Origin of the sequence: Micromonospora sp. WMMC273 (assembly GCF_027460285.1) — a bacterium.
Taxonomy (GTDB): Bacteria; Actinomycetota; Actinomycetes; order Mycobacteriales; family Micromonosporaceae; genus Micromonospora; species Micromonospora aurantiaca.
The window spans coordinates 1-54,968 of record NZ_JAPZBE010000001.1; the positions used below are offsets into that span (position 1 = coordinate 1).

A 54,968-nucleotide genomic window follows, 5' to 3' on the forward strand; every position below is an offset into this window, starting at 1 on the left:
CCCGACCGAGACCGGTCACCCACTCCTGCACCGACATGAAGTCAACCTTCCCGAGCGGCCAGTCACCCCACTTCGGCAGGACGTGCGTGCGAAGCATGGAGACAGTCCGCTCAGTCGTACGGGCCTCGACCGCCCGGGTGGCGAGCCACTGCGAAGCGAAGTCACCGAAACGGGTACGACCGGCGTGCGGGTTCACATAGGTGCCCCGATTGAGGCTTCCCTCGACCTCGGCGAGGAAGGCATTGGCCTCCCGCTTCGTGCGGAAGCTCTTGGACTTCTGCCCACCGGCAGGATCACGCCAGCAGGCGCGGAAGGTACCGGCCGGAGTCTTGCGGACGAAACCCATCAGCGCCTCCGGCCATGCTCGGTGCCGGTGGCGGCGGGCTGTTCGGTGACGCCGTCGAGCCAGGCGTGGAACCGGGCACGCGGGATCAGCCAGCGGCCCCCGAGGCGGGTCGCCGGGATGGTGCCGTCGCGGACGAGGGCGTAGGTGCTGCCCAGCGAGATGCCGAGGAGCTTGGCGACCTCGCGGACGGTGTAGGTGACCGGCTCGACGACGACGGTCCCGGTACGAGGGACGAGCCGGACGACCGGATTGGGGTGGGCGGTGGTGCTCATGACGGGTGACCTCCTCGGTCTGTCGGGATCAAGCGGCGGCCGGCGCGATACCGGCCGAGGTAGTGGCGAGTTCGTGGGCGAGTTCTTCGCGGCCGGTGGTTCGTCGCTCGCGTGCCATAGCGGCGGCGGTGTTGGCGAGGAGCGCGTCACCCGAGGTGTGCCAGCCGACTCCGGCGAAGGTGAGGGTGCCGACGATGAGCGTCGTGTCCTCGTCGACCTGCTCGGCGGGCGGTCCGCTGGCATCGGGGTGGTTGTGGTCCTGGTGCTCGTGGCGCCGGAAGGCGACGCGGGTGTCGCGCAGGAGCCGGAAGGTGACCGAGTAGCGGCGGGCTTTGGTGAGGAAGTGGCCGCCGTAGCCGAGCATGTGCGCCCATCGGCGTAGCCGGGTGTAAGGGTTGGCCGTTGCTGGTTTCGTCGGTTGGGTGTCAAGGGCGGCTTGACGCGCGGCGGTGCAGGTGGGGCAGGCGGGGTAGCGGGTGTGGGTGCCGCAGTCGGGGCATTCCCAGCGGTGGACGAAGCCGGGCCGTGGTCGGGGTTCCCGGGGCCGGTCGGCTAGTGGGGCCGGGGTGGTGATGGGTCGGCCGATGCGCCAGCAGGCGTCGATGAGGCGGGCGGTGTGGTCGCCGTCGGGGTCGGCGTAGTCGCCGATGGTGTCGGCGGTCAGGCGGGTGGAGGTGTGCCCGGTGGCCTCGGTGCTTTTGGTGGCGTACTTGGCAAGGTAGCCCGCGACCATGCCATCGGTGACCTCCCCGGAGCCGTCGGTGGCGATCGGTTCCAGGTCGACTTGGTTGCCCCAGGCGATGGGCCATCCGTCGGGCCGGTCGGGGTGGGGCGGGGTGTGGAAGGCGATCTGCCGGGCGGCGTGGCGCAGCGCGTCGATGAGGTCGTCGACGGTGAACCCGGCCGGCGGGGGGACGATCGCTTGCGGGTCGGTGGGGTCGACGCCGTCGAGGCGGGCGATGGCGTGGAAGTGCACCGCTCCCCGCGCTTGCAGTTCGGCGACCTTCCCGGGCGACAGCCGCACCGGGGCGACCTTGCGCGTCTTGCCGGAGGCCGTGACCACCTCGACGCGAGGGACGCCGCGGCGTTGGGCGAGTTTCGCGAGCCAGCGTTCGGCGGCTTGCTTCGTGCGGTGCCAGAGTTCGCCGGAGAAGATGTTCCAGACGACTTGGTGGTCGTGGTCGTAGCAGTCCAGGCACAGCGGATGCCCGAGCGTGGTGTCGCCGGTTTCGTGGCGTGCCCAGCAGACGGCGTGTCGGCCATGGGGGCAGAGTCCGGTGTCGCGGCGGGCGTGGCAGGGTTCGGCGCGGCAGTCGCAGCGGCGTCGGTTGCGGCAGGTGTGCCGCCTCACGACCCGGGCGTGGACGGTGCCGAACGACGGCGCGGTGAACGTCGCGAACACCGCCGGATGCGACGCCACGGACTCCGGCACGCCTTTGCCGCCGACCAAACCCGCCCGCAGGAGCTGGAAGGCGTCGCGTTGGTAGGTCTGGGCGCAGGCGGGGCAGACGGTGGCGCGGCGGTTGCCGCAGGCGGTGTAGATGGCGGCGTCGGGCATGGCGTCGGTGTGCCGGGAGTCCAGGACCCGGCCGGTGGCCTGCTCGACGGTCAGGATCTGCCCGGCGAGGCGGATGGGACGCGTGCAGCCGGCGGCGGCGCGGACGTGTTCGAGCCAGCCGTAGTAGTCGGGTCGGGTGGCGCGTTCGAACGCGGCCCCGGCAGCGGTCCAGCTGTAGACGGGTGGGACATCGGCGTTCGAGCCCACCCCCCGGGCCACGGAGGCGCGGGGGGTGAGGTCCAGCGTCGAGGCCATCAACCGGCCACCCCAACGGGGTGCAGGTTGGTGATGGTGCGTTCGATGACGATGATCCGGCAGGCACCGCACTGGCGCTTGGTCGGTTCGTGCCGTCGGCACGGGATCTGCGTGACAATGTCGCCGCAGCGGATGGTGACCGGGTTGCGGCAGGGCCCGCCGTCGATGACGTCGATGACGGTCCGGCGGATGTCGTAGGGGTGGGGCTCCGGCTCGGCCGGGCAGGTGTGCAGGAGCTGCACGACGTCGACAGTGTGGATGCTCACCGGGCACCACCACTGATGGTGGTCAGGAGTTGTCCGGCGACGGGTGGGGTGACGTCGAGGCGGTCGGCCAGCTCGGCCGGGGTGATGGGTTGGCCGGTGGCCTGTTCGTGCTGCACGGCGGCAAACCGGGCCATTGGCAGCAGATGAGAGGGGACAGGGACGTCGACCGGCTCGGCCGGTGCGGAGACGGGTTCCGGCGCAATGGTCGGTTTGGTGACGGGTTCCGGCTCGGCGGCCGGGGTGATGGCGGCCGGTGGTACCGGCTCCGTGGTGACCTGCTCGGCCACCTGGACGCGGATGGGTTCGGCCGGCGCAGTGCTGCTCTGCCCCGTCGGAGCGGGGGCGAGGACGAGTTTGACCAGGGCCATGAACGCCAGGGCCGGGACGGCGGACAGGAGCCAGCCGGAGATGCCGGGTTTGGCGACCGCGAGTTGTGCGGCGAGGGAGAGGCTGGCGGCGGCGATGAGCAGGAACAGCGGGTAGCCGATGGGCGCGCCGGTGCGGCGGCGTCGGCGGATGGTCAGCAGACAGGCGATAGGGACCAGCTCGGAGATGACGGCATTCGCCCAGCCGAACCACGCGCCCGTCCCCGCCGGGGAGTTGGCGAGGGTCCAGTCTTTGACGTGGGTGAAGGAAGCGGCACCGGCGAATCCGGCGACGGCGATGAGGATGAGCACCAGGACCAGGCCCTCAATACGCGGACCGGTGGGTCGGTCAGTGGTCATGGGGCACCTGCCCGGTGGTGACGGCACGCTGTTCGGCCGCGAGTCCGGCGAGGCCGACGCGGATGCCGTTGCAGGTGGGGCAGTGCTGCTCGGGTCCGGCGGTGCACTGGGTGAGGTGGGCGTCGTGGATGATGCGCAGGCTTTCGGCGTAGTAGCCGGACAGGAACCGTTCGAAGGACAGTTCGCCTCGGGCGGCGAAGTCCCGGGCGATGGCGGTGACGACGTAGTCGTCCGGGGTCATCCGCTCCTGCGCGGCGAAGTTGACGGCGGTGGTGGTCATCAGTGGCCTCCGTGGCAGTCGAGGCAGCAGCCGTAGCGGCGGGGGATGTAGTAGGGCTTGACCTGGCCGCAGTCGCGGCAGGTCCGTCGGGCGAGCAGGGCTTTGGCGATGGCCTCCCGCTGGGCGGGGGTGGCGATGCGTTTGGGTGCGGCGAGGTCGAGGCGGTAGAGGTAGGCGACGCGCTTACCGCGACGCCAGAGGATCTGCGCGACCGCGTGATGCCCTCCGGGCCGGAGTCCGGCGGCGCGCAACTGTCGGCGGGTGGCCAGCCCGTCCGGGGCGAGCCGGAACGGGTAGGTGGGGAATTCCTCGGCGGGGTTGGCCGGGTCGTAGGTGAAGGTGGTCACGGCCGGTCTCCCCAGCGCTGCTGGGCGGCCTGCCGCGAGATGCCGAGACGCTGACCGATCTCGGCCCAGGAGTAGCCGAACCGGCGTAGGCCGACGACGGCGTCGGTGATGGCGCGGTCGAGGTCGGTGGAGAGGGCGACGAGGTCGCGGAGGGCTTCGACGTCGCCGTCAGCGACGCGGCGGCCGTGGGCGCGGATGATGCGCCGGGCGAAGGCGGCGAAGGCGTCGTTCTCGACGACGTCCCGGCGCCGCTGCCGGGGCAGATGCGGTGTCAAGGTCTTCTTGACGGTGTTCATCGGTTTCCGCCTTCCTGGGTGTGGAGGCGATCCCATTCCTTTGCCGCGCCTTCGAGGGCGGCGATGACGTGCTCTGCGGTGCAGGCCGGGTCGTCGTTCCAGGAGTAGGGGGAGGTGTGTTCGTCGAGCCAGTAGCCGTCGTCGTCGACGAGGTGGATGGGGTAGTGCTGGTCGAGGTAGTCGGTCAGGGCCGCGATCGCGTCGAGGTAGGTGGGCCGGTCGTCGGTGCGCAGGTCGGAGAAGTGCTTGACCGGGTGTCCCGCGCAGGCCATGCCGATGGCCCCGACGGCGCAGGCCGCCGGGGTGGGGGTGTCGGTGGTGGGTGCGTAGTAGGTGCCCTGGTGCCAGCCGTGCCGGCGGAGGTAGAGGACAGCCATCCGCAGCAGGTCAGCGGGTGTGACCTGAGCTGCGGTGGTCGGGTGTTGGGTAGCCTTCATGGCAGCCACGTCCTTTCGGGGCTGTTGGTGGAGGTCGGCGGAACCGGACTGCTTTCCACGGCTGAGGCCGGTTCCGTCGACTGCTATCGGGTGCGGAGCCGCAGGTAGCGGCGTTGGCGGGTGTCGTCGCCGCCCACCGGGTGGGGTGAGCCGAGGTAGACGAGTCGGCCGCTGGCCGAGGCGACCTGGACCATTGAGGCGATCTCGCCGGGTTGGGCGACGATCCAGATCTCGACGTACTGGGCGGCACGCTGCTGGTTGGCCTTGGCGTAGGCCTGTTCGCGGGTGGTCATGCCGCCACCTCGAAATCCACCCGGGTCAGGTCCGGGATCAGGGTCGGTAACGGGCGGGGGCGGCGGATCCAGGCGGCGTAGTCGGCGATGCCCGCGATCTGGGCGTCGGTGAGGTAGGCGACCTTGATGCGCTTCGGGGTGCCGCCTTCGGCGATGAGGTAGGCGGCGCCCTGGTTGGTGGGGGCGATGTCGGTGGCCGTGTAGCCCTGCTCGGCCCAGCCGTGCCCGAGCACGATGTTGGAGGTGTTCGGCGTGGTGCAGCGGAACGCGGCCCGGTAGCCGAACAGGTCCCGCAGCGAGGTGGGGATGATGTCGAACGACGGCCGCTGCGTTGCGGCCACTACCGGGATGCCGGCGGCACGGCCACGGGCGACCAGGTCGCGCAGGAGAGCGACGAACTCTTCCTGTTCTTGCTTGGTGCCGACGGTGGCGGAGTAGTAGGCGATTTCGTCGACGAGGACGGTGATGACGGACAGGCCGTCGGCGGCGGTGAGTTTGCGGCGGCCGTGGGCGCGCAGCCAGGCGTAGCGGTTGTTCATCACCAATTGGAGGCGGCGGAGGATGTCGAGGGCGGCGGTGATGTCGGGGCCGATGAACGCGTCGGCGCAGTCCTCCCACTGGCCGAGTTCGACGAGCTTGCCGTCCAGCAGCACCAGGCGGCTGTCGACGGACAGCGCGGCGTGAGCCGCGATGGTGTTGAGGAGACCGGACTTGCCTCCGCCGGGTTCGCCGCCGGCGAGGAGGTTGCGGTAGGCGAGGGTGATGTAGACGGGGTGACCGAACTCGTCGATGCCGACGAACATGGGGTCGAACATCGACAGGCCAGGCCCCACCGGAACCCCCGACGTCGGGGCGGGTGTGGTGGTCATGGTTGCCCTCCTTGGGCGAGGTGTGGGCGCGGAGAGCCACACGAACGAACCCCGCAGGGCTCTCCGCGACCGGGTTGGGTGAAGGTCAGATCCAGTCGGAGACGTCGTCGACGTCACTGGCGGTGGAAGCCGCGGGCTTGCTGCCGTTGGCGGTCGTGGCCGGCGGCTTCTTGGCGGCCGGTCTGCCCTGGGTGGGCAGGGTGACGGTGGGGGCGTCGATGTCGGGCAGGTCCAGGGCGGTGGGCACGGTGGCCGGGATCCGCTCGGTTGCCGGGGTGTCGGGGTCGATGACGTCGACGAGCGGGGAACCGACCTGGGCGGTGAGAACCTCGCGGCGTTTGATGTCGAACCGCAGGTAGGCGGCGTTACGGTCGGAGGCCCGCTCGATCAGCGCGGTGGAGGCGTGGCAGGCCACGGCGATGCGGTCGAGGCGGCCTTCCAGGTCGGCCAGGGACAGGCCGGGGCGCAGGTAGACCCAGACCCGTTCGCCGACGGGGGTGGGCTTGGCCCAGAGGATGAGCGGCAGGCTGCCGGACTGGTTGGCGATGATGAACTGCGCGAAGCACACGCGCAGCCGGTGCCGCACCACGAGGCACCAGGTCCAGGCGGCCAGGAACCGGCGGGACACCGGCAGGCCGGCGGGGACGCCGACGACCAGGGCGACCACCAGCAGGGTGATCGGGGTTGAGGTGTGGTTGACCAGATGCACCCAGGCGGCACCAAGGGCGGTGGTGATCCCGATTTCGGGGGTCCACCACCACAGCAGCCGCAGGACCGGCCAGATGCGCACGAGCAGCCAGGCCAGGCCGCCGAGGGGAACCCCGATGAGGGCGCCGACGAAGACGGCGAGGATGGGGTGGATGGAGGAAGCGGCCACCACGGCCGACAGAAGGCCGACGATGACCGCCGTGAGGATGAACGCCAACCGGGCGTTGCGGGCCGAGGACCGGTGGACCTTGGCCTCGATGACGGTGATGGTGCCGTTGGCCTTCCGTCCGAAGGAGCGGCGAGGGCTAGACTTGGACACGACACGTCCTCCCAAGTGATTGGGCTGGATGGGTTGGAGAGAGCGGGGTCGGCAGGTGTAGGAGCCAGTACCGGCCCCGCGCTCGTTTTCCTGTCCGCCGGTCAGGTCAGCGGCGGTTGTTCAGGTCGTTGGTGAGTTGTCCGAAGCGGATGCGCTCGTCCTCGTCGAGGACGGTGGGGGTGCGCCCGGCGGCGCGTTCCTCCCGGAGCTGCTTGTCGAGGTGCTTCGGGTCGACCTTGACCTCACGGACGCGGCCGTTGGCGTCCTCGCTGAACAGGTACGTGCGGCCCATGACGGGCTCCTTCCGGTTCTCAGGGATGGGGTTTCTACAGGCAGGCGATGAGCAGCGCGGACACCCACAGGCACGCCGCGTGCAGGGACTGATCGGCCAGGTACATGCCGCAGATCGGGGCCTGCCGGTCGGCGAAGTCGGCGCTTGCGGTGTGGGTGAGTAGCCAGCGCACCGGCCAGCGCCGGTCGAGGAACGCGTGACTGATCGCGGAGAAGCCCAACCCGGCAGCCATGCCGCCGGCGGTGACGGGCAGATCGAGCGCGGCGATGGTGACCGTCAGCATGACGATCACCACGAGGTGGTAGGCCACGACGTGGCCGAGCAGGTGCTTCCAGCCGTGCCAGCCGGGCGCGGCCTTGTGCGCGGCCTGCTTGTCGGACTGGCCGAACACGTGATCGGCCACCTGGTGACCGGCGTAGAGGGTCGCCGCGACGACGGCGAACACGATGGCGGAAACGGGCATGACAACCACTCCCTACGTTGAGGGCAGACAGGTTGGAAGGGCAGACGGGGCCGGCAGGTGTAGGAGCCAGTACCGACCCCGCGCCACACTTTCGAGAACGGCAACCACGGGTTGCCAGGGCCGGGAGAGTAGGAGCCAGAAACGCTCCCGGACCAGATCGGAACAGATACAGCGGACTCAGGCCGCTTCACGCGCGATGCGCGTCAGACACCAGAAGCTCACACAGTTGCAGGTGGAACGAGGAATCTACTTCGCCGCCGAGGTGCCAGCCTTCGGCTTCAGCGACACGGCACGGAACGCGACGCCGTTGCGCCCGTTGGTCGCCCACGGAATGGCCTCCAACTGCTCGACAGCGACGAGCTGCCCCACCGTCACGCTCGGCTTCTCACCCGCCGTGGTGATGGTGATGATCTCGCCGCCGGTCTCGTCGAGAACGAAGACCTGGGTCGACCACATGAGCCGGCCAGTGTTCTTCTCCGACCGCTGGTTACCGTTCTGGTCGTTCTTCGGCTCCGGGTCCTTCGTCACCTGGACCTGCTTGCTCGCGGTGTCCACGTACAGCTTCACAACAAACCTCCTGTGTCTAGGCGCATCCCTTGTTGGATGACTGCCTTGCCATCAAAGTACCAACTGAGTTGGTACTACGCCAGACCCTTGATGGAATCGGTTCGGCGTTTCGCTGGCACATACAACGATCTCTTTCGCTGCGGTAGAACGACAGGTGTCACTGCGGTGACAGGTCCAAGTCCCCTCGCCATGTCCCCGCGATCGGGGCGATACTGGCGGTATGGCTGACGTGGCTGCGGACCTCGACCGACCCGTCTGGGCGACCAGGCTCAGGGCTGAGCGCACTGCCCGGGGGTGGTCACAGGGAGAGGCCGTCCGGGCGATGCGAGTGCACGCCGCCGAGCAGCTTCCGACCGATAGCACGCTGCTACGGAACTGGAAGCGGTGGGAGGCGGGAAGCTCCGAGCCTGACGGCTTCTACAAGGCGCTGATTGCGAAAACGTTCGGCACCGTGACTGCCGCATTCTTCCCGCCCGCGACACCTCATGAGGCTGACGCGGCGCTGATTGCTGGCACCGGCATGGAGACTGTCGAGATTCTGGCACGCCTACGCAGCTCTGATGTATCGACAGCCACGTTGGAAGCACTCCGAATCACTGCCGATCGGCTCTGCTGCGAATACCCCTACATGGAATCGGAACAGCTTCGGGTGGAGGGCCGGGCTTGGCTTCGCCGGATCACTGCTTTGATGGATCGTCGGCTGACTCTTGCCCAGCACCAGGAGGTGCTAAGTCTCGCAGGATGGGTGGCGCTGCTGGTTGGCTGTGTGGAGTACGATATGGGGCTACGCCGCATTGCCGAGGGCACCCGCAAGGCCGCCTTGACGCTGGGCAACGAAGCGGGAAATGCTGCCATCTCTGGGTGGGCCTACGAGATGCGTGCCTGGTATGCGCTCACCCAAGGCGACTACCGAGGCGTCATCGCAGCCGCCGAAGCCGGCGAGGCAATAGCAGCTCGCGACGGCGCGGCGGTCCAGTTGACGGCGCAGCGCGCTAAGGCATGGGCTCGGCTCGGCGACAGGCGGCAGGTGGAAACAGCGCTAGACAGGGGCCGAACCCTGCTGGAATCGTTGCCGTACCCGGAGGACACCGACCATCACTTCGTGGTGGACCCAGCGAAGTTCGACTTCTACGCGATGGACTGCTACCGGATCGCCGGTGAGGACCGTCTCGCGGAGATGTACGCCCGTGAGGTCATCCGTTCGTCCACGGACCCGGACGGGACCGAACGCAAGCCCATGCGCAACGCGGAAGCCCGGATCACACTCGGGGTCGTGGCAGCGCGCAGCGGGGATCTCGACCAGGCGGTGTCGTACGGCCGCAGGGCGTTGAGTGGCGACCGCAAATCGCTGCCATCGCTGCTGATGTGCTCCAAGGAGCTGGCGACCCTTCTGCGGGATCGCTACCCGAAGGAGCCTGAGGCCGTCTCCTACCTTGACGAGGTTCGGACCCTCAGCGCGAGCTGACTCCGTCCGGGTTGCCGTCCTGGATAGGCCGACCGCCAACACCAGGACGAGGCCGGCTCTGGTGCCACTCGATGACCCGCCTCGGGCGCCACATGTGAGTGCGCCCGACCGTCGTATCGGGCTCCGGCATCTGGCCCCGCTTCCGGTAGTTGCTGACGGTCGCCACCTTGACGCCGAGGTACGCAGCAACGTCGGAGGTCGTCCACCACTCCGCGGTTAGGTCGGGGCCAGCTTCCACCCGGCCATTCTCGCATTAGGCGCACTAGGCAAGTCGAGGCGCACGAGCGTGAGAGTTAGACCTTGAAAGCCGAGAGTCGTACACCTGTACGATCGCGAGTGTGGCGAAGGAGCTGGTCGCACGCTGGTGGAACGGCACTTGGGGACGGCTGACCCGCCGTGACGTGTGGCTTGCCCGAGAGGTTCGGTGGCAGGTCGTTGCCAGGGCCGGTGATTCCGAGACGGGCAGGGTGCTGCGGTGGGAGTTCGACACCGAGGGCGAGGCTCGACAGATGGTGCGGCGGCTCGTTCAGGCCGATGGCGGCCAGTGGCGGGAGCAGTCTGGCGACGCAGCCACGCAGCCGCCGAGGTAGGGCCGGCCGGGCTGCCGGCGATGTGGTTCAAAGTTTCTGTACGTCTTCAAGGCGGCCCGCCACGGGCCGCACGCGCCGCCGATAGGGCGTCATGATCGCCCGGCCGGGGGATGGCCGGGCGATCATGCCCAGTGCCCTCGGCTGGCGCGGAAAGCGGGAAGCCCAAGGGGCCGCCGGATGACGACAGGCCGTTGGCCGGGTCGGGTTTGGGGCGGCAGCCGGCCGGGCCGCGCGGCCATGAGCCCGCGCGGCGTAGGGGAGCGCCCTCCGGCCGCGTCGGCGAGCTGGCGGCGGTCGCGGGGCTGCGGTTAGGGCGCCTCCGGCGGGGGCGCTCCGGCTCCAGGATGGCCGGGGCCCGCCAGCGGGTCGCGGTCCGTGGGCGGTTGCGGTAGGCCATCCCGCCTGCCATCGACCCGGGCAAGCCGAGCAGACCCCCGCCCGACCCGCCAGCGTCCCGACCGTGCGTCAAGGTCCGCTTGACATGGCGGGCCGGGCGGCGGCCCGCTCCCCAGAAGGGCGGGTCGACGGCACACGGGATGAAGGATTGCGCCAGCAGGCTGAATACGCTGTGCAGCGCAGACATGCCAGATGCTGGGCATCTAAGCGACGACCGACTTGTAGGCGGCAACTCGCCGACCAGCTATTCGGGCGGCGGCATCTGGCCTTGGAGGTGTTCCTGTCCCAACCTACAAGAGCGCGACTAAGGGCGGTCTGGAACAGGACCGTCCCTTAGTCGGCACTCGGTCTTGCGTCGCTATTCCTCGGTGGCCATGATGCGGAGGAAATCTGCCAAGGCAATAACAAATACAGTCGCTTCTCCAGCTGACTGGAGGCGTGCGAGGTGGGTTACGCCATGGTATCTTCGATCGATTGGACTGTCGCATTCGGCGAATGTAACCTCATCGCCTCCACTTTTCTTGTCGGTGCCGATCTTCCAGCAGACAAGAAAAGTCATGTCCGTCCACTGCTTAACACCGGCCACAATATCCGCAAGGATGCTGTCGGCAGTCAGCTTAAATTCGGCTACGCCTTCCCGGTGGCGCGGATCAAGCTCGTCCGTCCCTGGCAACCTCTCCGCCACGGAAGTGGGAGACAATTCTGATTTGTACTCGAAGTACGAATCGTAAAAGTCGAAGCCACTGAAGAACACGGGTTGGAGGTGGCGAAGAATGCCCATGCCAACTAATTCGTTGTACAAAGCGATGACATCCTGCTCCGACTGCGGCTCTGTTTGCAGCGCAATTTCGCCGAACTCGGGGAGGGCGCCAGGGCTCAGGGGCTTCTCTCGGCGCTTGAACGCCTTGACTGCAGGGGGCTCGTATCCTGGCTGAGTCGGTGCGGTTCTTGGCGGACTGACGCGGAGGAATGGCCTCGCTTGCTCGGCAACTCTATTGGCGATTACCTCCTCCGAGATCTTCAAGAAATCGTGTACGTTGGGCGGGAAATCTTTTCGACCCAGGTCTGGTTCGATTCCTCGGAGGCTGTACAGCAGCCAGGTCCGATCGACGTTGAACCCGCGGTGGGTTAGGGTAATCTCACGCGTCCACGACGAGATCATGCCGTCCGTTGCAACCCGCAAACTGGGGAAGTGAAGTGCCTTGCGGTTCCCCGGGATCTTCCATGCAACCCCTAGCTGGTCCCGATAGGACGCGCTGTAAGAGAAGAGCGCATACACGTGAACCTGGTGGTCCGTTAAGAACGCGGCTACCTCTTCCGGCTCCGCGAGCTGCTCACCAGTTCTTGCGCCGATCAGTTCCTTAAGGTCGTCAGGAGTGAAAACCCAGTAACAGGCATGGTAGGCCTTCTTCTCCTTGGCGCCGGGTTCGGAATTCTTGTTCTGAGTGAGCCATTTGCCAAGGTTGAGGACCTTCATGCCTGCTGCCAGGCCGTCGTGTGGATAGCGGTATTCCGAAGGAATTACGACGGTAGTGGTCTGGGACTTCGCCTTGTATTCGAGGGTCACTTCGAGTTCGCGCTTCTTGATGACGTTAGGCGGCTCGACGATGCCCGCCGCCGTTTGATTCCGGATTGCCGTGACGGCGTAATCGACGGTCGGAAAGGCGTGCCTCAGACTGCGAGGCTCTGTTTGAGGGCTGAGGCTGACGGTTACGATCGTTCCGGTGCCATCAATTCGTCCCGCCGCGATGTTCTCATCGAGCTGCCCCACGGGGGGAGTTCCGTCTTCCGGGCTCTCCACCCATGCGCGCCCGTGTTCCAGGCGGAGTCGGTAGTGTTCCCCCTCCAAGGTGCGAGATTCAAGCTCGAAGTGATTGAATCCATAAGCCAAAAACGTTAGGCCGACACCTTTATGGCCCCGAACTAGGCCGGCGAGGAAGTCGGCGCGTTTACTTCCAACATCGGGAGCGAGCCACTTCTCGATGTTCTCACTTGAGATGCCGCGCCCATTGTCGCGCACAGAAATCGTGTTTTCGTCAGTGTCGAGAATGATCCGAACCCGGCCGACGTCACCGATCCCATCAGCGGAGAGGACCTCGTCAACAGCGTTTTGAATCGGCTCGGCGATGACGTCAGCCGCATTGTGATAACTCCGGATGACGTTGATAACACGTTGCTTCACCCATGCTTGGGTGTCATTTGATGTCAGCGTCTCTAGCGGGCGGATTTCACGCGGCATGCTAGCTCCTGCTCAGGGCGATCAGATGTAGGAAGGATCCCACATCCTGCTCCTTGGCTCGCAGTGCCGAGCGAGGACAGGTCTCATGACATCGCATACCGTCATCCCGACTTGCGCCACGATGCCTCCCCTGACCAGCGAGCAGGGAGCAGACAGCGACGATGACGTGGAGCTGTTCCACGGCCCGCCCATCGGTGAGCGTGTCCACAAGCCCGCCACGGGTTGTCCGGACGGAGTCCCGGCTGACCGCCAAGCCGCGCCGGGTCGCCACACCGCCTGTCTCGGATCAAGCACGGGAGTGTGCGGCGATCCGTACGGGGTGGCGAGCTGATGCAGTCAGGTGGCTCGTGCCGGTCCAGTTGGAGCAGGGCGAATCTTCATCGCCCTGCTCCCTGGTGGGTCATCTTCAGCTCTGTTCTCTCGACTGGCGCGGTAGCAGCGGAGCTGGCGTTACAGGGTCTGAGGAGCGCGCTCGGCGCCATCTGCTCCCTTGGATTTCGGTGTGGGGCTCTGGGTCGCCCGTCCTCCAAGGAGCTACTCGTGTGCTGACAAACCTGCCCAGGGTTGGTGTCGGCAGATGCAGTTCAGCCGCCATGCGCGGGTGGGGGTTGTAGTGGCCGAAGATTACGATCCCATCGGGCCGGAGGTGCTTACGCGCGTCACGAACCCGCTTCGCGCTGTCAACCTGCTGTGCGGCGGTCAGAACCGTTGCTCTGTTGACCAGCTCGCCGGTGAGTTCTCGGAACAGATTGTTGACGGCCGTCTGACCGGCGTCGGCATAGACAATGCTGTCTCGCTTCGCAGGGTTACGTATGTGCAAGAGGGTGTTCTTGACAAGCTCGGCCTCTCGATGAAGCCAGAGGATGCGGTCCCGACCGCGATTATTGAGCTTGCGCTTGCCGTCGCGTTGCTTACCCTTTTCTCTCAGAACCTCCTCTGAAATGCGTATCAGCCCAGCCGCCCAGTGCGCCGTGTAGTCGTTTCCCCATACGACGAGCGCAATTTTCGGCCCGTACCTGTACATCTCAATGGGGATCTCCCACTCGTACAGGTTGAGTGACCATTTGCAGTCGACGTCGGCGCCTGCAATCAGGTAGTCCAGATCGATGCCGTCCTCGAAGCAAAACTCTCGCTGAAGCCAAATCTCGACGAGTGTGCCCATATGGGTTTTCTCGGTTTTCAGCAGCTGCGTGTAGTCCCAGCGGCCGGTGCGCTGGCCGTCGTAGATCTGATCAAGGGCCTCCCGGATGGCGTACCCGGTTCGCACGCCGTCGGGATCCAGCTCCATGAGCGCATCTCGGACGGTCCAGAGTTCGGGGTCATCATCGCGTGTAGGTGGCCTGGCGTCGGTGACGAACTCGTCAGGTCCGATAGCCGGTCGCGGTCGGCCCTTTGTAGTGGGACGGGGCGGTCGGACCCGCCGTGCGCGCGTGCGGAGAGTCGCCGGCTCCTCCGCTGCCTCAGCCAGGAAGAGCGGATCTTGTGGAAATGGCATCCACGGAGATTGCCGGCGATGCCTCCCTCGGTCAACGCGCCATGCTCGCTGGCTGCCGCGTCAGGTCAGCCAGGGCTTGATGTGCCGAGCGATCGCCGCAGCGAGACCTGACGGGACGGCGTTGCCGATCTGCTTCGCGATCTCGGTCTTCGACCCGCACCACAGGTACTCCTTGGGGAAGTCCTGCAACAGGGACGCCTCGTAGTGCGTGATGACGCGGTTGACCCGACGTGCGGGGTCGTCTGGGTCCCACTGCGGATGCAGGTACTGACCCTTCTCCGGCTTGAAGAACTCTGTACGGATGGTCAACGAGGGGGCATCCCAGCGCATGCGTCCCATGACGTCCGTCGTCCCGGTCTTCTTCTCCCGCCAGCATCTTGACAGCAGATGGTCAGGGAGGTTGAAGCGGCCGCCACCGGGTGGGATGTGGTCGTACCGGTCCAGGGACAGCGGTGTGGGGTTGCGCCCGAAGTGGATCTCACTTCCCTTGAAGACCCCGCGGATGCGTTGGCCGAAGTACTCCGTCATCGTCTGCGGCAGTTCTGTCGTGGCCGGCCGTTCGTCCAGCCCTGCGATGCGGCTGCGCACCGTCTCCCACGGCTTCAGTCCGTTCATCGGGGCCTTCGCATGGGTCGGTGACGGGAGGGGGATCTTACCGACTCGCGAGCCGATCACGATGGTGCGTGGACGACGTTGCGCTACACCGTAGTCCGCGGCGAGCAGGACCCCGGGGGTGAGTTGGTACTCCTTGATGATGCCGTGGTCGGCCTCGTCGAGCAGAAGCTGGAACTCGCTGCTTTTTGAAAACCGCTCGACATTCTCGATGACGAAGACCTGTGGTCGAGCCGTCACTACGAACCGCAGGTATTCCTTCCAGAGCTTGTTCCGAGGATCGTCCACGTCCTTGCTGCCCAGGTTTGAGAAGCCCTGGCACGGAGGTCCGCCGATGATCACGTCGGCCTGCGGGATCCTCTCCTCCGTGACCTCAGCGATGTCTCCCCAGTGAGTGTGTGACTCTCCGAAGTTGGCCGCGTACGTGGCGGCAGCCGCCAGGTCCCATTCGACGGCGAGCGCGGGACGGTAACCCTCCGCGTGGAAGCCGACGGTCATGCCGCCGCATCCCGCGAAGAGATCGATCATGCTGGGACTGTCGCTCATCCGCGACATACTAGCCTCCGCACACGTGAGTATCCCCTAGCCGCACCGGTGGAATAGAACAAATGTCTGATCAATCCTGGGCGTCGTCGCCAGCGGTACGAAAATGTATGCAGGCGAACACGGGGCGTGATACCCAGCCTGAAGTGCGTCTACGGCGGGCCGTGCATGCCCTTGGACTTCGCTTCTACGTAGGCAGACGCCCCATCCGGGCGGTTCGCCGGACGGCGGACTTGGTCTTTCCTCGGCTCCGGCTCGCCGTGTTCCTCGACGGATGCTTCTGGCATGGCTGTCCCGAACATCACACGGTTGCCAAGACCAACGCAGAGTTCTGGGCGGAGAAGGTAGCTACCAACCGTCGACGAGACGTTGAGACGAACGCAGTCCTCGAAGCTGCGGGCTGGACCGTCATCAGGGTCTGGGAGCATGAACCGTCTGATCAAGCTGCCAGCCGGATCGCCAGCACAGTACGTGCGTTGCGTGGCACTCCGCCAAACCAGCAACGACAAGCGCCTGACCGAGCGCATTAACGTCCGAAGACTTGACGCTGAGGCGCAAGGCAGCACAAGCGTCGACGCGGGTCGAGCCCGGACGCGAACCAGTAGCCTCCGACGCCTGCTCGCCGCTACTGGCTGCCACCGCCGGACATCACGCGACAGCTTGACACCATCTCCCCGCCGACGGGCCCTTCCATGGGCGCGCCGCGGCAGGTCACCGGTCGTCTCCGTCCCCGTCGAGGCCCGTTGTTAAGGATGTGGCATGACGAGACCGGTGGGAGGATCGTCAGCCGGCCAGGGGTCGAACGCCGGCGGTACCTGGAGGTCCGCGCCTGCAAAGGACACATCCGCCCCCTCGAACGCCACGGCATCGAACCGCACGTCAGCGCCATCGAAGACGGCGCTCTCAAACCGGAGACTCCCGCCCCGGAACTTGGCTGCCCAGAACGAGATCCATCCCCCTGCGAAACCTGCTCCGATGAATATTACATGGCTGCCAGCGAATGTAGATCGGCCGAAGAAGACCCGACTGCCGGTGAACGCCGCACTGTCGAAGACCACAAGCCCTTTAGTGAACTCAGCGTCCTGAAACCAGACCTGCCCCCCGGCGAACGCGGCACGGGTGAAGAGCACCTCTGCGCCGCAGAACTTAGCCCCTACAAAGGAAACGTTTGCGCCGCTGAAGCTCGCTTCAGCGAAAGAAACCTCGACCCCGCCGCTGAATTCCGCTCGGTCAAACGACACCCGCCCGCCGGTGAATCTGGCTGCACTTAGGTCGCCGCCGTCGAGGACGGCGCCGGTGAAGTCGAAGTCATGGCCAGACCAGGACGCCGGGTTCTCAACCTCAAGGCGTAGGTGAGCACCGATGAGGCGGATCACCGTGTGGCGTACCTGGCGCTCTTGTCGAGCGGAGAGGACGTCTTGACTGAACTCTCTCGGCAGTACGTAGTCGCCTGAATCCACTCCGTTTGACGGCTGCCATCCTTCGTCCTCAGGAGGGGTATAGGGCATCCGAAGGTAAGCACATAGCACATCAATGCACGTTTGCCGGCCATCTTGCCAGTCGTCTGCTAACCCAGCCATCGCATACACGCCGGCGAGACGTACTGCTGGCTTTTCCGAACCGAGCTGCTCGGAGGCTTTGGCAAACCGCTCGTTAAACAACCGGACACCGTTCCGGTCGGTCTCGATCTTTGCGCGCTCGTCGGCCGCCTGCGAGAGCGCCTTGCTCACTTCCGCGCGGACATCTGCTGTTTGAGCGAGTTTGTGGGCAAGCTCGGCCAGTTTGTTCGTGTGCTCCGCCACGCGCTGCCGCCTATAGGCAACAACCAGGGCCACCACACCGCCTACTCCCGCTACCATAGCGAAGGCGAGCTTAAAAAGCTCGAACAGGGTCCCCGCGGTTACTGCGCCGTCCCGACTGAACGACGGGTAACCCGCGTACCAGAGAGCAGCAACGATTAGCCCGGCGACGGCCAGCACAGCAGCAACGACCGCGACCCCAATTGCCCAGCCGATGTGCCACTGCCTTAGCTCCGGAACGTCAGAGTCGGCAACCGACGCAGGCGAGATCGCCACGGTCGCGGGTGGGAGGGAGGCTTTATCGGTGGGCAGATGGTCCACAGCTCGTATTTGTAGCGCACGGGCACGTCCCCAGGCCTCGATGTGTCAGATCGTGGCCAATAGCCAGGCTGTAAGGCAACGAGATACCTCGTGCAGGCCAGGATGCCGATCCGTCCGATTTGAGATGATCCATCGGCCACCGGAGGTTCCGGGTTTCGCATCCCTGACGGACGGACCCTGGGTGGCAGAGCCTCTACCGAGGTTTGACCATGGCGGCCACGACAACGACGAGGATAACGAGGGCCAGGATCAGCCAGCCGACATTGATCGCCAAGTCGATCACCATATGGCGGGTGCCGGGGATGATCAGGAGGACGACGAGGACGACCAGGAGCCCGCGCAGCGGCGAGGGCTTCTTCTTCCCCGCTTCGCTCATCCGGCACCTCCCGAGACATGGAGCTCGTTTACTGTGCGGCACCATATCGACTGCCCTCGACCGCAGTGGGCCTGGGTCTAGCGGCCATAGCCCGTGGCGGTTTAGCAGCGTGGTGAGGGTGCTTTCCCCAAGCGCGATGCGGCCCCAGGTCGTCAGCAGCATGACTGTCGACAGCAACGCCACCAGACGACAGGCCACTGACGAGCCTTAGCGGCGACGGAAATCCGAGAGGACATCTGTTGCCGGACATGCACGGACAGGGAGCAGAGAACCTGTAGGTGAGGCGTCAGGCAGCGAAGCAGCGAGAAGGCAGCACGAACGTCGGCAGGGGTCGACCCTTAACGCGAACCGCCGGCGTCCGGCACCTGCTTGCCGACGCGGCCCGCCACCAGCTACTACCGGCTGACAGCTTGAGGCCGCATCCCCCCGACGGGGGTCGTCCCTTTGCGTCCGCAGTGAGATCAGGGCGCGTACCCGGGGCCGGCGACCGCCTCGGCGATGCGGGTGAGCCAGTGCAGATCGTTGGCCCGGGACTCCGTACTGGCCTCCGGATCGAGGATGCTGCCCAGAAACGCCGCGACGTCGTCGAGGTGCCGCTCGCTGCGGTAGTAACGCAGCAGGACCGGGTCCGGCTCCAGCGGTCCGTAGCCCTCGCGGAAGAGTTCGGCCCGGCGCCCGTTGATCGGGTGGTCGCCGAAGTCGGCGCTGTAGACGAACATCAGATCCCGCTCGCGCGGCGCGAGGATCGGCGCGTCCCAGTCCACGACGTGCAGCGGCCCGTCGCCGTCGGCGATCAGGTTGCCCGGATGGATGTCCGCGTGGCAGATGACGTGCTGCCCTGGCGCCACGCGCGACGCCAGGTCGTCGACGGTCTCCGCCAACCGGTGCAGCGCGGCGCCGTGCCGCGCCCAGAAGGCGCCCAGAACCTCGCTCGTCGCGGCCTGCCCGCCGAGGGTGCGCAACCGCTCGGCCGCGCTCGACCGGTACGTCTCGGCCGGCAGGACGGCGGCGACCTCTGCGCTCGGCGTGACCCGGTGCAGCCGGCCCAGGAACTCGCCGTACTCGATCCACTGGCGGTCGGTGAGGCCGCGCCCCCACAGGCTGCCGCCGTCGTGGAACGGGTAGAGCAGTAGCCGATAGTCCCCGAACCCGCGCCCGGCGCCATCGTCGGGACGGTCCAGCGGCGCGACCACCTGCCGAAGGCCCTGCGCCCGGAGTAAGCCGGGCAGCAGGACGGCGGCCGGCGTGAAGTCACCCCGCCGCACCTTCAGGAAGTAGCGCCCGCCGTCGGACGTCTCCACCCGGTACGCCCACGCCTGCCCGTCGAGTCCGACCGGCATGAACACCAGGTCGACGACGTCCACCGGCCAGGCGGCGGCGACCTCGGCCGCCAGCGTCCGCTCGTCGATGTCCGGCTTGTCGATCACCCGGCGGAGCGTCGCAGCCGCCGGTCGGGCCCGGCAAGGGAGTTACCGGATCACCGCGCGCAGCGTCCGCCGGTCCGGCTCGAAGCACACCAGGCCTCGGCCCCGCTCGTCGGTCACGACCCACGGATGACCGACGTACGTCTGCTCCCGGTAGGACTGCCCGGGGCGCAGAACCGCGTACTGCTGTCGACGGCCGTCGTAGTTGATCCAGTGGACCACGACTGTCGACTCCCGGGCGTTGACGAAGTCGATGAAGGTCGACGGACCACCGCCGTGCGAGCGCAGCCGCGACTCGCGTGAGGCCGGCAGCGGGGCCAGCTCCCCGGGCCCGACCATCGGCGGCTTCGGCCGGGGAGGCGTGGGCTTCGACGAGGTCGGCCGGCTGCCCGGGGTGGGGCGGCGGGTCGGTGCGGCGGTGCGGCTGGGCGCCACGGCACGGCTGGAGAACGACACCGACGGCGGCGCGTAGGACTCGGCGGGCGTCTCCGTCACCGACCCCGCCCTCGTCGGGGACGCCAGGATCGCCTGGCCTTCGAGCGGCGGCGGGAGGTCGGGGCGACGGGGTGTGGCGAAGACGCTGACGATGCTCGCCAGCACCACGACCACGAGTCCGATGGCGACGGCGGTGAGCAGTGTCGGCGACGGATCGCGGAGCCAGATCTCGTTGCCGGCCGTGGGGGCGGACCGTGAGTGGGGTCGTACCGAGGGGGGCGTGAGGGGGTGCGGTGAATCGGTCATGGCCTCGACTCCGCAAGCCGGTGCCGTTCATCGAGCGGCGAGGGGCCCCGATTATCCGTTATTGATCGTCCCCGTCGTCAATGGCCGGCGGGCCACTCGTTGTCTCCGTCTCCGGCGCATAGCAGATCAACCGGTCCACCGAGGTCTGTCCACAACGCCCTCCGTTGTCCACAGGGCACCGATCTCGCCTCCTCCGGCCGGGCAGGCTGCACCCCGGCACGTCCGAGTTCGACTGATGGAGGCCGCCATGCCGCCCCGTACCCCGCTCCCGCCGTACCGTCGCCTGCCCCTGCTCGTCACCTCCGACGGCGACCTTCTCGACGAGCTGTTGCGACTCGCGGCGGCTGGCGGCACCGAGGTCGAGCTGGCGGCCGACCCGGCCGCCGCCCGGGCCCGCTGGGCGCCGGCGCCGCTGGTGCTCATCGGCGCCGACCAGGCGGCGGCCTGCCTGCGGGCGCGCCTGCCCCGCCGCGCCCGCACGGTCCTGGTCGGTCGCTCCGGAGAGCTCGATCCGGGTACGGAGTTGGCCGAACTCGTCGGCGCGGAGCACGTCGCGACGTTGCCGGCGGCCGAGCCCTGGCTGGTCGACCGGTTCGCCGAGTGCGTGGCCGGTCCGGCGGGCCCGGGTCAGGGCCGGGTGGTGGCCGTCCTCGGCGGCCGGGGCGGCGCCGGAGCCAGCGTGCTGGCAGGTGGGCTCGCCGTCAGCGCGGCCCGGTCCCGGCTCCGCACGCTGCTCGTCGACGCCGACCCGCTCGGCGGTGGTCTCGACCTGGTGCTCGGCTGGGAGCAGCTCGACGGGTTGCGCTGGCCCGAGCTGGCCGGCACGGACGGGCGGGTCGACCCGCCGTCGCTGATCCGTGCGCTGCCCAGCCGGGGTGACCTGGTGGTGCTCTCCTGGGACCGGGGCGACCTGCGGCACCTGCCGGCCGAGGCGATGGCCGCCACCGTCGACGCCGGCCGACGGGGGCGGGACCTGGTCGTGCTCGACCTGCCCCGGCACCTCGACGACGCGGCGGTGATCGCGCTCCAGGCCGCCGACCGGGCTCTGCTCGTCGTACCGGCCGAGCTGCGGGCGGCAGCCGCCGCGGCCCGGGTCGCCGCCGTCGCCGCGCCGCACTGCGTCGACCTGTCGGTCGTCGTGCGCGGTCCAGCGCCCGGACGGCTGCGCGCGGCCGAGGTGTCCCGGGCGCTGGGGCTGCCGCTCGCCGGCACGCTGCGACCCGAGCCCGGGCTGTGCCGTGGGCTGGAGCGGGGCGAGGCGCCGGGCGCGAGCGGGAAGGGGCCGCTCGCCGTGCTGTGCCAGCGGCTCGTGGACGAGATGGTCGGGCCGTCCGCAGCGGGTGCGGCGTGACCGCGCTCGCCGACCAGGGGGAACTGGCCGCGCGGGTCCGGCACCGGTTCGCCGCCGAGGCCACCCCGGTCACGCCCGCGGCGATCGTCTCCGCGGTACGCGCCGAACCGGCGACGGCGGTGCTCGGCGACACCACGCTGCTGCGGATCGCCGACCGGGTGCACGACGACCTGGTCGGCGCCGGTCCACTGGCACCGCTGCTCGCCGACCCGCAGGTCACCGACGTACTGGTGAACGGGGTGCGGGTCTGGGTCGACAGGGGACGGGGCCTTCAGCAGGTCGCCGTGCCGTTGGGCACGCTCGACGACGTACGCCGGTTGGCGCAGCGCCTCACCTCGGCGGCCGGTCGGCGGCTCGACGACGCCTCCCCGTACGCCGACGCGCGCCTGCCCGACGGCACCCGCCTGCACGCGGTGCTGCCTCCGGTGGCGACCGACGGGCCCTACCTGTCGCTTCGTACCTTCCGGCAGCGGCCGTTCACCCTTGACGAACTCGTCGAGCGGGGCACGGTGCCCCGGCCGGTCGCGCCACTGCTCGCCGCGCTCGTGGCGGCCCGCCTCGCGTACCTGGTCAGCGGCGGCACCGGATCCGGCAAGACGACGCTGCTGAACACGCTGCTCGGGCTGGTGCCCGGCACCGAGCGGATCGTGCTGGTGGAGGACGCCGCCGAGCTGCGTCCGGTGCACCCGCACGTGATCGGCCTGCAGGCGCGGACGGCGAACGTGGAGGGCGCCGGTGCCGTCGGGCTCGGTGACCTGGTCCGGCAGGCGCTGCGGATGCGGCCGGACCGGCTGGTGGTGGGCGAGTGCCGGGGCGCCGAGGTGGTCGACCTGCTGGCCGCGTTGAACACCGGCCACGACGGCGGGGCGGGGACGCTGCACGCGAACGCGCCGGCCGACGTTCCGGCCCGGCTGGAGGCGCTGGGGATGCTCGGCGGCCTGCCCCGGCTCGCGCTGCACGCCCAGGTCGCTGCCGCGTTGCAGGTCGTTCTGCAGCTCCGCCGCACCGGCGAGGGACGCGTCCTGGACTCCATCGGCCTGCTGCTGCCCGACGGGCCCGACCGGGTGGTGAGAGTGGTGCCGGCCTGGGTGCGAGGCAGAGGTCTCGGTCCGGCGGCGCGGGCGCTCGCCGACCTGGTGCGCGAGCGGGGAACGCCGGTGCCGCCGATGCTCCAGGCGGCGTGGCCCACCCCGGCGGAACCGTCGTGACCGGCCACCTCTGGCTTGCGGTGCTGCTCCTGGCCGCCGCGGCGGTGGCTGTCGCCTGGCCGGTGCGGGCCGGTCGCGCCCGGCGGCTGGCGGTCCTGGGCGAGGCGGGCACCCCGGCCGAGCGGGCGAAGGGCGCGCGTGCAGCACCGCCGGACCCGCCACGTCGGCCGCTCGACTCCGGGCCGAAGGCGTTCCCCCGTCCGCCCGGCCGGGGCCGGGATCGGCGTCGCCCCGGGCATCAGATACGGCGGTGGACCGAGCTCGTGCCGGTTCCGGTGCCACCCTCTGCGGCATCGTCTCCTGCTCCGGCGCTCTCCGCCGGACGTGTGCTGCCGGTGGCGGCGCTGTGTGGCGCCGTGGCCGGGGCGCTGCTCGGTGGCCCGGTGGCAGCCGTGGTGCTCGCCGCCTATGGGGTGCTCGGGGCCCGGGCGGTGCTGCGCCGGCGTACCCACCGGACGGCCGCCCTCGCGCACCGCCGCGATCTCGACCGGCTCGCCGCCGTCGCCGCCGACCTGCGGGCCGGGCTACCCGCCGACGGCAGTGTCGACGACGGCCCGGGACGCGTCGCGCGGCTGGCCCGAGCCGCCGGAAGGCTGGCTGACCGGACCGGCGCGCCGCTGGCCGATCTGCTGGAACGGATCGAGGCGGACGCCCGCGCCGCCGACCGGGGACTTGCCGCTGCCGCCGCCCAGGCCGCAGGGGCGCGGGCGACCGCCTGGCTGCTCGCCGCGTTGCCGCTCGGCGGGATCGGGCTCGGCTACGGCATCGGGGTGGATCCGGTGGCGGTGCTCCTGCACACGCCGGTGGGTGCGGGTAGCGCGGTGGCGGCGGTCGTGTTGCAGGTCGGCGGTTTGCTCTGGGCCGAGCGGCTCGGCGTCACGCCCGGGCGGGCCGCCTGATGTCGCGCCAGGTGCTGGCCGCCGTCTGCCTCGGCGGCGCCGCGTCGTTCCTGGTCGTCGCCGGTCCGGTCGTCCGCCCGGTACGGCGGCTGCGCCGGCTCGCCCCGGCACCGCCGCCGACTCGCCCGGCGTGGTGGCCGGATCGGGTACGCCTCGGCGCAGCGCTGGCCGGGGTAGCCGTGGCCGTGGTCGTCGGCGGGGTGACGGGCGTGGTCCTCGGGCTGCTGGCCGGTGTCGTCGCCGACCGTCTGCTGCGCCGGATCGAGCCGCGCGCTGCCCGGGAACGGCGACTGCGGGAGACCGCCGACCTGCCGCTGGCCGCTGACCTGCTGGCCGCCGCGCTGCGGGCGGGCGCGCCGGTCGACCGCTCGGTGCTGGCCGTCGCGGAGGCGCTCGGCGGGCCACTCGCGGACCGGCTCGGCCGGGTGGGCCGGACGGTCCGGCTCGGTGGCGGCCCCGGCGAGGCGTGGGCGCACCTGGACGGCGTCGCCGGTGCCGAACCCGTGGTCGCGGCGGCCGTCCGCTCGTCGAACAGCGGCGCCGCCCTGGCCCGCGCGCTGACCCGGCTGGCCGACGAACTGCGTGCCGAACGGTCGACCGCGGCCGAGGCGGCGGCCCGTCGCGCGGGTGTGCTCATCGTGCTGCCGCTCGGGCTGTGCTTCCTGCCCGCCTTCATTCTCGCCGGTCTGGTGCCGGTGATCGTCGCCGTTCTCGGCGACGTGCTGTGAACCATCGAGAAGGGACGTACGACATGCGCAAGCTCCTCACCCGCCTGCGAGGTGACGCGGGTATGAACACCGCCGAGTACGCGGTGGGCACTCTCGCGGCGGTCGCCTTCGCTGGGATCCTGCTGAAGGTGCTGACCTCCGGCAACGTGCAGTCCGCGCTGACCGCCGTCATCGACCGGGCCCTGAAGTGATCGGGCGCCGGCGGGCCGGCCGTGGTGGCCGGTCGGCCCACCCGCTCGACGTGCCGACCGAGCCCGCCCGGGACACCGTCGGCCGCCGGGCCGGGGCGCTGTGGCGCCGGTGGCGCTCGCGGATCGCGTGCGAGCGGGTTCGTTCACCGCCGAGTTGGCGGCCGGCCTGCCGGCGCTCATGCTGCTCCTCGTCGCCGGGCTGACCGCGGTGAACGCGGTGGGTACCCGGGTCGCGTGCGTCGACGCGGCCCGGGAGGCGGCTCTCGCCGCGGCCCGGGGCGAGTCCGGCACGGTCGCCGGAACCCGCTACGCCCCGGGCGGCGCCGAAGTGGCCGTGACGGTGGCCGGTGATCGGGTCACCGCGGCGGTCCGGGCACCGGTCCGGACGTTCGGCACGCGGCTGCCCCGACTGGTCGTGTCGGCGGAGGCGGTGGCCGCCGTGGAACCCGGCGCGCCGGGCCCGGTGCCGTGAGTCCCAGCAGTGCCGGGGCCGACTCCTCGTTCCGCCGGCTCGCCGTGGAAGGGCCAGCCGACACGAGCAGGCTCAGAACGAGCAGGCTCAGAACGAGCGGGCCCGGGACGACCACATCCCGGGTGGACGGGACCGTGGGGAGCGGAGAGCGCGGGGAGCCCGTTGGTAGGGCGCCCTCGGCCGACCGGGGCGGGGCCACGGTCTGCCTGCTCGCGATCGGACTGGTGTTCGTGCTGGTCGGGGTGTTCGGCGCCGCGGTCGGGGCGGCGCGGTGCGCGCGGCATCAGGCCCGCAGCGCGGCGGACTTCGGTGCGCTGGCCGGTGCCGGTCGGGTACTCGACGGGGCGGACGCCGCCTGCGCTCGCGCGGCCGACCTGGTCTCGGCCAACGGCGGCCGGATGACCGGATGCCGGGCCGACGGACTGGACCTGATCGTCACGGCACGGGTACGCGTCGCGCCGCTGCCGGGACTGACCCGGGACGCCACCGCGACGTCCCGAGCCGGCCCGGCCCGCTCCTGACACGCGAAGACCGTGCCTGAGCCGCGAGCCGGGCCCGGCTCGGCGGGTGAGCCGTCGGGCCAGGTCAGCGGGACTGGAGGGCGTCCAGTCCGACCGACATGGCGATCACCAGCCGACGGTCGATCTGCGGGTGCTGGATCTCCACCGAGTACCGGTCCCGCAGGCCCCACTTCCGGTCGACCGAGAACACCGGCTGGCCGCCGGCCATGAAGTCGAAGTGGTACGGCAGCCAGGAGAGCGAGTCGACGAACCGGCGCAGCAGCGCCACCGGCAGGCTGCGCTCCTGCCCGGTGGCGGGCGGCAGGCCGGGCTGCTCGACGTGCCACGTCGAGCGCAACAGCGACTGGGCGAAGTCCTTGCGGAACAGCCCGATGGGGTTGCCCGCGTGATCGGTCACGTCGTAGGTGGCGCCGAGGTCGAGGCGCTGACGGGCCTTGAAGCCGAGAAGGGGGTACTGCTTGGAGTCATCGGTGTAGATGGTCACCTGCTCCTTGAAGGCGAGCCGCTTCTGCTGCGCGAACGCGAGCAGCCCGCCCTCGGAGCCGTCGGGCGCGACCGAGTGCACCTCGTACTGGTTGACCATCATCCGGAGCCGCTGACGGATGATGAACCGGTGCTGGGCCTGCAGGTTGTCGGGCGACATGGGATCTCCTTCGAGGGGTCGCCGGAGTCTTGCACAGCAGACCGACCACCGCTCACCCGATCGCACCCACACACCCCGACGCCGGCACACCGGGCGAGGCGCAAGGTCAGCGAGGTCAACGACCGCCGTCGACCGTGGCCTTCATCGCCCAGCTGTTCAGCACCTGGTGGATGCCGCGCAGGCGCTCGTTGATCTGCTCCAGCCGTTCCGCCTGGGCGAGCGTGGCCATCGCGGTGCCCAGCGCTATCTGCTGGTCGGGCGTGAGGTTCTCCTGGTCGATGGTGTAGAGCAGCTCGACGGTCTCGGCGATCGTGTCGGCCACGGCGGCACCTCCGGCGGGACGGGTCTCGGGTCACCTGTGCGCTACCGGAAATGATGCATGGAAGCGCTCCCATACATCAATGCCCCGACGGCCCTACCCTCATGCACCCGTCCCACCAACCAGACACCTGGGCACCCGCGGAGCCGCACGGCCCAGCTTGATCGACACCAGTTCGGGGAAGTGGCGGGGTCCAGCACCTGTCGATACCGCAACCTCCCCGAAGTGGCGGCGGGCAGCCCCAATCGGCCTGGTGCGGTCAGGCGGGTGGGGCACCGGCCGCCTGAGCTGGGCGGGCCGCCCGGTCGTCCTGCCGGGGCAACACCTCGCCGCGCTCCGGGCCGCCCGAGTCCGGGCCGGCCACCGCCTCCGGGCCGGCCACCGCCTCCGGGCCGGCCACCGCCTCCGGGCCGGCCACCGCCTCCGGGCCGGCCACCGCCTCCGGGCCGGCCACCGCCGCCTCGCCGCCGGCCGTGGCGAGGTTGGTCAGCACCACGTCGAGGACCTTCACCGCCTCCGCCTTGGCCAGCGGGTTGTTGCCGTTGCCGCACTTCGGGGACTGGACGCAGGACGGGCACCCGGTCTCGCACCCGCACTCGGCGATCGCGTCCCGGGTGGCGCGCAGCCAGGCGGCGGCGGTGGCGTACGCCCGCTCGGCGAAACCCGCGCCGCCGGGGTGACCGTCGTAGACGAAGACGGTGGGCGCCTCGGTGTCCGGGTGCAGCGCGGTGGACAGCCCGCCGATGTCCCACCTGTCGCACGTCGCCATCAGCGGCAACAGACCGATGGCGGCGTGCTCGGCGGCGTGCAGCGCGCCCGGCACGTCCGCCGCCTCGACACCGGCGGCGGTCAGCGACTCGGGGGAGAGCGTGAACCACACCGCCACGGTGCGCAGCTCCCGGGCGGGCAGGTCCAGCGGGCGCGTGTCGATCACCTCGCCGGTGGCGATGCGCCGCCGCTGGTACGACACCACCTGGCTGGTCACGTCCACCTCGCCGAGGAACAGGCCGACCGGGCCGGCGTCCACGTACGAGCGGACCGACACCACGGACAGCGAGGTCACGTCGCGGGCGTGGGTGGACCAGTCCGGCTCCTCGGCGTGCACCAGCGCGCACCCGTCGGCCAGGTCGAGCGAGTCGACCACGTACGAGACGCCCTGGTGCAGGTAGACCGCGCCGGTGTGCAGCAGGAAGTGCGCCGACCCGCCGTCGACGGTGCCGAGCAGCCGTCCGGTGGACTCCTCCACCACGCACACCGGGGCGCCGCCCTCGCCTCGCAGGTCGACCTCGGGGCGTTCCCGGTGCCGCCAGTACCAGCCGGTGGGCCGCTGCCGCAGCGCCCCCGCCTCGACCAGCGAGTCCACCGCCTCCTTCGCGCCCTCACCGAACAGGTCCAGGTCGGCCGGGGTGAGCGGGGACTCGTGGGCGGCGCAGGCGAGTTGCGGCGCGAGCACGTACGGGTTGGCCGGGTCGAGCACCGTCGCCTCGACCGGCCGCCCGAACAGTGCCTCCGGGTGGTGCACCAGGTAGGTGTCGAGCGGGTCGTCCCGCGCCACCAGCACGGCGAGCGCCTCGTCGCCGGAGCGCCCGGCCCGCCCGGCCTGCTGCCACAGCGACGCGCGGGTGCCGGGCCAGCCGCAGATCAGCACCGCGTCCAGCCCGACCAGGTCGACGCCGAGTTCGAGCGCGTTCGTGGAGGCGAGCCCGAGCAGGTCGCCGTGCAGCAGCGCCCGTTCCAGCTCGCGGCGCTCCTCGCGCAGGTAGCCGGCCCGGTAGGCGGCCACCCGGTCGCCCAGCCCGGGCACCGCCTCGTCGAGCGACCGCCGGGCGTTCGCGGCGACCACCTCGGCGCCCCGGCGGGACCGTACGAACGCGAGCGTGCGTACCCCCTCGACCACGCTGTCGGCGAGCAGGTCGGCGGTCTCCCGCAGCGCCGAGCGCCGGACCTGGACGAGGTCGGCGTCGACTGACGAGTCGGTGGGCGGCAGCAGCGGCGGCTCCCAGAGCGCGAACGTCACCCCGCCGCGCGGCGACGTGTCCTCCGTGACGGCGGTGACGGGCAGGCCGGTGAGCCGCCCGGCCGCCGTCGCCGGGTCACCCGAGGTCGCCGAGGCCAGGAGAAACACGGGGGTACGCCCGAAGCGCGCGCACTGCCGCCGCAACCGCCGCAGTACGTGCGCGACGTGTGAGCCGAAGACCCCCCGGTAGGTGTGGCACTCGTCGACCACCACGTACGCGAGCCGGCGCAGGAACCCGGACCAGTGGGCGTGCCCGGGCAGGATGCCGTGGTGCAGCATGTCCGGGTTGGTCAGCACGAACCGGGAGTGCCGGCGGATCCACTCCCGCTCGGCGCGCGGCGTGTCCCCGTCGTAGGTGGCGGGGCGTACCCCGTCGAGTTCGAGACCGGCGACGGCGCGGAGCTGGTCGGCGGCGAGCGCCTTGGTCGGCGCCAGGTAGAGGACCGTGGCGCGCGGGTCGGCGAGCAGCGTGCTCAGCGCGGGAAGCTGGTACGCCAGGGACTTGCCGGACGCCGTGCCGGTGGCGACCACCACGTGCCGGCCCGCGTACGCCAACTCGGCGGCCTCGGCCTGGTGCCGCCACGGGGCGGTGACGCCGCGCCGCGCGAACGCCGCCCGCAGTTCCTCCGGCGCCCAGCCGGGCCACCCGACCGGCTCGCCGGCGCGGGCCGGGACGCGTTCGACGTGGGTGACCGGGTCGGTGCTGTGACGCAGCCGCAACCGGCGCAGCAGCTCGCCCGGCGCACGCCGCGGGCCGGGGCTGTGGTCGGTCACGTCCTGCACTCTCGCACTGGTGTTCGGAATTGGGAACCGCAGGGTGGGGGTATGGGGAGGGCGTGGCCGGTGACCCGAGAGGGCCGCACGGGGGGATGGTTAGATGCCCAGGAGAGTTTACCGAGGAGGGACCGATGGAGCTGTCGCTGGCGACCCGCGCCGTGGGGGAGCACACGGTGCTCGAGGTCGGTGGTGAGGTGGATGTCTACACCGCCCCCCGCCTGCGGGAACGGCTCCTGGAGTTGATCGACGGCGGGGCCCGCCACGTGGTGGTCGACCTCGGCCGGGTGGACTTCCTCGACTCGACCGGGCTCGGTGTGCTCGTCGGCGCGCTCAAGCGGCTGCGCTCGGCCGGTGGCTCGTTCGCGCTGGTCTGCGACAAGGAGCCGCTGCTCAAGATCTTCCGGATCACCGCCCTGGACCAGGTCTTCCCGCTGCATCCGACGGTCGACGCGGCCATCGCCGCCGACTCCACCGGCGCGTGATGGCGACCGTCAAGCTGTCCTTCTCTCCGGCCCCGGTGCACGTGCGCACCGCCCGCCTGGTCGGCGTCGCGGTGGCCCGGCGGGCCGGCGTACGCGAGGACCTGCTGGACGAGGTGCGCCTGGCCATCGGTGAGGCGTGCACCCGGGCGGTGGCGCTGCACCGGCAGTACGGCCTGGCCGACCCGGTGTACGTGGAGATGTCCGACGGTGGCGGCTACACGGTCCGGGTGGTGGACCGGGCCCCGATCGAGGCGGGTCTCGGCCTGGCCGCGCTCGGCCCGGACGAGCTGGCCAAGGAGTCGCTCAGCGAGGACGCGCTCACCACCGGCGTGGGCTTCGCGCTGCTCGCCGGTTTCGTGGAGGACCTCCAGGTCCGCCCGGTCGACGACGGCGTCGGCACCGAGGTACGGATGTCCTGGCCGGCCGGCCGCGCCTGACCGATTCGCACACGCAGGCCGCGTTCCCCGCGAGGGGGCGCGGCCTCGTCGTATTGGCCGCGCCATATATCAGATTTCTTCGCATAACACAGTTACGAAGATCATCGAGACACGGTGCCCCCTCGGTGTGACCTCCGCCACGCCGGAGGGCTACAGTACGCGGGTTGTCAGCAAGTGATCCCATCCCGTAGCCAGCGGGAACGGGAGTTCATCGCTGGTCCGCCGGGGTGGGTTGGCGCGCGCTTGCGAGTCCGCATCCAGGCGTCGGCCCGTGCGTCTCCACAGGTCGGCGCGAGTTGTTCGGTACAGGAGGACATAGATGTCCGGGACCTTGGCCGCCGACGGCGGCGCACTGTCCCTTACCGGAGCCAACGTGACGTACGTCGTCATCGCCGCGGTCATCGCGCTGGTGGCGCTCGTCTTCGCGGCCGCCCTCACCAGGGCGGTCCTGGCGGCCGGTAAGGGAACCACAAACATGCAGGAGATCTCCGGCGCGGTGCAGGAGGGCGCGTCGGCGTACCTGCTGCGGCAGTTCCGCACACTGGCGATCTTCGTGGTGATCGCCGTCGTGCTGCTCTTCCTGCTGCCGGTGCACGACACCGACGGCAACGAAACGCTGGTGAAGGTCGGCCGCTCGGCGTTCTTCGTGGTGGGTGCGCTGTTCAGCGCGTTCATCGGCGGCGCCGGCATGTGGCTGGCCACCCGCGCCAACCTGCGGGTGGCGGCGGCCGCGCGGGAGCGGGAAGGCGGGCGCGAGGGCGCCATGAAGATCGCCTTCCGCACCGGCGGCGTGGTCGGCTTCCTCACCGTCGGCCTCGGCCTGTTCGGTGCGGCGCTGGTCGTGCTGATCTTCCGGGGTGACGCCCCGACCGTGCTGGAGGGCTTCGGCTTCGGTGCCGCGCTGCTCGCCATGTTCATGCGGGTCGGCGGCGGCATCTTCACCAAGGCCGCCGATGTCGGCGCCGACCTGGTCGGCAAGGTCGAGCAGGGCATCCCCGAGGACGACCCGCGCAACGCCGCCACCATCGCCGACAACGTGGGCGACAACGTCGGCGACTGCGCCGGCATGGCCGCCGACCTGTTCGAGTCGTACGCGGTCACGCTCGTCGCGGCGCTGATCCTCGGCCGGGCCGCGTTCGGCGAGACCGGCCTGGTCTTCCCGCTGATCATCTCCACCATCGGCGTACTGGTCGCGATCGTCGGCGTGTTCATCACCCGGCTGCGTGCCAGCGACCGCAACGGCCTGACCGCCATCAACCGGGCCTTCTACCTGTCCGCGCTGATCGCCGCGGTGCTCGTCGCGATCGCCGCGTTCGCGTACCTGCCCGCGACGTTCGCCGAGCTGGAGGGCGGGCTGACCGACGTCGACCGCAACCCGCGGCTGGTGGCGATCGGCGCGGTCGTGATCGGTATCGTGCTGGCCGCCGCGATCCAGGCGCTGACCGGGTACTTCACCGAGACCAACCGGCGCCCGGTGCAGGACATCGGCAAGAGCTCGCAGACCGGCGCGGCCACCGTCATCCTCGCCGGCATCAGCGTCGGCCTGGAGTCGGCCGTCTACTCGGCGCTGCTGATCGGCGCCGGCGTCTTCGGCGCATTCCTGCTCGGCGGCAGCTCGATCACGCTGTCGCTGTTCGCGGTAGCGCTGGCCGGCACCGGCCTGCTCACCACCGTCGGCGTCATCGTCGCGATGGACACGTTCGGCCCGATCTCCGACAACGCGCAGGGCGTAGCCGAGATGTCCGGCGACATCGACGAGCACGGCGCGCGGACGCTCACCGAGCTGGACGCCGTCGGCAACACCACGAAGGCGATCACCAAGGGCATCGCGATCGCCACCGCGGTGCTGGCCGCGACCGCGCTGTTCGGCTCGTACACCGACACGCTGCGCTCGGCCTACGAGGACGCGGGCGTGGGCGACGTCGGCACCGAGATCCTCAACTCGCTCAACGTGTCCAACCCGCGCAACCTGGTCGGCCTGATCATCGGCGCGGCGGTGGTCTTCCTCTTCTCCGGCCTGGCCATCAACGCGGTCTCCCGCTCGGCCGGCGCCGTGGTGATGGAGGTACGCCGCCAGTTCCGCGAGCTGCCCGGCATCATGGACCGCACTCAGCGGCCCGAGTACGGCAAGGTCGTGGACATCTGCACCCGGGACGCGCAGCGCGAGCTGATGACCCCCGGCCTGCTGGCCATCCTGGCCCCGATCGCTGTCGGCTTCGGCCTCGGCCCGGGCGCGCTGGCCGCGTACCTGGCCGGCGCGATCGGCGCGGGCACGCTGATGGCGGTGTTCCTGGCCAACTCCGGTGGAGCCTGGGACAACGGCAAGAAGCTGGTGGAGGACGGCGCGTACGGCGGCAAGGGCTCGGACGCACACGCCGCCACCGTCATCGGCGACACCGTCGGCGACCCGTTCAAGGACACCGCCGGCCCGGCGATCAACCCGCTGATCAAGGTGATGAACCTGGTCTCGCTGCTGATCGCCCCGGCCGTGGTGGCCTGGAGCGTGGGCGACGACCAGAACAACCCGCTGCGCATCACGATCGCCGTGGTGGCCGCGCTGATCATCGCGGCCGCCGTGGTGTTCAGCAAGCGCAAGGGTGTGGCGATGACCGACGAGGACAGCGGCGCCGGCACGCCCGACCAGCGTCCGGAGACGGTGAACGCCTGATCGCACGCGACGGTTCCCGGCCGGCCCCGGCCGGCCGGGAACCCCGTACCCGGCAAACCTGACCGGTGGCGGTTCCGCCCGGAGGTCGTACGCTGCTTCGCATGCGTACGCGCCGGGCGGCAACCGCCGGAAAGCTCACGGTGGTCCTGGCCACGCTGGTCCTCGTGCTCACCGGGTGCGGTGGCGGTCCCAGCCCTCGGGTCTGGGCCGCGTCGGTGTGCCAGGCGCTCACCCCGTGGCGCGCGGAGATCTCCAAGCTGACCAGCAGCACGCAGCAGCAGATGACCGCGCAGACCACCCCTGCGCAGGCCAAGGAGAACCTGGTCCGGCTCTTCGCCGGCGCCGAGCAGGCCAGCGAGACGGCCCGGCGCAAGGTCGAGGAGGCGGGCGTACCCGAGGTCGAACGCGGCGCCGAGGTGTCCGCCGGATTCCTCGGGTCGCTGAGCAAGATGCGCGACGCGTACGGCCGGGCCCGGGGCGCCATCGACCGGCTCGACACCGCCCAGGCCGGGCCGTTCTACGACGGCGTGCGCGCCGCCGTGGACACGCTCAACAAGGAGTACGACGCGAGTGCGCTGGACACCAGCAAGCTCAACTCGACCGAGCTGAAAGAGGCCTTCGACGAGGTCCCGGAGTGTCGCTGACCCCTCCCACCCCGAACCCCGCCCGCCAGCCCTCACTGTTCTCCACCGAGGCGGCCGATCCGGCCCTGGCGGATCTCGCCGGCCTGCTCGCCGGGCCGGGTGAGGTGGGGCGGATGGGCGGCACGGCCCGGATCTCCGTGGTGGTCGACGCCGCCTGGCGGGTGCACGTGCTGGTGGCCGAGCTGGGTGCCCGGGGCGTGCCGGCGAGCTGGGAGCCGACCGAGGACGGGCGGCACCGGGTGCGCACCGCGTACACGAGCATGCTGGCGCCGCTCGCGCGGGCCTGGCTGCGCGGTGGTGTGAAACGGCCGCCGGCCCGCTTCCACCTGGACGGACGGCGGCTGCGGCTCTGGGCGGCCGCGGCCGGCACGGCCGAGCCGGCCGGGTTCCGGCTGCGGCTCGGACCGGCCGACGAGCCGTCCTGGCCGGTGGTCCGCGCCGCGCTGGCGGCGGTCGGCCTGCCGGCCGCGTTCGTGGAGCCGGACGACGGCGGACCCGCGTTCCGGATCGGCGGGCGGCGCATGTCACGGCTCGCCGAACTGGTGGGGGAACGGCCGGCCACGGCGCCGGCGGCCGAGTGGCCGGGCTCGCCCGGCTGACCGCCGGGTGTCCGAAGCCGGACACCCGGCGACGGCTGCGCCGGGTGTACGCGATCGTCACAGTGACCCGCCTGTCGCCCTACCCACGGTGTACCGTGACGCCGTCCGGCAGGGTGCGGCCGGCGGTCGCCGGGAGGGCGGCCCGTTTGCCGCCCACGAAACCCGGAACGCGGACGGCGCGTTACGTTGGACATCCGGACCGCCTCTGGTCCGGGTGGCGCAACACGGCCCGAAGCGGGCATGGCGTAGGAGTGAGGTCGGGGAGAGACGTGCCGAGCAACGCTGGAACCACCCGTCTGGTCATCGTCGAGTCACCGGCGAAGGCCAAGACGATCTCGGGCTACCTCGGCCCGGGGTACGTCGTGGAGGCCAGCTTCGGCCACGTCCGGGACCTGCCCCGCAACGCCGCCGACGTCCCGGCGAAGTACAAGGGCGAGCCGTGGGCGCGCCTCGGCGTCGACGTCGACAACGGCTTCCACGCCCTCTACGTGGTGTCGCCCGACCGTAAGCAGCAGATCAGCAAGCTGGTGAAGCTGGCCAAGGAGGTCGACGAGATCTTCCTGGCGACGGATGAGGACCGCGAGGGCGAGGCCATCGCCTGGCACCTGGTGGAGACGCTCAAGCCCAAGGTGCCGGTCAAGCGGATGGTCTTCCACGAGATCACCAAGCCGGCCATCCAGGCCGCCGTGGCGAACCCCCGGGAGATCGACCGCGACCTGGTCGACGCCCAGGAGGCGCGGCGCATCCTCGACCGCCTCTACGGCTACGAGGTCTCGCCGGTGCTGTGGAAGAAGGTCATGCCGAAGCTGTCGGCGGGCCGGGTGCAGTCCGTGGCGACGCGGATCGTGGTCGAGCGGGAGCGCCAGCGGATGGCGTTCCGCACCGCTGAATACTGGGACATCCTGGCCACGCTCGCGGTGGCGAAGCCGGGCGAGGGCCCGCGCACGTTCAACGCCACGCTGGTCGCGCTGAACGGTGACCGGATCGCCACCGGCAAGGACTTCGAGCCGACCACGGGTCGTGTCCGGGCCGGTGCGGGTGTCGTCCACCTCGACGAGGGCGGGGCCCGGGGGCTGGCCGCGCGCCTGGCCGACCGGCCGTTCACCGTCACCCGGGTCGAGGAGAAGCCCTACCGCCGCCGCCCGTACGCGCCGTTCATCACCTCCACGCTCCAGCAGGAGGCGGCCCGCAAGCTGCGGTTCTCGTCGCAGCAGACGATGCGCACCGCGCAGCGCCTGTACGAGAACGGCTACATCACCTACATGCGTACCGACTCGGTGAACCTGTCCGAGACGGCCATCGCGGCCGCCCGTCGGCAGATCGTCGAGCTGTACGGCGAGCGCAGCGTGCCGCCGGAGCCGCGCCGCTATACCGGCAAGGTGAAGAACGCGCAGGAGGCGCACGAGGCGATCCGCCCGGCCGGAGACAACTTCCGCACCCCCGGCGAGGTGGCCAAGGAGCTGTCCGCCGAGGAGTTCAAGCTCTACGAGCTGATCTGGCGGCGCACCATCGCCTCGCAGATGACCGACGCGGTCGGCTCCAGCGTGTCGGTGCGCATCCGCGCCGTCTCCTCCGCCCAGGAGGAGGCCGACTTCGGCGCGACCGGCAAGACCATCACCGACCCGGGCTTCCTGCGTGCGTACGTCGAGTCCAGCGACGACGAGAACGCCGAGGCCGAGGACGCCGAGCGGCGGCTGCCCACGCTGGTCAAGGACCAGCCGCTGACCGCCGACGAGCTGGCTGCGCAGGGCCACCACACCCAGCCGCCCGCCCGCTACACCGAGGCGTCGCTGGTCAAGGCCCTCGAAGAGCTGGGCATCGGCCGGCCCTCCACGTACGCGTCGATCATGCAGACGATCCAGGACCGCGGGTACGTGGTGAAGCGCGGTCAGGCCATGATCCCGTCGTTCCTGGCGTTCGCGGTGATCGGGTTGATGGAGCGGCACTACCCGCGCCTGATCGACTACGACTTCACCGCCAGCATGGAGAACGAGCTGGACGAGATCGCCGGTGGTGACCATGCCGCCGTCGACTTCCTCACCTCGTTCTACTTCGGCAGCACAAACGGCACCGGCGACCAGGCCATCGCGCACGCCGGTGGCCTGAAGAAGCTGGTCACCGAGAACCTCAGCGAGATCGACGCGCGCAGCGTCAACTCCATCCCGCTGTTCACCGACGACGAGGGCCGCGAGGTCGTCGTCCGGGTCGGCCGGTACGGGCCGTACCTGCAGCGGGCGCTGCCCGGCTCGGCCTCGGGCCCGGCCTCGGCCGCGGGTGAGGGTGAGGGCGAGGAGAGCGGCTCGCAGGGCGACCGGGCGCCGATCCCGGAGGGCCTGGCGCCGGACGAACTGACCCCGGAGAAGGTGCACGAGCTGTTCCTGGGCGGCGGCGGTGAGCGCAAGCTCGGCGACGACCCGTCAACCGGCGAGCCGATCCTGCTCAAGTCCGGCCGGTTCGGCCCGTACGTGGCCAGCGGCGAGCGCAAGTCGTCGCTGCTGCGCTCGCAGACGCCGGACAGCCTCACCCTGGAGCAGGCGTTGCAGCTGCTGCGCCTGCCCCGGCTGATCGGCGTGGCCCCGGACGGTGCCGAGGTCGTCGCCAACAACGGCCGCTACGGCCCGTACGTCAAGCGCGGTGACGAGTTCCGGTCGCTGGACTCGGAAGACAAGATGTTCACCGTCACGCTGGACGAGGCGCTGGCGTTGCTGGCCGCCCCGAAGACGCGTCAGCGCCGGGCCGCCGCGCCGCCGCTGCGGGAGATGGGCAACGACCCGCTCACCGAGAAGCCGCTGGTGATCAAGGACGGGCGCTTCGGGCCGTACGTCACGGACGGCGAGTTCAACGCGTCGCTGCGGCGCGGGCAGACGCCGGAGGAGCTGACGCTGGAGCAGGCGTCGGAGATGCTGGCCGAGAAGCGCGCGAAGGGTCCGGCGCCGAAGAAGAAGGCCGCGAAGAAGGCCGCCCCGGCGAAGAAGACGACGACGGCGGCGAAGAAGACGACGGCGGCCAAGAAGACGACGGCCGCCGCGAAGAAGACCCCCGCGAAGAAGGCGGCCCCCAAGAAGGCGACCTCAACCCCGAACGAGTAACCCTCCCGAGAGATCTTGGAAGGAAACGGCCCTCATAAGGGCCTTTTTCTTCCAAGATCTCGTGGTTGTCCACAGGGGCGACGAAGTAGCCGCGTCGAGGGCCACCGTGGGTGGGTGGGGAAATCGTGGGCGGGGATGCGGCGGGCGCTGCCGTCGTACGACGCGGACGAGTTGACCTGGCTGCTCTTCCGGCAGGAGGACGTGCTCAGCCTCCAGCAGGCGCGGGTGCATCTCACGCGTAGGGCGATCCGCCACCGGGTGGCGACCGGCAGGTGGCGACAGGCGCATCGCGCGGTTCTCGTCGCGCACAACGGCCCGGTTGGTCCCGCGCAACTCCGGTGGATCGCCGTGCTGGCGGCTGGGCCCACCGCACTGCTGGGCGGCCTGACTGCGGCTCAGGCGGGCGGGCTGCGAGGGTTCCCGGACCGAGTGGTCCACCTGCTCCTGCCCGCCGCGACACGTCGATCCCCGCTGCCGACCGGCGTGCTGGCGCACCGGACGACCCATCTGCCCGACTCCGATGTGGTGCCGGTCGCGGCGCCGCCCCGGACGGCGGCAGCCCGGTCGATCGTCGATGCGGCGCAGTGGGCGCCGACCGACATCCAGGCCCGCGCGATCGTCGCGGCTGCCTTTCAGTAACGGCTGGTCGGTGGCGACGACCTGCACGAGGTGCTGGAGCGGATGCCCCGGATCCGCCGTCGACGGCTGATCCTGTCCACCGCCACCGATGCGGCAGGCGGTGCGCACTCCCTGGGCGAACTCGACCTGCTCGGTCTCGTCCGCGGCGCCGGGCTGCCCGAGCCAACCCGGCAGGTGCTCCGCCGGGACTCCGCCGGCCGGCGGCGCTACCTCGACGCGTACTTCGAGCAGTGGCGCGTGCACGTCGAGGTGGACGGCGGGCAGCATCTCGATCCGGCGCACGCCTGGGCGGACATGCGGCGGCAGAACGACCTGTGGGTCGAGGGTGACCGTGTTCTCCGGTTCCCCGCCTGGGTTCTCCGCGCCCATCCCGAAGAGGTGATCGCCCAACTCCGCGCCGCCCTGCGGGCGGCCGGCTGGCCGGGGTGACGGCCAGATCTTCAGGCGCCCAGGACCTGGGCCAGGTACGGGTTCTGGAAGATGCGGGACGGGTCCAGGCGGGTGCGGACGGACTGGAAGTCCGCGAACCTCGGGTAGGCGGTGGCCAGCGACTCCGCGTCTCGCCAGTGCAGCTTGCCCCAGTGCGGCCGGCCGCCCAACTCCGCCGCCACCTCCTCGAACGCGCGGAAGTACGGCTCGTACGGCATGCCCACGTACTGGTGCACGGCGATGTACGCCGAGTCCCGCCCGTACGAGTGGGACAGCCAGATGTCGTCGGCGGCGGTGAACCGGACCTCGACCGGGAACAGCACCTTGAACGGCAACCGGTCCACGATCCGGCGCAACTCCGCCAGCGCGGTGGGCAGCGCCTCGCGTGGCAGGCCGTACTCCATCTCCACGAAGCGGACCCGGCGCGGCGTGCAGAACACCCGGTCGGAGCGGCCGGTGTAGGTGCGTTCGGTGAGCGCGCGTGCGGAGACGGCGCTGATCGTGGGTGCGAGGGCGGGCACGGCGCGGCCGAGGCGGCAGGCCCCGGCGAAGACGGTGTTGGAGAGGAACTCGTCGTCCAGCCAGCCGCGCCAGCCGGGCAGTGGCTGGTCGTCGGCGGGTACCCGGTCGTTGGTCTTGACCTGCACCCGGTCGGTGTACGGGAACCAGTAGAACTCGGCGTGGTCGTGCGCGTCGTAGAGGCCGGGCAGGTCGTCGAGCACCTCGGCGAGCGGGGCCGGGCGTTCGTGTGCGCGCAGCACGAAGGCGTCCACGCAGCGCAGCGTGACCTCGACCAGCACGCCGACCGCGCCGAGCCCGACCCGGGCGGCGTCGAACACGTCACGGTTCTCCTCGGCCGAGCAGCGCAGCACCTCGCCGGTGCCGGTGACCAGCGTCAGCCCGACCACGAAGGTGGACAGGCAGCCCAGTTTCGCCCCGGTGCCGTGGGTGCCGGTGGAGAGCGCACCGGCAATGGTCTGGGCGTCGATGTCGCCCAGGTTCGGCATGGCGAGGCCGTGCCCGGCGAGCAGTTCGTTGAGCGTGTGCAACGTCATCCCGGCCGGTACGGTGACCAGGCGGCGCGCCACATCGACTTCGACGTCCGTCTCCAGCGCGGCGAGGTCGATCCGGTGCCCGTCGGCGACGGCGGTGGCGGTGAAGGAGTGGCCGCTGCCGGTGGCCCGGATGGTCCGGCCCGCCGCCGCGGCCTGGCGCACCGCCTCGGCTACGTCGGAGACGCTGTGCGGGCGCACGGTGAGGAGCGCGGTGCTGTGCTGGTTGCCGGCCCAGTTGGACCAGGTGGCGGTGGTACCGGTCATCGCGGCCACTCCTCGACATGAATATGAACTGAATTCATATCAGGAACGTTGTGCCTGGTAAATACCGCAATCGAGCCCGGCTCGTTGTACCGGTAGTCACAGACTCGTGACGTGCAGATATGTTCATCCGTCGAAGGGGGGTGGCGCCGAGTGTCCACACCAGCCGCCACGACCGGGCCGCTGCGTCGGGTACCGGTGCAGGGTCGAAGTGTCGCGCGGGTCCAGCGGATGCTGGACGCCTGCGCCGAGCTCGTCGACGAGGTGGGGTACGAAGGGCTGACCACGACCCTGCTCGCCGAGCGTGCCGAGGTGGCGATCGGGTCGGTCTACCAGTTCTTCCCGGACAAACGGGCGATCGTGCAGGCGCTGACGCTGCGCACCATGGAGTCCTACCTCCAGCGGCTCGACGAGCGGTTCTCCTCGGACGACCTGACCCACTGGTGGGACGGCGTCGACGCGGCGATCGACGAGTACATCTCGATGCACCGCACCGTCCCCGGCTTCCGTACCCTGCACTTCGGCGACGTGGTCGACCTGCACCTGCTGGACGACCAGCGGGACAACAACGGGGTCATCGCGGAGCAGCTCGCCCGCGTCCTCACCGAGCGTTTCGGCCTGGCCGGGGTGCCCGACCTGCGGTTCCACCTGGAGGTCGCGGTGGAGGCCGCTGATGCCCTGATCAAGCTGGCCTTCCGCCGCCGCACCGACGGCGACGAGCGGGTGCTGGTCGAGGCGAAGGCGCTCATCCGGGAGTACCTGCATCGGCAGGTGAACGCCCCCACGGAGGCCGCCCACCAGGGCTGAGCGGCACGCCGAGCGGCGGGTTCCCGGGTGCGCCGGGGCCCGCCGTCGTCACGTGGTGGGGCAGAGCCGCGGGGCGGCTCAGAGGAAGGCGTGCCCCTCGCCCCGGTAGGTCGGCACGGTGGCGACCACCGCGTCCCCCTCGATCAGGTGCACCTCGTTGACGTGCTCGCACAGCTCGCCCGCCTTGGCGTGGCGGAACCACACCCGGTCGCCGACGCGCAGGTTGTCGGCGGCCTTCCCGGCCAGCGGGGTCTGCACCTCGCCGGCGCCCTCCGCGCCGAGCAGCTTCAACCCGTCCGGCAGCCAGGGCCGCGGCAGCCGGCTGTCCGCCGCCGGGCCGGAGGCGATCCAGCCGCCGCCGAGCACCGTGGCCAGCCCGGGCGCCGGGCGGCGGACCACCGCGCAGGCGAAGAACGCCGCCGGGGTCGGCTGCCAGGCACGGTACGCGTCGAACAGCGTCGGCCCGTACAGGCCGGAGCCCGCGGTGACCTCGGTGACCGCGGGGTCCGCGCTGGTGGCGGCCACGCTGCCGGTGCCGCCGCCGTTGACGAACTCCAGGTCGGCGTGCTCGCGTACCGCACCGACCGCGGCCGAGCGGCGCGCGAGCAGTTCCCGGTACGACCCGCGCTGCGCGACCCGGATCGCCGAGCCGAGCATCGCCTGTCCGGGTGGTGCGTCGCCGAGGCCGGCGATCTGTGCCTCGTACGACATCAGGCCGACCAGCCGGAAGCCCGGCCGGCCGGCGACGGCGGCGGCGAGCGCGCCGGCCGCCGTGGCGCTGTGCACCGGGGAGCGGCGCACGCCGACGTGCACCCGGCCGCCGAGTGGGCGCCAGGAGGCGTCCAGGTCGAGGCAGATCCGCAGCGCGGGGCGGCGCGCGGGCGGGCACACCGCGTCGATCAGGTCGAGCTGTGCGGTGTCGTCGATCATCAGCGTCACCGCGTCGGCGAGCGCGGGGTCGGCGGCCAGGTCGGTGAGGCCGCCCCGGTGGGCCGTCGGGTACGCCACGAGCACGTCGTCGCTGACCCCGGAGCGGACCAGCCACAGCGCCTCGGGCAGCGTGAAGGCCATCACGCCGTGCCACCCGGGCCGCTTGAGCGCCCGGGTCAGCAGCTCGCGGACGCGTACCGACTTGCTCGCCACGCGCAGCGGCTTGCCGCCGGACCGGCCGGCGAGCGCCTCGGCGTTGGCGTCGAACGCGGTGAGGTCGACCACCGCGTACGGCGGGTCGAGGTGAGCGGTCGCCCGGTCGAGACGATCGCGAGTTTTGTCACGGTCGATGGCCACGTCTGCACGCTAACTGTCTGGACGGCAATGCGAAATACCCTCGCGTCTGTCCGGGCTGCGGGCGGTGGTCCCGGCGGCCTAGGCTCGGCGAGCAGGTGAATGTCGCGGGGGACGACCCTTCCTGCGCGACTAGAGTGTTCCACCGGGGATGCCCAGACCTGGGCCGGCACGTGGAGGTACGGCCATCGAAAGCCAGAACAACGGCGAGTCGCCCGGCGTGTCGTCGCCCGGGACAGCCGCCGACCACTCCGGCGTCGCCGCGATCCGCTCGGTGCTGCGCATCCGGCCGTTCCGCAGGCTGTGGATCGTGCTCAGCGCGGCCTCCTTCGGCGACTGGCTCGGCCTGCTCGCCACCGCGCTGTTCGCCGCCTCCCAGGTCTCCGGCAGCACCGCCCAGGGCGCCGCGTTCGGTGGCGTGACCGCGATCCGGCTGCTCCCGGCGCTGGTGCTCGGCCCGGTGGCCGGTGTGTTCGCCGACCGGTTCGACCGCCGGTGGACGATGGTCATCTGCGACCTGCTGCGCTTCGTGCTGTTCGCCTCGATCCCGCTGTACGCGCTCACCGGCGCCGCGGGCGGGCTGGTGGTCGGCTGGGCGCTGATCGCCACCTTCCTGATCGAGTCGATCACGTTGATGTGGATCCCGGCCAAGGAGGCGGCGGTCCCCAACCTCATCCCGCGTACCCGGCTGGAGGCGGCGAACCAGCTCACGCTGATCACCACGTACGGCCTCACGCCGGTCGCGGCGGCCATCGCCCTTGCCGTGCTGGACCGCGGCGTCCGCGGCGCGGTCGGCGGCGACCTGCCCGACTGGGCCGAACCCGCACAGCTCGCGCTCTGGTTCAACGCCTTCTCCCGGCTGGCCACCGCGCTCGTGGTGGCGTTCGGGATCAAGGAGATCAGCCACGCCCAGCGCGGCGAGGCCGAGCGCTCCGAGCAGAGCATGTTCCGGCAGTTCTCCGAGGGCTGGAAGTACATCGGCAAGACCCCGCTCGTCCGCGGCCTGGTGCTGGGCATCTTCGGTGCGTTCGCCGGCGGCGGCATCGTGGTCGGCACCGCCAAGTTCTTCGCCAACTCGCTCGGCGCCGGTGACGCCGCGTTCTCGCTGCTCTTCGGCGCGATCTTCGTCGGCCTGGCGCTCGGCATCGGCCTCGGGCCGATGATCGTGCGGGACATGTCCCGCCGCCGCTGGTTCGGCATGAGCATCGTGCTCGCCAGCGCCTCGGTGCTGGTGCTCGCGTTCGCCATCCACCTGTCGATGGCCATCCTCGGCGCGATCCTGGTCGGTGCGGGCGCCGGCATGGCGTTCCTGGCCGGCACCACGCTGCTCGGCGGCGAGGTGGCCGACGAGGTGCGCGGCCGGGTCTTCGCGGTGGTGCAGATCGGCACCCGGCTGGTGCTGATCCTGGCCATCGCGCTGAGCAGCCTCCTGGTCGGCGTCGGTGGCTCCCGCCAGCTCACCATCGCCGACCTGGGCATCTCCATCTCCTCCACCCGCCTGCTGCTGCTCGCCGCCGGCGCGGCCGGCATCATCGCCGGAATCAGCGCGTTCGGCCAGATGGACGACAAGAAGGGCGTACCGGTCCTCGCCGACCTCTGGGGCTCGATCCGGGGCCGCCCGCTGATGCCGGCCGAGCCGTTCGTCTCCAGCGGCCTGTTCGTGGTCTTCGAGGGCGGCGAGGGCGCCGGCAAGTCCACCCAGCTCGCTCAGCTCGCCGACCGGCTGCGCGCGCAGGGCCGCGACGTGGTGGTCACCCGCGAGCCGGGCGCCACGCCGGTCGGCGAGCGGATCCGCTCCCTGGTGCTCGGCACCACCCCCGGCGAGGCGCCGTCGCCGCGCGCCGAGGCGCTGCTCTACGCCGCCGACCGGGCGCACCACGTGGCCACCGTCGTCCGCCCGGCGCTCGTACGTGGTGCTGTGGTGATCAGCGACCGGTACGTCGACTCGTCGCTCGCCTACCAGGGCGCCGGCCGGACGCTTCCGGTGGACGAGGTCTCCTGGCTCTCGTCCTGGGCCACCGGCGGCCTCAAGCCCGACCTGGTGGTGCTGCTCGACGTCGAGCCGCGTACCGGCCTGAGCCGGGTCGAGGACCGCGCCGAGGGCACCGACCGGCTGGAGGCCGAGTCGCTGACGTTCCACGAGCGGGTCCGGTACGCCTTCCTCGACCTCGCCGCCGGCGACCCGAAGCGCTACCTGGTGCTCGACGCGTCCCGCCCGATCGACGAGACCGCCGACGCGGTCGCCCGCCGGGTGGGCGAGCTGCTCGCCGATCCGGCCGGCATCGTGCACCCCCGTCCGGCGCAGGGCCCGGACACCTCGGTCCAGCCCGAGTTATCCGACGCGGAGCTGGTGACGATGGAGCAACCCCGACGATGACCGACGTCTTCGGCGATCTGGTCGGGCAGAACGAGGCGGTGGCCATGCTGCGGCGGGCCGCCGCCTCGGCCGCCGCCCTGCTGCGTGCGCCGGTGACGTCCCCCGCGGGCGGGTACGACGACCTCGACGCGCTCGCCGAGGAGCACGACGGCGAGCCCGGCTCGGCCGCGCCGGCCGACCCGGGCGGCGGCATGACCCACGCCTGGATCTTCACCGGGCCGCCCGGATCGGGCCGCTCGGTGGCCGCCCGCGCCTTCGCCGCCGCGCTGGAGTGCGTGCACGGCACCGGCTGCGGCACCTGCCCCGGCTGCCACACCACGCTCGCCGGCACCCACGCGGACGTCCGTCTCGTGGTTCCCGAGGGCCTCTCCATCGGCGTCAACGAGATGCGCGCGCTGGTGCTGCGGGCGGCCAGCGCGCCGTCCGGCGGCCGGTGGCAGATCGTGATCATCGAGGACGCCGACCGGCTCACCGAGGCCGCCGGCAACGCGCTGCTCAAGGCGATCGAGGAGCCGCCGCCGCGTACCGTCTTCCTGCTCTGCGCCCCGTCCACCCACCCGGACGACATCTCCGTGACCATCCGGTCGCGCTGCCGCGTCGTACCGCTGCGGCAGCCGCCGCCCGCAGCGGTGGCCGAGGTGCTGGTCCGCCGCGACGGGGTTGCGCCGGACGTGGCCGAGTGGGCCGCCGCGGCGGCGCAGGGGCACGTGGGCCGGGCCCGGCGGCTGGCCCGCGACCCGGAGGCCCGGCAGCGGCGCGACGCGGTGCTGGCCGTACCGCGTCGGCTGACCGGCGTGGGCGCGGCGTTCGACGCGGCCTCGGCGCTGATCGAGGCCGCCGAGGCGGAGGCCGCCGCCTCGGTCGCGGAGATCGACGAGGCGGAGCGTACGGCGTTGCAGACCGCGCTCGGCGCGGGCGGCACCGGCCGGGGCGCGGCCGGCGCGATGCGCGGCGCGGCCGGTCAGCTCAAGGACCTGGAGAAGCGGCAGAAGTCGCGGGCCACCCGCGCCCAGCGGGACGCGCTCGACCGGGCCCTTGTCGACCTGGCCGGGTTCTACCGGGACGCGCTCGTCATGGCGCTGCGGGCGCCGGTCGCCCCGGTGCACACCGACACCGCGTCGCTCGCCGGTGCGGGCGCGCAGAAGTGGGACGCCGAGGGCTCGCTGCGCCGCCTGGAGGCGGTGCTGGAGTGCCGCGCGGCGATCGAGGCCAACGTCAAGCCGCGGATCGCGGTGGAGGCGATGATGCTGGCCCTCTGGCGCGGCTGAGCCGGCCCCTTCCGCACTGTCCACAGGGCATCGACACGCGCGATTGGCGTGCGGTACGGTCCGGTGATGCCGCGGTGACCGAGGCGGCACGCTCAGTGAAGGCCGGACCGGCCGGGAGGAGTCCGCCGATGCCGCGGGGCGAGATCGACGAGGCCTGGATCGAGGAGGCGGTGCGGCGCTACCGCCGGATCGAGAACCTGCAGGCCGAGTTCGACCAGGCGGTCGCGACGGTCGAGGTCACCGTCCGCTCACCCGACGGGCTCGTCGAGGTGGTGGTGACCGCCGGCGGGCGCATCACCGACGTGCGCTTCCTCGGCCCGCTGCACCACCGCAGCCCGCGCGACGTCGCCGGTTCGGTGCAGGCCGCGGTGACCGCCGCCGCCGACGCGGCGCAGTGGGCGCGGGAGAAGCTGCACAACGAGACGTTCGCGGCCTACCGGCCGCTGGCGGGGGCCTGACATGGAGACGCTGCGTGCCCTGGCCGCCCGTCTCGACGAGGCCGGCGCTACCCTCGCCACCCTCGCCCGCACGGTGCCCGCCACCGACCCGCCGCATCCCGCATTCGGCGCGCACGCCACCGGCCGCCCCGGCGAGGTGGGCCGCGCACTGCACCGCCAGTGGACGCTTGCCACAGCCGACCGGGCGCGCGAGGCGCAGGCCGCCGCCGTCCGGCTCGCCGCCGCCGCGGCGGCGCTGCGCAGCGCCGCCGACCGCTACGCCGCCGCCGACGACGCGGTCGCCCGGCGGCTGGCCCGGGAGGCCTGATGGACGCGCTCGACCGCCTCGCCGAGCCGGGGCTCGACCTGCTCGCCCGCGTCGACACGCTGCTGGCCGCCGGCGCGCCCGAGGGGCACCGGCTCTGGCCGCTGCTGCGCCGCATGCAGGTGCTCCCCGGCGCGGCCGTGCGCGAGTTCCTCGACCTGCATCCCGCGCCGCTGACCGGCGCCGGCCACGCCGTGCGCCGGCTCGTCCGGGGGTACGACGACACCTGCGCCCTGCTGGCCGACCAGGTCGCCTGGTCCGGTGCCGCCGCGTCGGCGTACGACGAGGCACGTGCCGCCCTGCTGCGGCACCTGGACGAAGGCCCGGACAGCCTGGTCGGGCGGCTGGAGTCGACGGCGGGCTACGCCGACGCGCTGGCCGGCTGGGTGGAGGGCAGCCGGGCCGCGCTGGCCCGGGCGCTGGCCGAGGTGCTCGGCTCGGCCGAGGCGGTCGCGGTGCACGCGGCGACGAGGCCCGGCGCCGAGGCCGGACGGGCCGGGGCGTCCGCCGCGGCCGAGATCGCGACGAGGATCCTGGGTGTGCTCGGGGTGGCCTATGACGGTGCCGAGACGCTGCTACGCCAGTGGGGGCCGAGCCTGGCCGAGACACAGTGGCGGGACCGCGCCATTACCGGCCCGCGCTACGGCGGCACCACCCGGATCGGCTACTGACGGTCCACGGCGCCGCGCGCCGATCCGGCCGTGGCCGGGTGACGGCGGCGACGCCGTGGCCTTCCCCTGCACCCCCCGCAGGTATGCCTTCACTCAACGCGCCCGGGCGGTGTTTGTCAGGAGCCCCACGCAGATTCAGCCGTCCGGGCGAGGCGATGGGGCCGGTTCGGCCGGGTCGACGACAATGATCGCTGCGGTGGGTGACCGGGCGGCGACAGGTGCGCCGTGCGGCGGTCGTCGATCCGCGTAGGGTGTGGCGTATGGGCATGCTCTGCGCGGTCAGCTTCAACCGGTACGGGCGCCTCTACTACCTCGACCCGGGCGAGCTGCGCCCGCAGGTGGGCGACCGGGTGCTGGTGCCCACCGACGAGGGGCCCGAGGTGGCCGAGTGCGTGTGGGCCGCGCAGTGGGTCAGCGAGGACACCGACAGCTTCCCGAAACTGGTCGGGATCGCCGGCGACGACGACCTGCGCCGCGACGAGACGCTGCGCCGACGCAAGGCCGAGGCGAAGGTCGCCGCCAAGCGGCTGATCCGCGAACACGGCCTGCCGATGAAGGTGGTTGCCGTCGACCACGTCCTGGCCACGCCGGAGAACGGCAGTGACCGCACCACCATCTACTTCACCGCGCCGCACCGCGTCGACTTCCGCTCGCTGGTCCGCGACCTGGGCGCCACGCTGCACTGCCGGGTCGAGCTGCGGCAGCTCTCCGCCCGCGACTCCGCCCGGGTGCAGGGCGGCATCGGCTCCTGCGGGCGCGACCTGTGCTGCGCCACGTTCCTGACCGACTTCGAGCCGGTGACCATCCGGATGGCGAAGGACCAGGACCTGCCGCTCAACCCGCTGCGCATCTCGGGGGCGTGCGGGCGGCTGATGTGCTGCCTCAAGTACGAACACCCGCTGTATCAGAAATTCCAGGAGTCGGCCCCGGCGGTCGGCAACCGGGTGTCCACACCGCAGGGCGAGGGCAAGGTGGTCGGCCACAGTGTCCCGCGCGACGCGGTGACGGTCCGGCTGGACGCGGACGGCTCCCGCTCGATGTGCTCCCGCGCGTCGGTCTGCGGCCCCAGGCAGGCCCACGACCAGCACTACCCCCAGCCCTGACCCGCTGCCTCTCCTCCCGCCCCGGTCTTTCTCCGTCGATCATGAAGTTAGCGGTCGAAATGGTGAGGCGGTTTCTAGGCTTCAGTGCAACTGATCTTGGTTGGGCTGGAGGGGCTGGTGGCGAGGCCGGGTGTGATGACGTTCGGGCATCGGCAGGTGTTGGAGCATCTGTGGGGGTCGGGTCGGACGATCTCGCAGATCGCGGAGGTTCTCGGGGTGCCGGTGTGCACGGTGTCGCGGGAGGTGGCGCGGAACAACAGTGCGCGGCACGGGACGAAGAACCCGCTCGGGCGGTCACTGCCGTCCGGGCGGGCTCGGCGTCCGTATCGGTGGGGGTATCAGGCGCAGTGGGCGCAGCGGCGTTCTGACGGGGCCCGGCGGCGGCCGGTGGTCTCGAAGTTGGCGGCGGGCACGCGGCTGCGGCAGGTGGTGGCGGGGAAACTGGCGCGTAGGTGGTCTCCGAAGCAGATCGCCGCGTGGTTGCGGGCCACGTTCGCCGACCGGCCGGAGTTGCAGGTGTCCCACGAGACGATCTACCAGGCGATCTATGTGCAGTCGCGGGGCAGCCTGCGGGCGGAGTTGACCCGGCAGGTGGCGCTGCGCTCGGGTCGCACCCAGCGGCGCCCGCAGTCGCGGGCCGCGGGTGCCGCCCGTAGTCGGCGGCCCTGGATCGGGGACCTGCGGATCAGTAACCGGCCGGCTGAGGCTGCCGACCGGGCGGTGCCCGGGCACTGGGAAGGTGACCTGGTCATCGGCAAGGCCGGAGCCTCGGCGATCGTGACCCTGGTGGAACGGACCACCCGCTATGTGATGCTCGGCGCGCTGCCTCACGGCCGCGACAGCGAAGCCGTCATCGGTGTCCTCACCGCCCTGGCAGCCCGCATGCCGGCACACCTGCGCCGGTCGCTGACCTGGGACCAAGGCACGGAAATGGCCACCCACCCGGTGTTCACCGTCGCCACCGGCTGCCCGGTCTACTTCTGCGACCCCCACAGCCCCTGGCAACGCGGCACCAACGAGAACACCAACGGGCTCCTACGCCAGTACTTCCCCAAAAGCAGCTACGACTTCCGCGCCATCGACCAGCGCGGCCTGGACCACGTCGCCCACGAACTCAACACCCGGCCCCGCGAAACGCTGGGCTGGAACACCCCAGCCCAACGCCTCGCACAACTCATCACCACCTGACGATTGCACTCACCCCTTGACCCCGCCTGATCGACTTCGCCGCCAACTTCATGATCGACGGAGTGAGGTCCGGTGTGTGCCGGGTGGGGTCAGCGGATGACGATGGGGGGTTCGGCGAGGCGGGGGGTCAGCGGGGTCTTCGGGGTCAGCCAGGAGGCGGTGGGGGACTGGTCGGGGTTCAGCTGCCAGTCGTGGGACACCTTGTCGACGGCGATCGGATAGATCGTCAGCGTGCCGTCCCTGTCGATCCGGAACCGCAGGAACGCCTTCGAGTCCTCGATGCCCTGCGCCGCGAACAACTCGTTCAGGTTCACCCCGAACGCGCCCGCCACCAGCAGGTAGAGCGCGACGAGCTGGCTGGCCACCAACCCGCTCACCGGCCCGTAGAGCACCACCGCGGCGACCGCCGGCATCGGCCACGGCCAGTCGTAGAACGGCAGCTGCAACCAGACCCACGTGCCCCCGGCGGCGAGGGCGATCTGGGCCAGCCCGTGCGTCACCCCGAGGATCCAGTGCCGGGCGTGCCGTTTCCCGCCCGCCGTCGGTGGCTTGGCGAAGAACACCGCACCCATCATCGCCACCACCAGCATGATCGCCAGCGGTACGCTGAACAGCCGCTGCTCGGTGGTGCCCACCCGCTGCACCGCCACCCCGGCCATCGCCAGCATCAGCAGCGTGTGCAGGGTGCCGAGCAGCGTGGTGAAGCCCGGGTTGCGGAACGGCAGCCGGGCGAAGATCCCCCAGCCGTACCGGCGGGAACGGGCCTTGTCCGGGTAGCGCGCGGCCAGGTCGTACTCCTGGGTGTTGCTGGCCCGGCGGGTCAGCGTGTCACGCGGCGGCACTTCAAGCTTCTCGGGCAGCCGGTGCGTGGGGTAGAGGTAGGCGCCGCCACCGCCGCACGTGATGAGCTGCCGGTCCGTCCCGGCATAGCGGGCGTAGTGGTGCAGGTCGCCGGAGATCAGCACCCGCACCTGCGCCCCGGTCGGTGCGACGAGGGTACGGATGAAGTAGTCGATCGAGTCGTACGCGTTGGGGTGGTCGACGGCCTTGACCCACGTCGGCGCCGGCACCGCCAGGATCACCTTGGACTCCGGGGTGAGCTTGCGGGCCACCTCGTCGAAGTAGGTGAGCTGCGGGTCGTCCAGGTACGAGCCGGACTGGTCGTCGAGGCCGAGCAGCCACCAGCCGGCCGGCAGCTCGACAGCGAAGTACGAGCGGGACTGGCCGGTGCCCCAGCCCCCGAAGTGCCGGTCCCGGGTACGTACGAACAGGCGCAGGAACGCGGTCAGCCCGTCGTACCAGTCGTGGTTGCCCGGCACCGCGAACAGGGTCGGCTGCCCCGGCGGGGCGACAGGCAGCGCCGACTGGTACGGGCCCTTGCAGCGGTCCTCGTACGCCTCGTAGCCCGCCGCCGGGTAGACCTGATCGCCGCCCATCACCAGCGTCTGCGCGCGGGGGAGGCGATGCCCGTCCACCGTCAGTTCCGGCTGGGCGAGCAGGTACGCCACCGAGTACGTGGCGTCGAAGCCGTCACCCAGGTCGGCCACGTAGTCCAGCCAGAGCCCGCCGTCCGGCCCGACCTGCCGGAACGTGCCGTCGCCGAACGCGTTCTGCAACTCGCGCTTGTCCAGGTACGCCCCGAACAACATGGCCAGCAACGTCCGCAGGCCGGTGCTGATCAGCAGCAGCGGCGCGAGCCAGGGCACCGGCCGGCGCGGGGTGAAGCCCAGCTCCCGGGGGTCGATGCTGCGGGGGCGGCGGGTGGCCCGCTCGCCGGGATGCGCCTCGGGAGCCGGTGGTCGCGGCGGTTCGTCGGTCACCCGCCGCAGGGTAGTCCGGACCGGGCGCGAAGTCTCTCCCGTGGCGGGGCGGATGTGGCCCGGTGTCCGGGTTCGGCGACGGGGGGATCCGGTTCGGCTTCCGGCGGGGCGTGCCGTACACTTGACGATCGTTGCCGCCTTAGCTCAGTCGGCTAGAGCGACGCACTCGTAATGCGTAGGTCGACGGTTCGATTCCGTCAGGCGGCTCGGTACAGAAGCCCAGGTCATCGGCCTGGGCTTCGCCGTTTCCGAGGGCCGATCATCCCTCCGCCGACGGGGTGCCGGTCCGCGAACGCGGCCGGCCGACCAGGCCGGCGGCAGCCGCCCAGGCCAGCAGTACGCCCATGGTCAGGCCGGGCGGCAGGTACCAGAACGTGAGGAAGCCGGCCGGTGGCGTCAACGGCAGTGCCGCGACGAGCGCCCACGCGACGCGGCGTGGCAGCACACCGCGACGCAGCCCTTGCAGGCCACACCAGACGGTGCCCACCAGCGCCGTCAGCAGGGCCAGGAGGTCGAAAATCCACCCGTACCCGGGGCTGTTGTATTCCAGGCCGATCGCGATGGCCGCGGCGAGGAGCCCGTAACGCGTGAGGCGCCGGGGCGTCGCGGTGGCGTGGCCGGTCACCGTCCAGACGAGCGGCAGCGCCAGCAGCACCGACACGAAGAAGGGCCCACGCCAGATCCACGCGGGCTCCCCACCGTCGAACAACGGCAGGTTCTCGGCCATCCATCGCGCCGGAGCGGGGAGAGAGCTGACGGCTCGGCCGCCGCCGACCTCCCACTGCGTGGCCATCGCGGCGCCGAGCACCGCGGCGACCAGCGGCGCGAGAATCGCAAGGGCGCGCCGCCAGCGGGCGACCGCCCACTTAGCCTCGACACCGGGCGTGCCGGTGCGATCGGGTACGTGCCGCGGATGCTCCTGTCGCATCGGATGATCGTCCCCGCGCTGCTCGGAAATCCCATCAGGAGAACAGTCGGGATCACCAGTAGCGTTTCGGCTGTAGACGCGGTTACGAGGCCGCCCGTGCTCTTCTGCCCGGAGCGGGCAGTTCGGCGGCGACCGTGCCCAGCAGCGCCAGGGCCTGCGCCGAACGACTGCCGGGCTCGGCCTGGTAGACGACCATCTGCTGGCCGGTCGCGCCCGCGACGGTGAGGGAGTCGTACGTGAGGGTCAGCTCGCCGACGTCGTGATGGTGGAACAGCTTCGCCTCGTGCGTCTTTCCCCGTACGTCGTGGCGGGCCCACAGCCGGCGGAACTCCGGACTCTTCAGCGATAGTTCCCCGACCAGTTCGGTGAGCCGCGCGTCGTCGAGCATGTCGGCTGCGGCGGCCCGCAGCGCGCCCAGGCTGGACCGCGCGACCCGGTCCCAGTGGGGATAGAAGGAGCGGGCCGCCGGGTCGAGGAAGACGAACCGGACGAGGTTGGGCTCGTCGGCCTCGAACAGCTTGGCGAACAGGGCGCGTCCGAGCCGGTTGGCAGCAAGCACGTCCATCCTGCGGTCGATGATCAGCGCGGGTGTGTGCAACCAGCCGTCCATCAGGCGCAGCAGGCTCGGCCGGACGGTCTCCCGCGTACCCCGGCGGACAGGCTTGCGGCCGATCCTGGCCAGCAGGTGCAGATGCGCCGTCTCCTCGGCGTCGAGTCCGAGGGTGCGGGCCAGGGCGTTCAGCATCTGTTCCGACGGATGCTGTTCCCGCCCCTGCTCCAGGCGCGCGTAGTAGTCGGTGCTGACCCCGGACAGCTGGGCGACCTCCTCGCGCCGCAGACCCGGCGTGCGGCGCCGGCCCGAGGAGACGATGCCGGCCTCCGCCGGACTGGTCGTCTCACGCCGGGCACGCAGGAACTCGCCGAGCGGATTGCTGCCGTCCACCACCCCAACATAACCGCGGCCGACCGGCCGCCAGGAGCCTCAGCCGGGGTGTGACGCACCCTGGTTGCAGCAGGCCGTACTCCGCACCGTGGAGTCATGGAATCCACACAGAAGGTCGTTCTGGTCACGGGCGCGAGCAGCGGGATCGGTGAGGCGACCGCGCTGCGTCTGGCCGCCGAGGGGCACGCCGTGGTCGCGGGCGCGCGGCGCGGCGAGCGGCTCGCCGCGCTCGCCCAACGGCACGACAACATCAGGGTACGGCGGCTCGACGTGGCCGACCGTGAGGACGTCGCGGCGTTCGTCGGCAGCGCAGTGGCTGAGTTCGGGCGGGTCGACGTGCTCGTCAACAACGCGGGTCTGATGCCGTTGTCCCGGCTCGACGCCCTGCTGGTGGACGAGTGGGACCGGATGATCGACGTCAACGTCCGGGGTCTGCTGCACGGCATCGCGGCCGTCCTACCGGTCTTCCAGCGGCAGGGCAGCGGCCACCTGATCACCGTCGCCTCCGTCGGCGCGCACGAGGTGGTGCCGACCTCCGCGGTGTACTCGGCGACGAAGTTCGCCGCGTGGGCGATCACCGAGGGTCTGCGCCTGGAGGCCGACCCGAGCCTGCGGGTCACCACGATCACGCCCGGCGTCGTCGAGTCGGAGCTGGCCGAGTCGATCACCGACCCGGTGGCCCGGGAGGCGATGCGGGAGTACCGCAGGAACGCGATCTCACCGGACGCGATCGCGCGGGCCATCTCGTTCGCCGTCGGCCAGCCGGCGGACGTGGACGTCAACGAGATCATCATCCGTCCGACCCGGCAGCGAGGCTGACATGTCCGGCACCAACCACCGCAAGGCCGCCACCGTCTTCCTGACGGCGGCGCTCACCGCCTGCGGCACGGAGACACCGCCCGCGCCGCGGTCCGCGCCGTCCGCGACGCAGGCGCGGCCCCCGGCCTCCGGAACCGTCCATCCGTACGTCGGGATGTGGGTCACCGCCGACGGCTACATCCGGCAGGAGCTGCTGCCCGACGGCCGGTACGACGAGGCGCGTGGCGACCGGGCGAGCGCCTACACCGGCCGGTACGAGGTGACCGGCGAGCACATCGACTACTGGGACGACAGCGGGTTCACCGCCGATGGCCGCTTCGACGGCGACGTCCTGCACCACGGCGGCTACCTGTTCTACCGGGAGGGCAGCGCTGCCCACCGGCAGGCGGTCTCGCAGCGGGCGTCCACTCGCCCGTCCGGATAGGGGAGCGCGCCGACCGACAGGGGAGCGCCGGGCGCCCCGGTGGCGGCGCCCGCTACCGGCGCCCGGCCCGCTGCCGGGCGGCCTCGTAGAGCGCCACCGTCCCGGCCGCCGCCGCGTTCAGCGAACTCGCCGCCCCCACGATCGGGATGCGCACCATCCGGTCGCTCGCCTCCTGCCAGCCCTTGCTGAGTCCGTGCGTCTCGTTGCCGATGAGCAGGAGAGTGGGGCCGGTCAGGTCGTGCTCGGCGACGTCGACGTCCCCGTGTTCGTCCGTACCGATGATCTGGACCTGCGGAAGTCCGTCCGCGCGCACGGCGGCGACCCAGTCCAGGACTTCGCGGTGACTGGCGACGCGCACCACCGGTACGGCGAACAGCGAGCCGGTGCTGGCCCGGACCGCCTTGGGGGCGTACGGGTCGGCGGCGTGGCCCGTGATGATCACGCCGGACGCGCCGAAGGCGTCGGCGGAGCGGACCAGCGTGCCGATGTTGCCAGGGGTCTTGGGGCGGTCGAAGACCACCACGAGCATCGCCGGCCCGACCGGGATGCGGACGAGGTCGTCGGTGGGCTGCGCCACCACGGCGAGCAACTCGGGGGACTCCTCGTCCTTGCCGCTCAGTTCCCGCATCAGGTCGGGCGCGAGCGCGACCCGCCGGGCGTCGGCGCGGTCGAGCAGGTCACGACACCAGCGGGACAGCGGCTGCCGGTCCGGGTACAGGAGCGCGCGGATCTCCCAGCCCTGCTCCAGGGCCACGGTGATCGGGCGTACCCCCTGGACCAGGAACTCCCCGGACCGCTGCCGCTTGGTGCGGTTGGTCAGCAGCGCCTGCCACTGCTGGAAGCTCGCGTTG

59 protein-coding genes, 1 tRNA gene and 1 pseudogene (1 of these 61 running past the window's edge) are annotated in these 54,968 nt (G+C 71.0%); 29 read left to right on the plus strand and 32 right to left on the minus strand.

Annotated elements, in window-relative coordinates; translation table 11 throughout:
* From O7611_RS00005 to O7611_RS00075, 15 genes and pseudogenes are all read right to left on the minus strand, one after another.
* Positions 1-346, minus strand: a pseudogene (locus tag O7611_RS00005) (site-specific integrase); the annotation flags it as partial.
* Entirely contained in the window at positions 346-618 is a 273-nt protein-coding gene (locus O7611_RS00010) for a helix-turn-helix domain-containing protein (protein WP_269695925.1), read from the minus strand. The pseudogene O7611_RS00005 and the gene O7611_RS00010, both read right to left, overlap by 1 nt.
* Positions 619-646: 28 nt before the next feature.
* Positions 647-2,431, minus strand: a complete 1,785-nt coding sequence (locus O7611_RS00015; RefSeq protein ID WP_269695927.1) for a replication initiator — start codon at positions 2,429-2,431, stop codon at positions 647-649.
* Positions 2,431-2,697 (minus strand): hypothetical protein, encoded by a 267-nt coding sequence (locus O7611_RS00020; protein WP_269695928.1) that lies wholly within the window; start codon positions 2,695-2,697, stop codon positions 2,431-2,433. The genes O7611_RS00015 and O7611_RS00020 overlap by 1 nt, the downstream gene beginning before the upstream one ends.
* On the minus strand, positions 2,694-3,422 hold the full coding sequence (locus tag O7611_RS00025) for a hypothetical protein (RefSeq protein ID WP_269695929.1): 729 nt from the start codon (positions 3,420-3,422) through the stop codon (positions 2,694-2,696). Before O7611_RS00025 ends, O7611_RS00020 begins: the two co-directional genes overlap by 4 nt.
* Positions 3,412-3,702, minus strand: coding sequence for a hypothetical protein (locus tag O7611_RS00030; RefSeq protein WP_269695930.1), 291 nt, complete (start codon positions 3,700-3,702; stop codon positions 3,412-3,414). Before O7611_RS00030 ends, O7611_RS00025 begins: the two co-directional genes overlap by 11 nt.
* Positions 3,702-4,049 carry an RRQRL motif-containing zinc-binding protein gene (locus O7611_RS00035; RefSeq protein WP_269695931.1) on the minus strand — a complete coding sequence of 116 codons (348 nt, stop codon included), beginning with the start codon at positions 4,047-4,049 and terminating at the stop codon, positions 3,702-3,704. Before O7611_RS00035 ends, O7611_RS00030 begins: the two co-directional genes overlap by 1 nt.
* Positions 4,046-4,345 carry a hypothetical protein gene (locus O7611_RS00040; protein ID WP_269695932.1) on the minus strand — a complete coding sequence of 100 codons (300 nt, stop codon included), beginning with the start codon at positions 4,343-4,345 and terminating at the stop codon, positions 4,046-4,048. Before O7611_RS00040 ends, O7611_RS00035 begins: the two co-directional genes overlap by 4 nt.
* Positions 4,342-4,782, minus strand: coding sequence for a DUF6197 family protein (locus O7611_RS00045; RefSeq protein WP_269695933.1), 441 nt, complete (start codon positions 4,780-4,782; stop codon positions 4,342-4,344). The genes O7611_RS00040 and O7611_RS00045 overlap by 4 nt, the downstream gene beginning before the upstream one ends.
* Before the next feature lie 83 nt (positions 4,783-4,865).
* Complete coding sequence (locus O7611_RS00050; protein ID WP_269695934.1) at positions 4,866-5,075, minus strand: hypothetical protein; 210 nt, start codon at positions 5,073-5,075, stop codon at positions 4,866-4,868.
* Positions 5,072-5,944 (minus strand): FtsK/SpoIIIE domain-containing protein, encoded by an 873-nt coding sequence (locus O7611_RS00055; RefSeq protein WP_269695935.1) that lies wholly within the window; start codon positions 5,942-5,944, stop codon positions 5,072-5,074. Before O7611_RS00055 ends, O7611_RS00050 begins: the two co-directional genes overlap by 4 nt.
* A gap of 85 nt (positions 5,945-6,029) precedes the next feature.
* Positions 6,030-6,971, minus strand: a complete 942-nt coding sequence (locus tag O7611_RS00060; RefSeq protein WP_269695936.1) for a hypothetical protein — start codon at positions 6,969-6,971, stop codon at positions 6,030-6,032.
* 106 nt (positions 6,972-7,077) lie between these two features.
* On the minus strand, positions 7,078-7,263 hold the full coding sequence (locus O7611_RS00065) for a hypothetical protein (RefSeq protein WP_194802121.1): 186 nt from the start codon (positions 7,261-7,263) through the stop codon (positions 7,078-7,080).
* Positions 7,264-7,297: 34 nt separating this feature from the next.
* Positions 7,298-7,726 (minus strand): DUF3307 domain-containing protein, encoded by a 429-nt coding sequence (locus tag O7611_RS00070; protein WP_269695938.1) that lies wholly within the window; start codon positions 7,724-7,726, stop codon positions 7,298-7,300.
* 246 nt (positions 7,727-7,972) lie between these two features.
* Entirely contained in the window at positions 7,973-8,293 is a 321-nt protein-coding gene (locus O7611_RS00075; RefSeq protein ID WP_030500671.1) for a hypothetical protein, read from the minus strand.
* Between the two features lie 220 nt (positions 8,294-8,513).
* Between O7611_RS00075 and O7611_RS00080 the strand changes: the two genes are divergently transcribed.
* The gene (locus O7611_RS00080) at positions 8,514-9,758 is read left to right on the plus strand and encodes an XRE family transcriptional regulator (protein WP_228532556.1); all 1,245 of its coding nucleotides are present in this window, start codon (positions 8,514-8,516) and stop codon (positions 9,756-9,758) included.
* Here O7611_RS00080 and O7611_RS31965 read toward each other — a convergent pair.
* On the minus strand, positions 9,745-9,996 hold the full coding sequence (locus O7611_RS31965) for a helix-turn-helix transcriptional regulator (protein WP_194802123.1): 252 nt from the start codon (positions 9,994-9,996) through the stop codon (positions 9,745-9,747). The genes O7611_RS00080 and O7611_RS31965 overlap by 14 nt on opposite strands.
* A gap of 100 nt (positions 9,997-10,096) precedes the next feature.
* On the opposite strand from O7611_RS31965, the gene O7611_RS00085 reads away from it, so the two are divergent.
* Positions 10,097-10,348: a hypothetical protein gene (locus O7611_RS00085; protein ID WP_269695939.1), complete on the plus strand. Its 252-nt coding sequence runs from the start codon at positions 10,097-10,099 to the stop codon at positions 10,346-10,348.
* Positions 10,349-11,102: 754 nt separating this feature from the next.
* On the opposite strand, the gene O7611_RS00090 is transcribed toward O7611_RS00085, so the two are convergent.
* From O7611_RS00090 to O7611_RS00100, 3 genes are all read right to left on the minus strand, one after another.
* The gene (locus O7611_RS00090) at positions 11,103-12,983 is read right to left on the minus strand and encodes an ATP-binding protein (RefSeq protein WP_269695940.1); all 1,881 of its coding nucleotides are present in this window, start codon (positions 12,981-12,983) and stop codon (positions 11,103-11,105) included.
* Between the two features lie 406 nt (positions 12,984-13,389).
* Positions 13,390-14,478, minus strand: coding sequence for a NaeI family type II restriction endonuclease (locus tag O7611_RS00095; RefSeq protein ID WP_269695941.1), 1,089 nt, complete (start codon positions 14,476-14,478; stop codon positions 13,390-13,392).
* A 60-nt stretch (positions 14,479-14,538) separates the two neighbouring features.
* Positions 14,539-15,636, minus strand: a complete 1,098-nt coding sequence (locus tag O7611_RS00100) for a DNA cytosine methyltransferase (protein ID WP_269695942.1) — start codon at positions 15,634-15,636, stop codon at positions 14,539-14,541.
* 62 nt (positions 15,637-15,698) lie between these two features.
* Here O7611_RS00100 and O7611_RS00105 point away from each other — a divergent pair, with 62 nt between their 5' ends.
* Complete coding sequence (locus O7611_RS00105; RefSeq protein ID WP_269695944.1) at positions 15,699-16,163, plus strand: very short patch repair endonuclease; 465 nt, start codon at positions 15,699-15,701, stop codon at positions 16,161-16,163.
* Positions 16,164-16,379: 216 nt separating this feature from the next.
* Here O7611_RS00105 and O7611_RS00110 read toward each other — a convergent pair whose 3' ends face one another.
* The 4 genes from O7611_RS00110 to O7611_RS00125 all read right to left on the minus strand — a co-directional run bounded on the left by O7611_RS00110 (position 16,380) and on the right by O7611_RS00125 (position 20,294).
* Complete coding sequence (locus tag O7611_RS00110; RefSeq protein ID WP_269695945.1) at positions 16,380-17,753, minus strand: pentapeptide repeat-containing protein; 1,374 nt, start codon at positions 17,751-17,753, stop codon at positions 16,380-16,382.
* A 193-nt stretch (positions 17,754-17,946) separates the two neighbouring features.
* Positions 17,947-18,129, minus strand: coding sequence for a hypothetical protein (locus O7611_RS00115; RefSeq protein WP_269695946.1), 183 nt, complete (start codon positions 18,127-18,129; stop codon positions 17,947-17,949).
* A 461-nt stretch (positions 18,130-18,590) separates the two neighbouring features.
* Entirely contained in the window at positions 18,591-19,556 is a 966-nt protein-coding gene (locus tag O7611_RS00120; protein WP_269695947.1) for a phosphotransferase enzyme family protein, read from the minus strand.
* Positions 19,557-19,598: 42 nt separating this feature from the next.
* Entirely contained in the window at positions 19,599-20,294 is a 696-nt protein-coding gene (locus tag O7611_RS00125; RefSeq protein WP_269695948.1) for a VHL beta domain-containing protein, read from the minus strand.
* A gap of 247 nt (positions 20,295-20,541) precedes the next feature.
* On the opposite strand from O7611_RS00125, the gene ssd reads away from it, so the two are divergent.
* The 7 genes from ssd to O7611_RS00160 all read left to right on the plus strand — a co-directional run bounded on the left by ssd (position 20,542) and on the right by O7611_RS00160 (position 25,664).
* Complete coding sequence (ssd, locus tag O7611_RS00130; RefSeq protein WP_194798947.1) at positions 20,542-21,645, plus strand: septum site-determining protein Ssd; 1,104 nt, start codon at positions 20,542-20,544, stop codon at positions 21,643-21,645.
* Positions 21,642-22,853, plus strand: a complete 1,212-nt coding sequence (locus O7611_RS00135; protein WP_194798946.1) for a TadA family conjugal transfer-associated ATPase — start codon at positions 21,642-21,644, stop codon at positions 22,851-22,853. Before ssd ends, O7611_RS00135 begins: the two co-directional genes overlap by 4 nt.
* Positions 22,850-23,752 carry a hypothetical protein gene (locus tag O7611_RS00140; protein ID WP_269695950.1) on the plus strand — a complete coding sequence of 301 codons (903 nt, stop codon included), beginning with the start codon at positions 22,850-22,852 and terminating at the stop codon, positions 23,750-23,752. The genes O7611_RS00135 and O7611_RS00140 overlap by 4 nt, the downstream gene beginning before the upstream one ends.
* Positions 23,752-24,480: a type II secretion system F family protein gene (locus tag O7611_RS00145; protein WP_269695951.1), complete on the plus strand. Its 729-nt coding sequence runs from the start codon at positions 23,752-23,754 to the stop codon at positions 24,478-24,480. Before O7611_RS00140 ends, O7611_RS00145 begins: the two co-directional genes overlap by 1 nt.
* A 23-nt stretch (positions 24,481-24,503) precedes the next feature.
* Entirely contained in the window at positions 24,504-24,671 is a 168-nt protein-coding gene (locus O7611_RS00150; RefSeq protein ID WP_013283643.1) for a DUF4244 domain-containing protein, read from the plus strand.
* Between the two features lie 178 nt (positions 24,672-24,849).
* On the plus strand, positions 24,850-25,143 hold the full coding sequence (locus tag O7611_RS00155; RefSeq protein WP_269698032.1) for a TadE family type IV pilus minor pilin: 294 nt from the start codon (positions 24,850-24,852) through the stop codon (positions 25,141-25,143).
* Between the two features lie 134 nt (positions 25,144-25,277).
* The gene (locus O7611_RS00160) at positions 25,278-25,664 is read left to right on the plus strand and encodes an Rv3654c family TadE-like protein (protein ID WP_194798943.1); all 387 of its coding nucleotides are present in this window, start codon (positions 25,278-25,280) and stop codon (positions 25,662-25,664) included.
* 64 nt (positions 25,665-25,728) lie between these two features.
* Here the strand turns inward: O7611_RS00160 and O7611_RS00165 are convergent, their stop codons facing one another.
* The 3 genes from O7611_RS00165 to O7611_RS00175 all read right to left on the minus strand — a co-directional run bounded on the left by O7611_RS00165 (position 25,729) and on the right by O7611_RS00175 (position 29,459).
* Complete coding sequence (locus O7611_RS00165) at positions 25,729-26,307, minus strand: hypothetical protein (RefSeq protein WP_194798942.1); 579 nt, start codon at positions 26,305-26,307, stop codon at positions 25,729-25,731.
* A gap of 115 nt (positions 26,308-26,422) precedes the next feature.
* Positions 26,423-26,629 (minus strand): hypothetical protein, encoded by a 207-nt coding sequence (locus tag O7611_RS00170; protein WP_013283647.1) that lies wholly within the window; start codon positions 26,627-26,629, stop codon positions 26,423-26,425.
* A 256-nt stretch (positions 26,630-26,885) separates the two neighbouring features.
* A complete protein-coding gene (locus O7611_RS00175) occupies positions 26,886-29,459 on the minus strand; it encodes a DEAD/DEAH box helicase (protein ID WP_442929382.1) in 2,574 nt (857 codons plus the stop codon).
* Positions 29,460-29,551: 92 nt separating this feature from the next.
* Between O7611_RS00175 and O7611_RS00180 the strand changes: the two genes are divergently transcribed.
* The 8 genes from O7611_RS00180 (at position 29,552) to O7611_RS00215 (ending at position 38,407) form a co-directional block, all read left to right on the plus strand.
* On the plus strand, positions 29,552-29,902 hold the full coding sequence (locus O7611_RS00180) for an STAS domain-containing protein (RefSeq protein ID WP_013283649.1): 351 nt from the start codon (positions 29,552-29,554) through the stop codon (positions 29,900-29,902).
* Complete coding sequence (locus O7611_RS00185; RefSeq protein WP_013283650.1) at positions 29,902-30,339, plus strand: ATP-binding protein; 438 nt, start codon at positions 29,902-29,904, stop codon at positions 30,337-30,339. The genes O7611_RS00180 and O7611_RS00185 overlap by 1 nt, the downstream gene beginning before the upstream one ends.
* A gap of 319 nt (positions 30,340-30,658) precedes the next feature.
* On the plus strand, positions 30,659-33,007 hold the full coding sequence (locus tag O7611_RS00190) for a sodium-translocating pyrophosphatase (RefSeq protein ID WP_194798940.1): 2,349 nt from the start codon (positions 30,659-30,661) through the stop codon (positions 33,005-33,007).
* Positions 33,008-33,108: 101 nt separating this feature from the next.
* Positions 33,109-33,651, plus strand: coding sequence for a hypothetical protein (locus tag O7611_RS00195; protein ID WP_194798939.1), 543 nt, complete (start codon positions 33,109-33,111; stop codon positions 33,649-33,651).
* A complete protein-coding gene (locus O7611_RS00200; protein ID WP_194798938.1) occupies positions 33,642-34,250 on the plus strand; it encodes a hypothetical protein in 609 nt (202 codons plus the stop codon). The genes O7611_RS00195 and O7611_RS00200 overlap by 10 nt, the downstream gene beginning before the upstream one ends.
* Before the next feature lie 269 nt (positions 34,251-34,519).
* Entirely contained in the window at positions 34,520-37,339 is a 2,820-nt protein-coding gene (gene topA / locus O7611_RS00205) for a type I DNA topoisomerase (protein ID WP_269695953.1), read from the plus strand.
* A gap of 114 nt (positions 37,340-37,453) precedes the next feature.
* A complete protein-coding gene (locus O7611_RS00210; protein WP_269695954.1) occupies positions 37,454-37,978 on the plus strand; it encodes a hypothetical protein in 525 nt (174 codons plus the stop codon).
* A gap of 42 nt (positions 37,979-38,020) precedes the next feature.
* Positions 38,021-38,407: a DUF559 domain-containing protein gene (locus O7611_RS00215; RefSeq protein WP_269695955.1), complete on the plus strand. Its 387-nt coding sequence runs from the start codon at positions 38,021-38,023 to the stop codon at positions 38,405-38,407.
* A gap of 11 nt (positions 38,408-38,418) precedes the next feature.
* Here O7611_RS00215 and O7611_RS00220 read toward each other — a convergent pair whose 3' ends face one another.
* Positions 38,419-39,735, minus strand: coding sequence for a D-arabinono-1,4-lactone oxidase (locus O7611_RS00220; RefSeq protein ID WP_269695956.1), 1,317 nt, complete (start codon positions 39,733-39,735; stop codon positions 38,419-38,421).
* Positions 39,736-39,954: 219 nt separating this feature from the next.
* On the opposite strand from O7611_RS00220, the gene O7611_RS00225 reads away from it, so the two are divergent.
* Positions 39,955-40,530, plus strand: a complete 576-nt coding sequence (locus O7611_RS00225) for a TetR family transcriptional regulator (RefSeq protein WP_047893935.1) — start codon at positions 39,955-39,957, stop codon at positions 40,528-40,530.
* A gap of 78 nt (positions 40,531-40,608) precedes the next feature.
* On the opposite strand, the gene O7611_RS00230 is transcribed toward O7611_RS00225, so the two are convergent.
* Positions 40,609-41,817, minus strand: a complete 1,209-nt coding sequence (locus tag O7611_RS00230) for an amino acid deaminase/aldolase (protein ID WP_194798934.1) — start codon at positions 41,815-41,817, stop codon at positions 40,609-40,611.
* Positions 41,818-42,034: 217 nt separating this feature from the next.
* On the opposite strand from O7611_RS00230, the gene tmk reads away from it, so the two are divergent.
* The 7 genes from tmk to O7611_RS00265 all read left to right on the plus strand — a co-directional run bounded on the left by tmk (position 42,035) and on the right by O7611_RS00265 (position 49,183).
* A complete protein-coding gene (tmk, locus tag O7611_RS00235) occupies positions 42,035-44,191 on the plus strand; it encodes a dTMP kinase (protein WP_269695957.1) in 2,157 nt (718 codons plus the stop codon).
* The gene (locus O7611_RS00240) at positions 44,188-45,459 is read left to right on the plus strand and encodes a DNA polymerase III subunit delta' (RefSeq protein ID WP_194798933.1); all 1,272 of its coding nucleotides are present in this window, start codon (positions 44,188-44,190) and stop codon (positions 45,457-45,459) included. Before tmk ends, O7611_RS00240 begins: the two co-directional genes overlap by 4 nt.
* Before the next feature lie 128 nt (positions 45,460-45,587).
* On the plus strand, positions 45,588-45,917 hold the full coding sequence (locus O7611_RS00245) for a YbaB/EbfC family nucleoid-associated protein (RefSeq protein ID WP_013473591.1): 330 nt from the start codon (positions 45,588-45,590) through the stop codon (positions 45,915-45,917).
* A 1-nt stretch (position 45,918) separates the two neighbouring features.
* A complete protein-coding gene (locus O7611_RS00250; RefSeq protein ID WP_194798932.1) occupies positions 45,919-46,224 on the plus strand; it encodes a hypothetical protein in 306 nt (101 codons plus the stop codon).
* Positions 46,224-46,892, plus strand: coding sequence for a hypothetical protein (locus O7611_RS00255; RefSeq protein WP_194798931.1), 669 nt, complete (start codon positions 46,224-46,226; stop codon positions 46,890-46,892). Before O7611_RS00250 ends, O7611_RS00255 begins: the two co-directional genes overlap by 1 nt.
* Positions 46,893-47,152: 260 nt before the next feature.
* Positions 47,153-47,995, plus strand: coding sequence for a PSP1 domain-containing protein (locus O7611_RS00260; RefSeq protein ID WP_269695958.1), 843 nt, complete (start codon positions 47,153-47,155; stop codon positions 47,993-47,995).
* 84 nt (positions 47,996-48,079) lie between these two features.
* A complete protein-coding gene (locus tag O7611_RS00265) occupies positions 48,080-49,183 on the plus strand; it encodes an IS30 family transposase (protein WP_194803567.1) in 1,104 nt (367 codons plus the stop codon).
* Between the two features lie 89 nt (positions 49,184-49,272).
* Here O7611_RS00265 and O7611_RS00270 read toward each other — a convergent pair whose 3' ends face one another.
* Positions 49,273-51,003: a metallophosphoesterase family protein gene (locus O7611_RS00270; protein ID WP_269695959.1), complete on the minus strand. Its 1,731-nt coding sequence runs from the start codon at positions 51,001-51,003 to the stop codon at positions 49,273-49,275.
* Positions 51,004-51,136: 133 nt separating this feature from the next.
* On the opposite strand from O7611_RS00270, the gene O7611_RS00275 reads away from it, so the two are divergent.
* Positions 51,137-51,210 (plus strand) — tRNA-Thr (locus O7611_RS00275).
* A gap of 52 nt (positions 51,211-51,262) precedes the next feature.
* Here O7611_RS00275 and O7611_RS00280 read toward each other — a convergent pair.
* Positions 51,263-51,931, minus strand: a complete 669-nt coding sequence (locus O7611_RS00280; protein ID WP_194798928.1) for a hypothetical protein — start codon at positions 51,929-51,931, stop codon at positions 51,263-51,265.
* Between the two features lie 82 nt (positions 51,932-52,013).
* Complete coding sequence (locus tag O7611_RS00285; protein ID WP_194798927.1) at positions 52,014-52,874, minus strand: helix-turn-helix transcriptional regulator; 861 nt, start codon at positions 52,872-52,874, stop codon at positions 52,014-52,016.
* Between the two features lie 96 nt (positions 52,875-52,970).
* Here O7611_RS00285 and O7611_RS00290 point away from each other — a divergent pair, with 96 nt between their 5' ends.
* Positions 52,971-53,693: an SDR family oxidoreductase gene (locus O7611_RS00290; RefSeq protein WP_269695961.1), complete on the plus strand. Its 723-nt coding sequence runs from the start codon at positions 52,971-52,973 to the stop codon at positions 53,691-53,693.
* 1 nt (position 53,694) lies between these two features.
* The gene (locus O7611_RS00295; RefSeq protein ID WP_269695962.1) at positions 53,695-54,117 is read left to right on the plus strand and encodes an Atu4866 domain-containing protein; all 423 of its coding nucleotides are present in this window, start codon (positions 53,695-53,697) and stop codon (positions 54,115-54,117) included.
* A gap of 52 nt (positions 54,118-54,169) precedes the next feature.
* On the opposite strand, the gene O7611_RS00300 is transcribed toward O7611_RS00295, so the two are convergent.
* On the minus strand, positions 54,170-54,968 hold the 3' portion of the coding sequence (locus tag O7611_RS00300) for a TrmH family RNA methyltransferase (RefSeq protein ID WP_269695963.1). 29 nt of this gene lie beyond the right edge of the window; the window shows 799 of its 828 coding nt (coding positions 30-828); its start codon lies beyond the right edge, outside the window — the gene reads right to left on this strand; the stop codon is at positions 54,170-54,172.

What these genes read in the sequence shown, in the direction of transcription:
- O7611_RS00070 (WP_269695938.1), bottom strand. Translation starts at nt 7,726, where the DNA reads ATGCCCGTTTCCGCCATCGTGTTCGCCGTCGTCGCGGCGACCCTCTAC.
- O7611_RS00240 (WP_194798933.1), top strand. Translation starts at nt 44,188, where the DNA reads ATGACCGACGTCTTCGGCGATCTGGTCGGGCAGAACGAGGCGGTGGCC.
- O7611_RS00115 (WP_269695946.1), bottom strand. Translation starts at nt 18,129, where the DNA reads ATGAGCGAAGCGGGGAAGAAGAAGCCCTCGCCGCTGCGCGGGCTCCTG.
- O7611_RS00195 (WP_194798939.1), top strand. Translation starts at nt 33,109, where the DNA reads ATGCGTACGCGCCGGGCGGCAACCGCCGGAAAGCTCACGGTGGTCCTG.
- O7611_RS00040 (WP_269695932.1), bottom strand. Translation starts at nt 4,345, where the DNA reads ATGAACACCGTCAAGAAGACCTTGACACCGCATCTGCCCCGGCAGCGG.
- O7611_RS00190 (WP_194798940.1), top strand. Translation starts at nt 30,659, where the DNA reads ATGTCCGGGACCTTGGCCGCCGACGGCGGCGCACTGTCCCTTACCGGA.
- O7611_RS00165 (WP_194798942.1), bottom strand. Translation starts at nt 26,307, where the DNA reads ATGTCGCCCGACAACCTGCAGGCCCAGCACCGGTTCATCATCCGTCAG.
- O7611_RS00065 (WP_194802121.1), bottom strand. Translation starts at nt 7,263, where the DNA reads ATGGGCCGCACGTACCTGTTCAGCGAGGACGCCAACGGCCGCGTCCGT.
- O7611_RS00010 (WP_269695925.1), bottom strand. Translation starts at nt 618, where the DNA reads ATGAGCACCACCGCCCACCCCAATCCGGTCGTCCGGCTCGTCCCTCGT.
- ssd (WP_194798947.1), top strand. Translation starts at nt 20,542, where the DNA reads ATGCCGCCCCGTACCCCGCTCCCGCCGTACCGTCGCCTGCCCCTGCTC.
- O7611_RS00100 (WP_269695942.1), bottom strand. Translation starts at nt 15,636, where the DNA reads ATGAGCGACAGTCCCAGCATGATCGATCTCTTCGCGGGATGCGGCGGC.
- O7611_RS00105 (WP_269695944.1), top strand. Translation starts at nt 15,699, where the DNA reads ATGTCTGATCAATCCTGGGCGTCGTCGCCAGCGGTACGAAAATGTATG.
- O7611_RS00125 (WP_269695948.1), bottom strand. Translation starts at nt 20,294, where the DNA reads ATGACCGATTCACCGCACCCCCTCACGCCCCCCTCGGTACGACCCCAC.
- O7611_RS00050 (WP_269695934.1), bottom strand. Translation starts at nt 5,075, where the DNA reads ATGACCACCCGCGAACAGGCCTACGCCAAGGCCAACCAGCAGCGTGCC.
- O7611_RS00280 (WP_194798928.1), bottom strand. Translation starts at nt 51,931, where the DNA reads ATGCGACAGGAGCATCCGCGGCACGTACCCGATCGCACCGGCACGCCC.
- O7611_RS00245 (WP_013473591.1), top strand. Translation starts at nt 45,588, where the DNA reads ATGCCGCGGGGCGAGATCGACGAGGCCTGGATCGAGGAGGCGGTGCGG.
- O7611_RS00290 (WP_269695961.1), top strand. Translation starts at nt 52,971, where the DNA reads ATGGAATCCACACAGAAGGTCGTTCTGGTCACGGGCGCGAGCAGCGGG.
- O7611_RS00145 (WP_269695951.1), top strand. Translation starts at nt 23,752, where the DNA reads ATGTCGCGCCAGGTGCTGGCCGCCGTCTGCCTCGGCGGCGCCGCGTCG.
- O7611_RS00260 (WP_269695958.1), top strand. Translation starts at nt 47,153, where the DNA reads ATGGGCATGCTCTGCGCGGTCAGCTTCAACCGGTACGGGCGCCTCTAC.
- O7611_RS00095 (WP_269695941.1), bottom strand. Translation starts at nt 14,478, where the DNA reads ATGCCATTTCCACAAGATCCGCTCTTCCTGGCTGAGGCAGCGGAGGAG.
- O7611_RS00185 (WP_013283650.1), top strand. Translation starts at nt 29,902, where the DNA reads ATGGCGACCGTCAAGCTGTCCTTCTCTCCGGCCCCGGTGCACGTGCGC.
- O7611_RS00150 (WP_013283643.1), top strand. Translation starts at nt 24,504, where the DNA reads ATGCGCAAGCTCCTCACCCGCCTGCGAGGTGACGCGGGTATGAACACC.
- O7611_RS00090 (WP_269695940.1), bottom strand. Translation starts at nt 12,983, where the DNA reads ATGCCGCGTGAAATCCGCCCGCTAGAGACGCTGACATCAAATGACACC.
- O7611_RS00030 (WP_269695930.1), bottom strand. Translation starts at nt 3,702, where the DNA reads ATGACCACCACCGCCGTCAACTTCGCCGCGCAGGAGCGGATGACCCCG.
- O7611_RS00025 (WP_269695929.1), bottom strand. Translation starts at nt 3,422, where the DNA reads ATGACCACTGACCGACCCACCGGTCCGCGTATTGAGGGCCTGGTCCTG.
- O7611_RS00155 (WP_269698032.1), top strand. Translation starts at nt 24,850, where the DNA reads ATGCTGCTCCTCGTCGCCGGGCTGACCGCGGTGAACGCGGTGGGTACC.
- O7611_RS00180 (WP_013283649.1), top strand. Translation starts at nt 29,552, where the DNA reads ATGGAGCTGTCGCTGGCGACCCGCGCCGTGGGGGAGCACACGGTGCTC.
- O7611_RS00015 (WP_269695927.1), bottom strand. Translation starts at nt 2,431, where the DNA reads ATGGCCTCGACGCTGGACCTCACCCCCCGCGCCTCCGTGGCCCGGGGG.
- O7611_RS00295 (WP_269695962.1), top strand. Translation starts at nt 53,695, where the DNA reads ATGTCCGGCACCAACCACCGCAAGGCCGCCACCGTCTTCCTGACGGCG.
- O7611_RS00215 (WP_269695955.1), top strand. Translation starts at nt 38,021, where the DNA reads ATGCCCCGGATCCGCCGTCGACGGCTGATCCTGTCCACCGCCACCGAT.
- O7611_RS00255 (WP_194798931.1), top strand. Translation starts at nt 46,224, where the DNA reads ATGGACGCGCTCGACCGCCTCGCCGAGCCGGGGCTCGACCTGCTCGCC.
- O7611_RS00055 (WP_269695935.1), bottom strand. Translation starts at nt 5,944, where the DNA reads ATGACCACCACACCCGCCCCGACGTCGGGGGTTCCGGTGGGGCCTGGC.
- O7611_RS00080 (WP_228532556.1), top strand. Translation starts at nt 8,514, where the DNA reads ATGGCTGACGTGGCTGCGGACCTCGACCGACCCGTCTGGGCGACCAGG.
- O7611_RS00250 (WP_194798932.1), top strand. Translation starts at nt 45,919, where the DNA reads ATGGAGACGCTGCGTGCCCTGGCCGCCCGTCTCGACGAGGCCGGCGCT.
- O7611_RS00225 (WP_047893935.1), top strand. Translation starts at nt 39,955, where the DNA reads ATGCTGGACGCCTGCGCCGAGCTCGTCGACGAGGTGGGGTACGAAGGG.
- O7611_RS00045 (WP_269695933.1), bottom strand. Translation starts at nt 4,782, where the DNA reads ATGAAGGCTACCCAACACCCGACCACCGCAGCTCAGGTCACACCCGCT.